The sequence below is a fragment of the Shinella yambaruensis genome, from assembly GCF_050859155.1.
Lineage (GTDB): Bacteria > Pseudomonadota > Alphaproteobacteria > Rhizobiales > Rhizobiaceae > Shinella > Shinella yambaruensis.
Map to the genome: position 1 here is coordinate 1,808,518 of NZ_CP150638.1, position 54,809 is coordinate 1,863,326.

Annotated in this window: 56 protein-coding genes, 1 tRNA gene and 1 riboswitch (2 of these 58 only partly in view); of the genes, 26 read left to right on the top strand and 31 right to left on the bottom strand. The window is 66.3% G+C overall.

Features of this window, described 5'->3' with window-relative positions:
• From tmk to WMC41_RS08965, 4 genes are all read right to left on the bottom strand, one after another.
• Positions 1-204, bottom strand: the 5' portion of a protein-coding gene (tmk, locus tag WMC41_RS08950; RefSeq protein ID WP_432347740.1) for a dTMP kinase. 480 nt of this gene lie to the left of the window's left edge; only the first 204 of its 684 coding nucleotides appear in the window; it begins with the start codon at positions 202-204; the stop codon falls past the left edge of the window.
• A gap of 108 nt (positions 205-312) precedes the next feature.
• On the bottom strand, positions 313-1,476 hold the full coding sequence (locus WMC41_RS08955) for a D-alanyl-D-alanine carboxypeptidase family protein (protein WP_432347742.1): 1,164 nt from the start codon (positions 1,474-1,476) through the stop codon (positions 313-315).
• Between the two features lie 77 nt (positions 1,477-1,553).
• On the bottom strand, positions 1,554-2,570 hold the full coding sequence (locus WMC41_RS08960) for a septal ring lytic transglycosylase RlpA family protein (RefSeq protein WP_432347743.1): 1,017 nt from the start codon (positions 2,568-2,570) through the stop codon (positions 1,554-1,556).
• A gap of 202 nt (positions 2,571-2,772) precedes the next feature.
• A complete protein-coding gene (locus tag WMC41_RS08965) occupies positions 2,773-2,988 on the bottom strand; it encodes a hypothetical protein (protein ID WP_244765509.1) in 216 nt (71 codons plus the stop codon).
• Between the two features lie 253 nt (positions 2,989-3,241).
• Between WMC41_RS08965 and WMC41_RS08970 the strand changes: the two genes are divergently transcribed.
• From WMC41_RS08970 to WMC41_RS08985, 4 genes are all read left to right on the top strand, one after another.
• Positions 3,242-4,003 (top strand): hypothetical protein, encoded by a 762-nt coding sequence (locus tag WMC41_RS08970; RefSeq protein WP_432347744.1) that lies wholly within the window; start codon positions 3,242-3,244, stop codon positions 4,001-4,003.
• 105 nt (positions 4,004-4,108) lie between these two features.
• Positions 4,109-5,587, top strand: a complete 1,479-nt coding sequence (locus WMC41_RS08975) for a D-alanyl-D-alanine carboxypeptidase (protein ID WP_272805439.1) — start codon at positions 4,109-4,111, stop codon at positions 5,585-5,587.
• 165 nt (positions 5,588-5,752) lie between these two features.
• Positions 5,753-6,025 (top strand): hypothetical protein, encoded by a 273-nt coding sequence (locus tag WMC41_RS08980; protein WP_432348306.1) that lies wholly within the window; start codon positions 5,753-5,755, stop codon positions 6,023-6,025.
• Between the two features lie 61 nt (positions 6,026-6,086).
• A complete protein-coding gene (locus tag WMC41_RS08985) occupies positions 6,087-7,103 on the top strand; it encodes a helix-turn-helix domain-containing protein (protein WP_432347745.1) in 1,017 nt (338 codons plus the stop codon).
• On the opposite strand, the gene WMC41_RS08990 is transcribed toward WMC41_RS08985, so the two are convergent.
• The 3 genes from WMC41_RS08990 to WMC41_RS09000 form a co-directional block, all read right to left on the bottom strand.
• Positions 7,090-8,124, bottom strand: a complete 1,035-nt coding sequence (locus WMC41_RS08990) for an alpha/beta hydrolase family protein (protein WP_432347747.1) — start codon at positions 8,122-8,124, stop codon at positions 7,090-7,092. The genes WMC41_RS08985 and WMC41_RS08990 overlap by 14 nt on opposite strands.
• Positions 8,125-8,207: 83 nt before the next feature.
• On the bottom strand, positions 8,208-8,645 hold the full coding sequence (locus WMC41_RS08995) for a DUF1489 family protein (RefSeq protein WP_432347749.1): 438 nt from the start codon (positions 8,643-8,645) through the stop codon (positions 8,208-8,210).
• 76 nt (positions 8,646-8,721) lie between these two features.
• Positions 8,722-10,122 (bottom strand): L-serine ammonia-lyase, encoded by a 1,401-nt coding sequence (locus WMC41_RS09000; protein ID WP_432347750.1) that lies wholly within the window; start codon positions 10,120-10,122, stop codon positions 8,722-8,724.
• Positions 10,123-10,698: 576 nt separating this feature from the next.
• Here WMC41_RS09000 and WMC41_RS09005 point away from each other — a divergent pair.
• The 3 genes from WMC41_RS09005 to WMC41_RS09015 all read left to right on the top strand — a co-directional run bounded on the left by WMC41_RS09005 (position 10,699) and on the right by WMC41_RS09015 (position 12,978).
• Positions 10,699-11,388 (top strand): DUF599 domain-containing protein, encoded by a 690-nt coding sequence (locus WMC41_RS09005; protein ID WP_244765502.1) that lies wholly within the window; start codon positions 10,699-10,701, stop codon positions 11,386-11,388.
• Between the two features lie 92 nt (positions 11,389-11,480).
• The gene (locus tag WMC41_RS09010) at positions 11,481-12,500 is read left to right on the top strand and encodes a DUF1624 domain-containing protein (protein ID WP_432347752.1); all 1,020 of its coding nucleotides are present in this window, start codon (positions 11,481-11,483) and stop codon (positions 12,498-12,500) included.
• Positions 12,501-12,504: 4 nt separating this feature from the next.
• Positions 12,505-12,978, top strand: a complete 474-nt coding sequence (locus WMC41_RS09015; RefSeq protein WP_272805445.1) for a methyltransferase family protein — start codon at positions 12,505-12,507, stop codon at positions 12,976-12,978.
• A gap of 7 nt (positions 12,979-12,985) precedes the next feature.
• Here WMC41_RS09015 and WMC41_RS09020 read toward each other — a convergent pair whose 3' ends face one another.
• A complete protein-coding gene (locus WMC41_RS09020) occupies positions 12,986-13,372 on the bottom strand; it encodes a MerR family transcriptional regulator (protein WP_244765499.1) in 387 nt (128 codons plus the stop codon).
• Positions 13,373-13,489: 117 nt separating this feature from the next.
• Positions 13,490-14,920 (bottom strand): magnesium transporter, encoded by a 1,431-nt coding sequence (gene mgtE / locus WMC41_RS09025; RefSeq protein WP_432347753.1) that lies wholly within the window; start codon positions 14,918-14,920, stop codon positions 13,490-13,492.
• Between the two features lie 306 nt (positions 14,921-15,226).
• Here mgtE and WMC41_RS09030 point away from each other — a divergent pair, with 306 nt between their 5' ends.
• Both WMC41_RS09030 and WMC41_RS09035 read left to right on the top strand, forming a co-directional pair.
• Positions 15,227-15,721, top strand: coding sequence for a peptide deformylase (locus WMC41_RS09030; RefSeq protein ID WP_432347754.1), 495 nt, complete (start codon positions 15,227-15,229; stop codon positions 15,719-15,721).
• A gap of 103 nt (positions 15,722-15,824) precedes the next feature.
• Complete coding sequence (locus WMC41_RS09035) at positions 15,825-16,073, top strand: DUF982 domain-containing protein (RefSeq protein ID WP_432347755.1); 249 nt, start codon at positions 15,825-15,827, stop codon at positions 16,071-16,073.
• 91 nt (positions 16,074-16,164) lie between these two features.
• Here WMC41_RS09035 and WMC41_RS09040 read toward each other — a convergent pair.
• A tRNA-Leu gene (locus WMC41_RS09040) sits at positions 16,165-16,249 on the bottom strand.
• Between the two features lie 194 nt (positions 16,250-16,443).
• On the opposite strand from WMC41_RS09040, the gene lipB reads away from it, so the two are divergent.
• Positions 16,444-17,190, top strand: a complete 747-nt coding sequence (lipB, locus tag WMC41_RS09045) for a lipoyl(octanoyl) transferase LipB (protein WP_432347756.1) — start codon at positions 16,444-16,446, stop codon at positions 17,188-17,190.
• On the opposite strand, the gene WMC41_RS09050 is transcribed toward lipB, so the two are convergent.
• On the bottom strand, positions 17,163-18,407 hold the full coding sequence (locus WMC41_RS09050; protein ID WP_432347757.1) for a hypothetical protein: 1,245 nt from the start codon (positions 18,405-18,407) through the stop codon (positions 17,163-17,165). The genes lipB and WMC41_RS09050 overlap by 28 nt on opposite strands.
• Before the next feature lie 91 nt (positions 18,408-18,498).
• A complete protein-coding gene (locus tag WMC41_RS09055) occupies positions 18,499-19,449 on the bottom strand; it encodes a DMT family transporter (RefSeq protein ID WP_432347758.1) in 951 nt (316 codons plus the stop codon).
• A 143-nt stretch (positions 19,450-19,592) separates the two neighbouring features.
• Between WMC41_RS09055 and WMC41_RS09060 the strand changes: the two genes are divergently transcribed.
• From WMC41_RS09060 to WMC41_RS09090, 7 genes are all read left to right on the top strand, one after another.
• A complete protein-coding gene (locus WMC41_RS09060; RefSeq protein WP_432347760.1) occupies positions 19,593-19,997 on the top strand; it encodes a helix-turn-helix domain-containing protein in 405 nt (134 codons plus the stop codon).
• An 82-nt stretch (positions 19,998-20,079) separates the two neighbouring features.
• Positions 20,080-21,207: an S-(hydroxymethyl)glutathione dehydrogenase/class III alcohol dehydrogenase gene (locus WMC41_RS09065; RefSeq protein ID WP_432347762.1), complete on the top strand. Its 1,128-nt coding sequence runs from the start codon at positions 20,080-20,082 to the stop codon at positions 21,205-21,207.
• Positions 21,208-21,242: 35 nt separating this feature from the next.
• Positions 21,243-21,668, top strand: coding sequence for a GNAT family N-acetyltransferase (locus tag WMC41_RS09070; protein ID WP_272805450.1), 426 nt, complete (start codon positions 21,243-21,245; stop codon positions 21,666-21,668).
• A gap of 39 nt (positions 21,669-21,707) precedes the next feature.
• A complete protein-coding gene (locus WMC41_RS09075) occupies positions 21,708-22,169 on the top strand; it encodes a YaiI/YqxD family protein (protein ID WP_244765489.1) in 462 nt (153 codons plus the stop codon).
• Positions 22,166-22,822 (top strand): DUF1345 domain-containing protein, encoded by a 657-nt coding sequence (locus tag WMC41_RS09080; RefSeq protein ID WP_432347765.1) that lies wholly within the window; start codon positions 22,166-22,168, stop codon positions 22,820-22,822. The genes WMC41_RS09075 and WMC41_RS09080 overlap by 4 nt, the downstream gene beginning before the upstream one ends.
• Positions 22,823-22,840: 18 nt before the next feature.
• Positions 22,841-23,674, top strand: coding sequence for an S-formylglutathione hydrolase (gene fghA, locus WMC41_RS09085; protein WP_432347767.1), 834 nt, complete (start codon positions 22,841-22,843; stop codon positions 23,672-23,674).
• A 156-nt stretch (positions 23,675-23,830) separates the two neighbouring features.
• Complete coding sequence (locus WMC41_RS09090; RefSeq protein WP_244765486.1) at positions 23,831-24,145, top strand: DMT family transporter; 315 nt, start codon at positions 23,831-23,833, stop codon at positions 24,143-24,145.
• 11 nt (positions 24,146-24,156) lie between these two features.
• Here the strand turns inward: WMC41_RS09090 and WMC41_RS09095 are convergent, their stop codons facing one another.
• The 6 genes from WMC41_RS09095 to WMC41_RS09120 form a co-directional block, all read right to left on the bottom strand.
• On the bottom strand, positions 24,157-24,540 hold the full coding sequence (locus WMC41_RS09095; RefSeq protein ID WP_244765485.1) for a DoxX family protein: 384 nt from the start codon (positions 24,538-24,540) through the stop codon (positions 24,157-24,159).
• A 102-nt stretch (positions 24,541-24,642) separates the two neighbouring features.
• A complete protein-coding gene (locus WMC41_RS09100; protein ID WP_432347769.1) occupies positions 24,643-25,293 on the bottom strand; it encodes a hypothetical protein in 651 nt (216 codons plus the stop codon).
• Between the two features lie 73 nt (positions 25,294-25,366).
• Entirely contained in the window at positions 25,367-26,152 is a 786-nt protein-coding gene (locus WMC41_RS09105) for an ATP12 family chaperone protein (RefSeq protein ID WP_432347771.1), read from the bottom strand.
• Entirely contained in the window at positions 26,145-26,810 is a 666-nt protein-coding gene (locus WMC41_RS09110) for an HAD-IA family hydrolase (RefSeq protein WP_244765482.1), read from the bottom strand. Before WMC41_RS09110 ends, WMC41_RS09105 begins: the two co-directional genes overlap by 8 nt.
• Positions 26,810-27,802 (bottom strand): RluA family pseudouridine synthase, encoded by a 993-nt coding sequence (locus WMC41_RS09115; protein ID WP_272805455.1) that lies wholly within the window; start codon positions 27,800-27,802, stop codon positions 26,810-26,812. The genes WMC41_RS09110 and WMC41_RS09115 overlap by 1 nt, the downstream gene beginning before the upstream one ends.
• Before the next feature lie 71 nt (positions 27,803-27,873).
• Positions 27,874-28,110, bottom strand: coding sequence for an Lrp/AsnC ligand binding domain-containing protein (locus tag WMC41_RS09120; RefSeq protein ID WP_024271053.1), 237 nt, complete (start codon positions 28,108-28,110; stop codon positions 27,874-27,876).
• 214 nt (positions 28,111-28,324) lie between these two features.
• Here WMC41_RS09120 and WMC41_RS09125 point away from each other — a divergent pair, with 214 nt between their 5' ends.
• The 4 genes from WMC41_RS09125 to gcvP all read left to right on the top strand — a co-directional run bounded on the left by WMC41_RS09125 (position 28,325) and on the right by gcvP (position 33,526).
• Positions 28,325-28,606, top strand: coding sequence for a hypothetical protein (locus WMC41_RS09125; RefSeq protein ID WP_284219299.1), 282 nt, complete (start codon positions 28,325-28,327; stop codon positions 28,604-28,606).
• Positions 28,607-28,759: 153 nt separating this feature from the next.
• Positions 28,760-28,861: riboswitch (glycine riboswitch) on the top strand.
• 224 nt (positions 28,862-29,085) lie between these two features.
• On the top strand, positions 29,086-30,159 hold the full coding sequence (gcvT, locus tag WMC41_RS09130) for a glycine cleavage system aminomethyltransferase GcvT (RefSeq protein WP_432348307.1): 1,074 nt from the start codon (positions 29,086-29,088) through the stop codon (positions 30,157-30,159).
• A 134-nt stretch (positions 30,160-30,293) separates the two neighbouring features.
• Complete coding sequence (gene gcvH, locus WMC41_RS09135; RefSeq protein ID WP_288077525.1) at positions 30,294-30,656, top strand: glycine cleavage system protein GcvH; 363 nt, start codon at positions 30,294-30,296, stop codon at positions 30,654-30,656.
• Positions 30,656-33,526 carry an aminomethyl-transferring glycine dehydrogenase gene (gene gcvP, locus WMC41_RS09140; protein WP_432347775.1) on the top strand — a complete coding sequence of 957 codons (2,871 nt, stop codon included), beginning with the start codon at positions 30,656-30,658 and terminating at the stop codon, positions 33,524-33,526. Before gcvH ends, gcvP begins: the two co-directional genes overlap by 1 nt.
• Positions 33,527-33,691: 165 nt before the next feature.
• Here gcvP and WMC41_RS09145 read toward each other — a convergent pair whose 3' ends face one another.
• The 10 genes from WMC41_RS09145 to WMC41_RS09190 all read right to left on the bottom strand — a co-directional run bounded on the left by WMC41_RS09145 (position 33,692) and on the right by WMC41_RS09190 (position 43,678).
• Positions 33,692-34,099: a response regulator gene (locus WMC41_RS09145; RefSeq protein ID WP_244765476.1), complete on the bottom strand. Its 408-nt coding sequence runs from the start codon at positions 34,097-34,099 to the stop codon at positions 33,692-33,694.
• Positions 34,083-35,948, bottom strand: coding sequence for a PAS domain S-box protein (locus tag WMC41_RS09150; RefSeq protein WP_432347777.1), 1,866 nt, complete (start codon positions 35,946-35,948; stop codon positions 34,083-34,085). The genes WMC41_RS09145 and WMC41_RS09150 overlap by 17 nt, the downstream gene beginning before the upstream one ends.
• A gap of 219 nt (positions 35,949-36,167) precedes the next feature.
• The gene (sufA, locus tag WMC41_RS09155; RefSeq protein ID WP_432347779.1) at positions 36,168-36,560 is read right to left on the bottom strand and encodes a Fe-S cluster assembly scaffold SufA; all 393 of its coding nucleotides are present in this window, start codon (positions 36,558-36,560) and stop codon (positions 36,168-36,170) included.
• Between the two features lie 263 nt (positions 36,561-36,823).
• Positions 36,824-37,204: an SUF system Fe-S cluster assembly protein gene (locus tag WMC41_RS09160; protein WP_244765473.1), complete on the bottom strand. Its 381-nt coding sequence runs from the start codon at positions 37,202-37,204 to the stop codon at positions 36,824-36,826.
• 12 nt (positions 37,205-37,216) lie between these two features.
• Positions 37,217-38,455, bottom strand: coding sequence for a cysteine desulfurase (locus WMC41_RS09165; RefSeq protein ID WP_432347781.1), 1,239 nt, complete (start codon positions 38,453-38,455; stop codon positions 37,217-37,219).
• 66 nt (positions 38,456-38,521) lie between these two features.
• Complete coding sequence (sufD, locus tag WMC41_RS09170) at positions 38,522-39,796, bottom strand: Fe-S cluster assembly protein SufD (protein WP_244765471.1); 1,275 nt, start codon at positions 39,794-39,796, stop codon at positions 38,522-38,524.
• Positions 39,797-39,820: 24 nt separating this feature from the next.
• Positions 39,821-40,576 (bottom strand): Fe-S cluster assembly ATPase SufC, encoded by a 756-nt coding sequence (gene sufC / locus WMC41_RS09175; protein WP_244765470.1) that lies wholly within the window; start codon positions 40,574-40,576, stop codon positions 39,821-39,823.
• A gap of 48 nt (positions 40,577-40,624) precedes the next feature.
• Positions 40,625-40,786, bottom strand: a complete 162-nt coding sequence (locus tag WMC41_RS09180; protein WP_244765469.1) for a hypothetical protein — start codon at positions 40,784-40,786, stop codon at positions 40,625-40,627.
• A gap of 114 nt (positions 40,787-40,900) precedes the next feature.
• The gene (gene sufB / locus WMC41_RS09185) at positions 40,901-42,370 is read right to left on the bottom strand and encodes a Fe-S cluster assembly protein SufB (RefSeq protein WP_272805463.1); all 1,470 of its coding nucleotides are present in this window, start codon (positions 42,368-42,370) and stop codon (positions 40,901-40,903) included.
• A gap of 138 nt (positions 42,371-42,508) precedes the next feature.
• The gene (locus WMC41_RS09190; protein WP_432347785.1) at positions 42,509-43,678 is read right to left on the bottom strand and encodes a cysteine desulfurase family protein; all 1,170 of its coding nucleotides are present in this window, start codon (positions 43,676-43,678) and stop codon (positions 42,509-42,511) included.
• Positions 43,679-43,892: 214 nt separating this feature from the next.
• Here WMC41_RS09190 and WMC41_RS09195 point away from each other — a divergent pair, with 214 nt between their 5' ends.
• A complete protein-coding gene (locus WMC41_RS09195) occupies positions 43,893-44,570 on the top strand; it encodes an alpha/beta hydrolase (protein WP_023516508.1) in 678 nt (225 codons plus the stop codon).
• A gap of 74 nt (positions 44,571-44,644) precedes the next feature.
• On the opposite strand, the gene WMC41_RS09200 is transcribed toward WMC41_RS09195, so the two are convergent.
• Positions 44,645-45,766, bottom strand: coding sequence for a GGDEF domain-containing protein (locus tag WMC41_RS09200; protein WP_244765466.1), 1,122 nt, complete (start codon positions 45,764-45,766; stop codon positions 44,645-44,647).
• Positions 45,767-45,913: 147 nt separating this feature from the next.
• Positions 45,914-47,047, bottom strand: coding sequence for an anhydro-N-acetylmuramic acid kinase (locus WMC41_RS09205; protein WP_432347788.1), 1,134 nt, complete (start codon positions 47,045-47,047; stop codon positions 45,914-45,916).
• A gap of 130 nt (positions 47,048-47,177) precedes the next feature.
• Here WMC41_RS09205 and tyrS point away from each other — a divergent pair, with 130 nt between their 5' ends.
• On the top strand, positions 47,178-48,431 hold the full coding sequence (tyrS, locus tag WMC41_RS09210; protein ID WP_432347790.1) for a tyrosine--tRNA ligase: 1,254 nt from the start codon (positions 47,178-47,180) through the stop codon (positions 48,429-48,431).
• 149 nt (positions 48,432-48,580) lie between these two features.
• Here the strand turns inward: tyrS and WMC41_RS09215 are convergent, their stop codons facing one another.
• A complete protein-coding gene (locus WMC41_RS09215; RefSeq protein WP_432347792.1) occupies positions 48,581-51,943 on the bottom strand; it encodes a DUF3971 domain-containing protein in 3,363 nt (1,120 codons plus the stop codon).
• A 176-nt stretch (positions 51,944-52,119) separates the two neighbouring features.
• Here WMC41_RS09215 and WMC41_RS09220 point away from each other — a divergent pair, with 176 nt between their 5' ends.
• The 3 genes from WMC41_RS09220 to WMC41_RS09230 form a co-directional block, all read left to right on the top strand.
• Entirely contained in the window at positions 52,120-52,587 is a 468-nt protein-coding gene (locus tag WMC41_RS09220) for a peroxiredoxin (RefSeq protein WP_432347794.1), read from the top strand.
• A gap of 22 nt (positions 52,588-52,609) precedes the next feature.
• Complete coding sequence (locus WMC41_RS09225; protein ID WP_244765461.1) at positions 52,610-53,437, top strand: ferritin-like domain-containing protein; 828 nt, start codon at positions 52,610-52,612, stop codon at positions 53,435-53,437.
• A 94-nt stretch (positions 53,438-53,531) separates the two neighbouring features.
• Positions 53,532-54,809 carry the 5' portion of a M23 family metallopeptidase gene (locus tag WMC41_RS09230; protein WP_432347796.1) on the top strand. It continues 12 nt past the right edge of the window, so only the first 1,278 of its 1,290 coding nucleotides appear in the window; it begins with the start codon at positions 53,532-53,534; its stop codon lies beyond the right edge, outside the window.

Consider the following 54,809-nt stretch of genomic DNA (forward strand, 5'->3'; position numbering starts at 1 on the left):
CATGCGGATGCCATAGGGTTCCGCGGCGCCCGAAAGGAGGACGTGGCGCACCGCCTCCGCGCCCTTGGAGCCGCCCGGCTCGCGCGTCATCAGCACGGTGAGGCCGCGCGCGCGCAACGCGTCGGCCAGAAGCCGGATCTGCGTCGACTTTCCGGCGCCCTCGCCGCCCTCGAACGTGACAAACAAACCCGGTGCGGCCGACAAATCCTGTTTCCGTTTTTACGCGCGATATCCGGCAGGGCCGGGATGACTCGGGACACTACTAACCCATGTTTCCGGCCGGCGAAACGCTTTTCGCCCTGCTCCACCCCGTCAGATCCAGAAGAAGAACAGTTCGATCAGCGCATCGAGCGCGCGGGCGCGCAACGTGCCGACGCCCACGCTTCCCGCCGTCTCCACCGGCACCTCGCGCAGGAGCTGCTTGTCGTTCCAGATCTTCAGCGTGCCGACCGCCTGCCCCGGCGTCACCGGCGCGCGCACCGGCCAGTTGTAGACGACGCGCGCGACGAGGCGCTGCGAATTGTCCTTCGGCAGGAAGACGTCGACCTGCTCGCCCGCGACCAGCGGCACCGTCGAGGCGTCGCCGCCATAGACGCTGGCATCGGCGATCGCTTCGCCCTCCTTGAACAGCGTGCGGCGTTCGAAGGAGGAGAGCGCCCATTCGATGATGCGGCGGGATTCGTCGATACGCGCCTTGTCGCTCTCCATGCCGCCCATGGCGAGCACGAGGTGCTTGCCGTCCCGGTTGACCGCCGCGACGATGGAGTAGCCGCCCTCCTCCGAAAACCCGGTGACGAAGCCGGTGACGCCGATATTGAGCGCCAAGAGCGGATTGCGGTTGCGCTGCTTGATCTTGTTCCACTCGAATTCCGGCTCGAGATAGTAGCGCATGTGCTGCGGATAGCGCGTCTGGAGGTGCCGGGCGAGCGCCACCATCTCGCGCATCGTCACCATGTTGCCGGGGTTCGGCAGGCCGGTTGCGTTGGCGAAGCTCGATTTCTCGAGTCCGAGCGCCCGCGCCTCCGCCGTCATCCGCTCGGCAAAGGCCGTCTCCGAGCCGGCAAGGCCTTCGGCGAGGACGATGCAGGCATCGTTGGCGAACTGCACCGTGACGCCGCGGATGAGGTCTTCCACGCGCGGCGTCGATTTCAGGGCGGCGAACATGGTGGAGGTGCGCGACGGCGCCCCGCCGGTGCGCCAGGCATATTCGGTGACGGGATAGGTCGTGTCGAGCGTCGTCTCGCCGCTTGCGAGCGCCTTGAAGACGCTCGCCATGGTCATCAGCTTGGCGAGCGAGGCGGCCGGCACCGCCTCGTCTTCAGCGCGTGCGAACAGCACCGTGCCGGTTTCCGCCTCGATGAGATAGACCTGCTTCGCCTTGACGTCGAAACCGGCCTGCGGCGCGGCCGACTGGGCGAACGCAAGGCTTGCGACGGACAGCAGGAGGATAAGGGCGGCGAAAAGGCGGCGATGCATGGCGACTCCGGATGTCGTCACACTCCCACAGCCGCCCGCATGGCGCAAATGGCTTCGGGAACGCGGGCGATCGGCGATCAGCCCGCGTTGCCGGCCAGCGCCGAGAGCGGCGTCAGCCTGCCGTCGATCGTCAGGATGGCATCGAAGGCGCCGGCGGCATCCCGCACGCGCTCGTCCGCATAGGCGGCGGCATAGCTCGGATCGGCGGAAAGCTGCGGCACGACGTTCGGCCGCTCGATCGGCAGCGGGCCGATCTCCGGCAGCATGACGAACTGTTCCATCGCCTGGAAGGCCTCGCTTGCCGGCGTGGTCTTGGCGAGCGCCGTCATCGTGCTCTCGGCCGGCACGGTCAGCACGCCCTCGCCCTGGCCGACGCCCGGCAGCGCGCTGTTGTCGGCCGAGGCCACCATGACGCCCGTGGCGATCTGCCCGCCCGGATCGACCGCCGGAACACGCGAGCCCTTGGTGACGTAGGAGGCCATGAGATAGGGCATGTCGTTGCCCTCGAGCGGCGCCTTGCCGACATATTGCACGCGCACCTTGGCCGTGCCGGTGCGCTTCATGTCGAGGAGGTCGGCGGTCTTGGAGGAAACGTCGATCACGCGGCCTTCGTGGAACGGGCCGCGGTCGTTGACGCGCACCACGACGGACGTGCCGTTCTCCATGTTGGTCACGCGCGCATAGCTCGGCAGCGGAAAGGTCGGATGCGCGGCGGAGAGATGGTACTTGTCGTAGACTTCGCCGTTCGCCGTCCTGCGGCCATGGAAGGCGGAACCATACCAGGAGGCAAGACCGGTCCTGTTGTAGCCCGGCTCCTCCTTCGGCTGATACCACTTGCCGCGAACCTGGTAGGCCTTGCCGACCTGGTAGCGGCCACCGCCCTTCGGCACGGCCTGCCCTTCCTCGACGACGCGCGGGCTCGCCTTCACGCCATATTCGGACTCGGCGAAGAATTCCTTGCTGCGCACCTTCTTCTTCGGCGCCGGCGTTGTCGTCGCACAGGCAGCAAGGCCCGCGCAGACCAGAGGAATAGTGAGCAACCTCAGGCCCTTGCCGAACCGGGTCGCGTTCTTCTCGAAGTTTTTATGTCCCACGCCGCTATTGTCCCCGACGGTGTGCCAGCCAACTGCCTTGCCCCTGCAAGCCGGCCGTCAATGCCACTCAGTAAATAACAGTCCGTTAATCATGCCAATAAGATGGCAAAATTGCGAACGGATGGAAGCCCCGTGGCGAGCTTCCATGATTCATGGTTTCCGGATGGTTAAGCGCAAGGCGCTTTCATCGCCGTCTTCAACGTCACGAGGCCGGAACCTGCAGCACATCGAAGAGTTGCTCCGGGTCGCGTACGCCGTGTCGATAGAGCGTGATGATCGACCGGGCGAGCGACCGCGCGCGGGCCTCGTCGAGGCCGGGAGTGTTTGTTGCCGCCAATCGGGTGAAGACACGCTGCAGGACGACGAGGTCCTGCGGCTCGAATATGCCGATATGCGCGGGGTCTCGAAGCACGTCCATGGCTGCCTCCCCTGTTCCGCATCCAGCCGGCATGATTGCTGTCGGGTGCAGGCGCGATTCTAGGAGCAGAATGCGTCAGCAACAAGTCGGGAAATCTTGCAGGACCGGCCCCGCGGCCCTCGCAGGGCATGAAGCACCGGCCCTTTCTCGACCGCTCGATCTCAACCAAAAATTAACCCTGTTCGCAGAGGCTCCGCACAGGGTCGAAGCACCGGGAAAGCCGAGTCCGACCGGGCCATCGAGGGTGGAAGAGATGACAGCGGCAGCGACCGGCAACGACGAACACGCCCCCCTTATCTCCCATCGCCTGCTGACGCGCCTGACGATCGGCGTCGCCGTGCTGGCGAGCCTGACGGTGGCGATCAGCGTCGCCGGCCGAATGCTCGGCGAACGCATCGCCCAGGCGGGGCATACGGAGAGCGCCGAGCTCGTCGACGTGGTCATCGGCCAGGACCAGATCCGGCTTCCCGCCAACACGATCCGCTTCGAGGAGCAGCGCCAGACCGGACGCACCGAACGGGTCGACCTTTACCTCACCTGGCCGGAAATGCAGGGCTATTCCAATGCGCAGCGCAGCCGGTTCAACGATGCCGGCCGGCCGGAAGGCCTGGTTTTCCTCAATCTTTCGCAGAGCACCATGTCGAAGGACATGTCCGGCCGGCTGGAGCCGATCTACAGCCACCTTTTCGGCGACGAGCCCGGGCCCGGCCCTGCCGGCCTCACCCTGCGGCGCCTGAAGGAGAACTCCGGTTACGGCGACGAAGTGTTCTTCACGGGCACCCTGCCGGACGGCACCGGCTATGCGGTGCGCTGCATGATTCCGGCCGACGAAACGCAATCGACCAGCGCCGATTGCCAGCGCGATATCCACATCGGCCGGGATCTTTCCGTGCTTTACCGTTTTTCGAGCAGACTTTTGCCGCAGTGGCAGGCCATGGAGGCGCGCATTCGCGACTATCTCGGCCGCTCGCTCATCCGCAACGGCCGCCCCTTGTCCACCGGCTTCGGCCGATAAAACACCGCCAACCTCAGAAACCAATGATTCATCATAAACCGATTGGTAACGCTATCCCGCTACTGTGCCGGAAATGGTCGATCCGGGCGGTCAGGTCCGGACAGCATGTGCAATCCGAGAATGAAGAGTAACGTAGTGTCCCGTTCCGTATTCCTCGATTTCCTCCCCCGCTCCTGCCAGGCATTTGCCACTGCGGCGAAAGGTCTGGTGATGATCGGAATGGTCGCCACCGTCGCGGTCGCCACCCCGGCCGAAGCCAATCCGAAATATTCCGGCATCGTCATCGACGCCAAGACGGGCAAGGTGCTCTACAGCGAGGATGCGGACGCGCTGCGCTATCCCGCCTCGCTCACCAAGATGATGACGCTCTACCTCACCTTCGAGGCGCTGGAGGCCGGGAAGATCCGCCTCAACACCCGCGTCCCCTTTTCCAAGAACGCCGCGAGCGAACCGCCGACGAAGCTCGGTGTCGGCGCCGGCAATTCGATCACCGTCGAACAGGCGATGCTCGGCCTCATCACCCGCTCGGCGAACGACGCCTCCACGGCGCTCGCCGAATTCCTCGGCGGCTCGGAAGAGCGCTTCGCCCGCATGATGACGCAGAAGGCGCGCGCGCTCGGCATGACGCGCACCGTCTATCGCAACGCCAACGGTCTTCCCAACACGGCACAGGTGACGACCGCCCGCGACCAGGCCCGCCTCGGCATCGCGCTGCGCCAGCACTTTCCGCAATATTACGATTATTTCTCCGTCCGCAGCTTCCGCTTCGGCAAGCAGACGATCAACGGCCACAACCGGCTGCTCGGCACCGTGCGCGGCGTCGACGGCATCAAGACCGGCTATACCCGCGCTTCCGGCTACAACCTCGTGACCTCGGCCGTGGCCGACGGGCGCAGCGTCGTCGGCGTCGTCATCGGCGGCCGCTCGGGCGCTGCCCGCGACCAGCAGATGCGCAAGCTCATCGCCACCTACATGCCGAAGGCCTCGCGCCGCGGCGGCGGCAACCTGATCGCCGAAACCAAGGATGCGCCGACGCTGACCGCCGAGGTCGCCGGCAAGGCGGTCACCGCATCGGTTTCCGGCAGCCTCGACCTGCCGGAGAACGGCCCGATTCCGACCTATCGCTACAATGAGGCCCGCATCGAGACGGCCTATGCCGCCACGTCGGACGCGGCTTCGGAAGTCGTCGGCAAGCGCGCCCTCGCCGCAACGCTGAAGATCCAGCGCGACGCGGCCGTGCCGCCGGCGGACCTGACCGAACAGGGGGATGCGGGCGGCGCCGTCGACGAGCTGACCACCTCCTCCACCGTTGCTTCGCTCGCCACGGATGCCGTGCCCTCGGGCTGGGTTATCCAGATCGGCGCGACGCCGGACAAGGGCCAGGCGCAGGACCTGCTTTCCAAGGCGAAGAACCAGGGCGGCAAGGCGCTTTCCAGCGCGCAGCCCTTCACGGTCGCCGTCAACAGCGGCAGCCAGCAGCTGTTCCGCGCCCGCTTCGGCGGCTTCGACAACCAGGACCGCGCGACGGCTGCCTGCAAGGCGCTGAAGCGCAAGGGTTTCGCCTGCTGGGCCAGCCAGCAGTAAGAACGACCGGACGCGCCGAACCACCGGCGCGCTCCCTCAAATCTCGCCTTGCGCCAGCACAGTCACCGGACAGGTAGTGCATCCCGGGACTGCGGAGCAAGGCAGGCGGAATGTCGCGAAAGCGGCTCTGCCATCCTCGATTGGGTAATGCGTACGAGGCAGATCATGGCGATGAACGAGAACCTGTTCGATGCTCCCCCCGCAGCCGGCGCGGAAAAGCGCAGGTCGCTGAAGGGCACGCTCCACCCGCTGCACGAGGCGGCGATGCGGATCGCGGATATCGGGCTCGGCCGTTCGCGCAACAGGACGAAGGATCTCGTCGGCATGCTGCTCGCCCATGGCGCCAGGGCCTGGCGCTCGGGCCAGCCGGCCGCCGGGATCCATCTCCATGTCGGCGTCAGCGAGCGCCGCCATCCGGTTCGCCTGCGCCTGCGCTGAGGGTCGCCTGAACCGGCGACGCGCCCCTTGCAAAGGGGCCTGACATCCGCTGTGCAGGACCATGCCGGCAATTCCGCTTCCCTTCATCATCGCGCTGCTGCTCGCCATCCTTCTCGTGAAGCTGGTGCTGTTGCGCGAAACCGCGCTGCGGCCTGCCATCGGCTTCGTCGCCGCCTGCATGGTCGTCGCGCTCGCGGTCGGCGCCCGTTGGTCGTTCGACGCGCCGTTCGTACGTTTTCTCCAGCCCGTCCTTGCCGCCGCGCTGCCGCCGATCGCCTGGCTCTGCTTCACAGCCGGGCACACAGAGCGCGGCAGGGCCCGCTGGCTGCACCTGCTGCCGGTCGCCCTTGCCCTCCTCTTGTCCGCCACCTGGCAGGTCTGGCGATCGCCGGTCGACCTACTGCTCGCGCTTCTCTATGTCGGCTACGGGCTCGCCCTGCTGCGCCTCGCCAGGGCCGGGCCGGACGGCTTTGCCGCAGCGCGGCTGAGCGATACGGCCCGGGCCGAGAATGCGGCGCGCATGGCGGGCGGCACGCTTATCGTGTCGGCGCTGGTCGATCTCCTCATCGCCGTCGATTTCGGCCTTTACAGCGGCGACCATGCCGCGCTGATCGTGGCCGCCGGCAACATTCTTCTCCTGCCCGTCCTCGCCTACGCCGTCGCCACCATCGGGCGCAGCCTGCCGGCGGACGCTGCCGGCGAGACGGCCCCTGCCGACCTGCCGCGCGCGCCGACGGAAGACGACAGCCGCATCGTGGAGGCGATCGACCGGCTGATGCGCGAAAAGGAGCTCTTCCGCGACCCCGACCTCACCCTGAACCGGATCGCGCGGCGCGCCGGCCTTCCTCCCCGCCAGATCTCGGGCGCCGTCAACCGCCGCGAGAACCGCAACGTCTCGCAACTGGTCAACGGCTACCGCATCGAGGCGGCGAAGCGCCTGCTGGCGGAGACGGACCTGCCGGTCACCGCCGTCATGTTCGAGGCCGGGTTCCAGACCAAGTCGAACTTCAACCGGGAATTCCTGAAGGCCACCGGCCGGAGCCCGAGCGACTATCGTCGCGCACCTACGGCAGGCTGACGGCCAGGAAGGCGAGGATGCGATCGGCGACCTCGCGGTGAATCGCCGCGCGGCCGCGGATGCCGCCATCCTTGCAGACGATGCCGTCGCCGGGCGTTTCCGCCTCGATCCTCTCCGCCGCGCCCGGCTTGCAGACCTGCAGGAAGCTGAAATGCATGGCGTCGGGGATGACGACATAGGTGCTGCTCGCCGCCGGAAGCGCCCTTGCGAGGTAGCCCGATTCCTGTTCGGCCGGCATGTCGCCGATATCGGTGCCCGCCGCGATCACCAGGGCCGGCACGCGAAGGGCCGCAAGGCTTTCCGGAGAAAAACCCCGCGCCAGGCCGAGATCGAGCGAAACGAAAGCGCCGATGCGCGGATCGCCGAGCTCGCCCTCGAGCTTCTGGCGGCCGTCACCGGTGCCGTCCAGTCCGAGTTCCGCCGTCAGGCTGCAGGCACGCGGGCTCGTGTTCATCGTGCAATCCGCCGTGAACCGCTCCGCATCGAACCGCGCGCCGGCAAGGGCCGCGGCCGTCCAGCCACCGAGCGAATGGCCGATGACGGCAATGCGGTCGGCCGCGATGCGATCGGCGATGTCCCCGTCTTCCAGCAGCGCGTCGATAAGCCGGCTGAGGTCGCGTGGCCGTTCCCAGGGTTTCGCCGCCTCGGCCGCGCTCCTGTCGAAGGTCGTGGTGCCGGAATGGTCCGGCGCGGCGACGATATAGCCGCGCGCGGCGAGTTCGCCGGCGAGCCAGCTCAGATTGCGCCAGCTTCCGCCATAACCGTGCGACAGCACGACGAGCGGGTGCGTGCCCGCGCCGATCCCGGCATCGCGGATCGCGGGAATGCCCAGAAAGGCGGGGTTCTCCGCGACGGGAGCCGCCTTTCCGGTATCGGATGTCGGATACCAGACGACCGCGAAGAGCGCGCGCCCCTCCGGTGACCCGGCGATCCTGATGTCGCGGACGCCGAGCGCGCCGGCATTGCAGGATGTCGCGGCGCCGGCGAGAAGCGTGGCGGCAAGGAAGAGTGTTTTCAGCATGGGAGCCTCGTTGGTTGAACGAGGCCGGGATGCGGCAAGACGTCGGGGAAAGAGACCTGAAACGCGATCGAGGACGTCGGATTTCAGAGAAGGCCGAGTTCGGCGAGTTCGCGCCGCAGTTCCAGCGGCAGGTCTGCCGTGCCGTCGCCCATGTTCATGAGGTCGCGCGGCGCGTCGTCTTCCGTCAGGTAGCGCCAGCCCTGGAAGGCGCGGCGCGGCTGCAGCTCGGTCTCGACGACCTCCGGCCCGAGCACCAGCTCGCAGCGGGAGATGCCGTCGGCATCCGTGAAGGTCTTGATGTCGAGGAGGCGCTGGCGCGCCTGCACCTGGCCCTTGATCACCCAGTAGAGCGAGCCGCCGTCGAGCAGGTCCTGGTCGCGCTTGGGCACCATGCGGGTGATGTGGCTCGAATGCGGTTCCATGCCCGCGGCGATCGCGATCAGCGAGCGTTCGGACACCCATTCGCGCAGGTCCTCGATCGAGTCCGCGCCGACACAGAGTTTGATGAGATGCAGGGCCATGCCCCTTTGAACGCTCTTGCGGCGGCCCGGTCAAGGGGCCGCCATGTCGCACTCCACAGCGTTCGCGGCGAAAGCCTCAGCACTCCACCACATTGACGGCAAGGCCGCCGGTGGAGGTTTCCTTGTATTTCTCGTTCATGTCGACGCCCGTCTGGCGCATCGTCTCGATGCAGGCGTCGAGCGGCACGAAATGCACGCCGTCGCCCTTGAGTGCGAGCGAGGCGGCGGTCACGGCCTTCACCGCCCCGAGCGCGTTGCGCTCGATGCAGGGCACCTGCACGAGGCCGGCAATGGGGTCGCAGGTCATGCCGAGATGGTGCTCCAGCGCGATTTCCGCGGCGTTCTCCACCTGCTCCGGCGTGCCGCCCATCACGGCGGCAAGCCCGGCGGCGGCCATGGCGGAGGCGGACCCCACCTCCCCCTGACAGCCGACTTCGGCGCCCGAGATCGAGGCATTGTGCTTGATGATGCCGCCGACGGCAGCCGCCGTCAGCAGGTAGTCGCGGATGCCGTCCTGGTCGGCATCCTCGTGGAAATGCAGGTAGTAGCGGATCGTCGCGGGCACGACGCCCGCCGCGCCGTTGGTCGGCGAGGTGACGACGCGCCCGCCCGCCGCATTCTCCTCGTTGACCGCCATGGCATAGACGGAGAGCCAGTCGTTGGCGAGCAGCGGGTTCGCCTTGTTGGAGCGCCACTCCTCCTGCAGCTTGTCATGGATCGAGCGGGCACGCCGGCGCACCTTCAGCCCGCCCGGCATGATGCCCTCGTTCTTGAGGCCGCGGTCGATGCAGCTCTTCATCGCGCCCCAGATGCGGTCGAGGCCGGCATCCAGTTCCTGGCGCGACATGGTGGCTTCCTCGTTGGCGCGCTTCATCTGGGCGATCGTCATGCCGGAGCGCTCCGCCATTTCCAGCATCTGCTTGGCCGAGGCGAAGGGGAACGGCACCTTCTTGTCGCCAGCCTTCGCCTTGCTGGCGCGCATCTGCTCCAGTTCGGTGTCCGTGACGACGAAGCCGCCGCCGACGGAATAGTAGATGCGCTTGAGGAGCAGCCGGTCGTCGCGGTCATAGGCCGAGAAGGTCATGCCGTTGGCATGGCCGGGCAGCGGGTTCTTCTTGTCGAAGATCAGGTCGTCCTTCGGCCGGAAGGCATAGCCGGGATGGCCGGGCGGCGTGATGCGGCCTGTGCGCTCCACCTCGGCGACGATGGCGTCCATGCGGTCCGGATCGACCGAATCGGGCCGCTCGCCCATCAGGCCGAGGATGACGGCGCGGTCGGAGCCGTGGCCGACGCCGGTATAGGCGAGCGAACCGTGCAGGCTCATGCGGATCGTCGCGACCTGCGCGCCCGACGGCCGCGGCCAGTCGGCGGAGAGGATGAGGTCGAGAAAGCGGTTCGCCGCCGACATCGGTCCCATCGTGTGGGAGCTCGACGGCCCGATCCCGATCTTGAAAACATCGAATACCGAAAGAAACATGGTCCGGACTTCTCCCTTGCCTCGGCAGGCGCTCTGATCCCTGAAGCTACGTCATCACGCGGCGCACGTAAGGCGATCTCCCGACATCGGGTTTTACCTGCGCGACATGTCGCTTCCAACAGCCCTCGAAACAAAAACAGCGCGCTTCGCGGGGAAGCACGCTGTTCATGTAAGGATGACGGGCGGGTGTTTTCAGATGCCGCCGAAAAGATAGGCGATGACCAGAACTGCGCCGAAACCGAGGACTGCGCGGGCGGTGACGCCCCAGCAGGATTTCTGAACGGTACTTTCCATGATTTCCCCGAATGGAAGATGTCGTTGCAACGGCCGCGGCGGCCCTGCATGGCGGTCTGTTTAATGAAGATTTCATGAAACCGCAATCGCCAAAAATGGCGAAACCAAGGCGTCCCGATCATAGGAGCCCCGCGCCAGGCGCATGACATGCCGCAAAATCAGACGGTTGGACGGCGCAGCCGCGGCAGCGGTCCGCCGCCTTTTCGCCCAAGGTCTGAACGGGCCCGGACCGCCGTCCCGGCGACGCTTGCAAAATGCCGAATCCGTGGCACAACGCTTGCCATGAGCACACCGGATTTCGTCGCCCTCGCCCTCTTCCTCCTGCTGTGGACGGGATATTCCTGGATCACGGAGCGGGCGAAGTTCTTCGACCGCGTCAGCCTCACGCGGGCGATGAGCTCGCAGCGCGCCGTCTGGATCCGCAACGCGATGCACCGCGACCTGCGCATGATCGACACGCAGATCATGGCCGGCCTGCAGAACGGCACGGCCTTCTTCGCCTCCACCTCGATCCTGGCGCTCGGCGGCTGTTTCGCGCTGCTCGGCGCAACGGAGCAGGTCTTCGCCATTTTCAGCGACCTGCCGCTGGTCTTCCAGGGCAGCCGCGCCGGCTTCGAGCTGAAGGTCGGCGGGCTCGCGGGCATCTTCGGCTATGCCTTCTTCAAGTTCGGCTGGTCCTACCGCCTCTTCAACTACTGCACGATCCTGCTCGGCGCGATCCCGATGAGCGGCGACATCCACAAGGACCCGGCCGGCGCCGACCTTGCCGCCGACAAGGTCATCCGCATGAACATCCTCGCGGCAAAACACTTCAACATGGGGCTGCGCGCCATCTTCCTGTCGATCGGCTATCTCGGCTGGTTCGTCAGCCCCTATCTCTTCATCGCGACGACGGTCAGCATCATCGTCGTGCTCGTGCGCCGGCAGTTCTATTCCGAAGCGCGCCTCGCCGTTCTCGAACGGCTCGACTGACATCCCCCGGCGGCCACCTTTCGGCCATCCGCCCGGCGCAAGCTTGGCGTGACATTCTCCCATGGACCAAAGCAATGCGGCGACCCCGACCCATGACGACGACGGTGATTGACGGCAATGTGGCAGGAGAAGGCGCGGTACCGCGCCGCCTTCCGCGCATCCCGCTGATCGACCAGCTCCGAGCCCTCGCGCTGACCGCCATGGCGGTCTACCATTTCACCTGGGACCTCGGCTTCTTCGGCTACATCGAGCCGGATACGGCGACTACCGGCGGCTGGAAGATCTTCGCGCGGTTGATCGCCGGCTCCTTCCTGTTCCTCGTCGGCTTCAGCCTGGTGCTCGGTCATGTCCAGGGTTTTCGCGCCAGGCCCTTCCTCATCCGGCTCGGCAAGATCGGGCTGGCGGCGGCGGCGATCACCTTGGCCACATGGTTCGCCTTCCCGGAGACCTTCATCTTCTTCGGCATCCTGCATGCCATTGCCGCGGCGAGCCTCGTCGGCCTCCTCTTCCTGCGCCTGCCGCTCGTCGTGACGCTGCTTGCCGCCGCCACCGCCGTCGCAGCGCCCTTCTATCTGCGCGCGCCGTTCTTCGATCATCCGGCGCTCTGGTGGGTCGGGCTTTCGGTCGATATCCCGCGCTCGAACGACTATGTGCCGCTGCTGCCCTGGATCGCCCCGGTGCTCATCGGCATCGTGCTCGGCAGGCTCTTCGTCGCAAGCCCGCTTCCTGAGCGGCTCGCCGGCTTCGGCGGTCAGACGAAAGTCTGGTGGAAAAGCCTTCTGGAGACGGCGGGTCGCCACAGTCTCGCCATCTACCTTATCCATCAGCCCGTGCTGATCGCACTGGTCTACGGTTTTTCCCTCGTGGTGCCCGCGCCTGCAGCCGATCCCGTCGTCGGCTATACGAAGAGCTGCATGCGCGCCTGCGAAAGCGAGCGCGGCGACGGGTTCTGCCGCAGTTTCTGCGGCTGCACGCTGGACCGGCTGACGGAAGAGAACCTGCTCACCGACCTTGCGCGCGGTGCGATCGACGTGACGAAGGACGAGCGCATCGCCGCGATCTCGTCGCAATGCACGATGGATGCGGAAACGAAGACCGACCTGAAGGAGTAGGATCATGAACGCCTATCGCATGAAGCCACTCGCCTTTCCCTGGCCCCCGCTGATCTACGGCGCGGCGCTCGCGGCGGCCTTCCTGCTCCAGGCGTATTTTCCGCTCGCGGCGGCCGAGACGAACATCTGGATCGCCCGCACGGCCGGCGGCATCCTGATCGTCATGGCCATCGTGCTGGATGTCTGGGCGATGCGCACGCTGCTCGACTGTCACACGACGATCCTGCCGAACCGCTGCTCGACCCATCTCGTGACGTCCGGCCCCTACCGCTTCACCCGCAACCCGATCTATCTCGGCTATACGCTGGCGACCGCCGGCATCGGCCTTGCGGTGCTCAATCCCTGGTGCATCGTGACCGCCATGGTCGCCGCCGTGCTGACGAGCATCGTCGCTATCAAGCGCGAGGAGCTGCACCTGCTCTCGCGCTTCGGCATCGATTTCGAGCGTTATTGCAACGGGACGACGCGCTGGATCTGACGAGGGATCAGGTGCCGACGCCGATTTCGGCGAGGCGCGTCAGGCAGGCCTCCTCGACATTGTCGAGTTCGGCCAGCGTTTCCTCGATGTCGCGCCGCTTCTGGCGCAGCTCGTCGCGCTTCTCGCTGACCTTCGCCATCAGCATCTCCAGCTGCCCGACCTCGCCCGGCGGGTCTTTGTAGACGCGGATGATGTCGCGGATCTCGGCGATGGTGAAGCCGATGCGCCGGCCACGCAGGATTTCCTGGATGAGGCGGCGGTCGGCCGGGCGGAAGAGACGCGTGCGGCCGCGGCGCTCGGGGTTGATCAGCCCCTCGTCCTCGTAGAAGCGCAGCGTGCGGGTGGAAACCCCGAATTCGCGCGTCAGCTCGGTTATGGTATAAAACTTGTCCACGCCTGCTCCGATCTCGTCTGGGCGGGCATTTTATTGACTTTTACGTATAAGTCAATTTTCGCTCTTTTCGACATCTATCCCAACGGAAGATCGCGCCATTCGTTCCCCGCAAAAGCCTCAGCGGATGGCGAACCACCAGGTCGCGATCCCGAGGAATGCGAAGAAGCCGACGATATCGGTGACGGCGGTCACGAAGACCGCGGAGGAGACGGCCGGGTCCGCCCCCGCCTTGTCGAGGAAGAGCGGGATGGCGATGCCGGCGAGCGCCGCCGCGCTCATGTTGATCAGCATGGCCGCCGCAATGACGCCGCCGATATTGGCATCATGGAACCAGATGCCGGCGACGAGGCCGATCATCAGGCCGAAGGCGAGGCCGTGCAGCAGGCCGACGCCCGCCTCGCGCCGCACGACGCGCCAGGCATTGTGGATGTCGAGGTTGCGCGTCGCCAGCGCCCGCACGGTGACGGTCATCGTCTGCGAGCCCGCATTGCCGCCCATGCCGGCGACGATCGGCATCAGCACGGCGAGCGCCACGATCTCCTCGATCGTCGCCTCGAAGAGCGAGATGACCGAGGCGGCGACGAAGGCCGTCAGGAGGTTGACGAGCAGCCAGGGCGCGCGCGAGCGCACGGTCTCGATGGTGGTGTCGGACAGTTCTTCGTCACCGACGCCGCCGAGGCGCATCAGGTCCTCCTCGGCCTCCTCCTGGATGACGTCGACCACGTCGTCGATGGTCAGGACGCCGACGAGGCGGCCGTTCTCGTCGACGACGGCGGCGGAGAGAAGGTCGTACTGCTCGAAGAGCTGGGCGGCCTCTTCCTGGTCCATCTCTGCCGGGATCGGATGGTTCGTCTCGCGCATGATCGCCTCGATCTTCGTGCCGCGCGTGGTGCGCAGCACGCGGTCGAGATCGATGGCGCCGAGCAGGCGGAAGGTCGGGTCGATGACGAAGATCTGCGAAAAGCTCTCCGGCAGGTCGGCGTCCTCGCGCAGGTAGTCGATCGTCTGGCCGACCGTCCAGAACGGCGGCACGGCGACGAATTCGGTCTGCATGCGGCGCCCGGCCGTGCTTTCGGGATAGTCCAGCGAGCGGCGCAGGCGGATCCGTTCGGTGAACGGCAATTTGGAGAGGATCTCCTCCTGGTCCTCCTGGTCGAGGTCTTCCAGGATGTAGACGGCATCGTCCGAATCCATCTCGCCGAGTGCGGCGGCGATCTGCTCGTTCGGCATGTGCTCGACGATGTCGAGGCGGATCGCCTCGTCGACCTCGGTCAGCGCCGCAAGATCGAAGTCGTCGCCGAGCAGGGAGACGAGCTGGCGGCGCTGCTCCGGCTGGATGGCCTCCAGCAGGTCGCCCATTTCCGATTCGTGCAGCCGCGCGACATGCCGGCGCAGGAACAGGAGGTCGCGGTCGGCGATCGCCGCGCCGACATGCATGAGGAAGTCCGAGCGGATCGAACCGTCCTCGGCATAGATGTCCTCGCCGTCGAAGGTACTGTGGTCTGCCTGTCCCTGACGGATACGGTCGTCGTCGCCGGTGTCGTCCATCGGGCCGCTCCTTGTATCGGGCTCGTCCCGCCCGGCATGTCGGCGGCGCTGGGACGACAGGGATTGCATAGAGGGTTGAGGCGCAGCGCGCCGCCGGGCGGATACGCTGCCTTCCCCCCCTGCTAAAGCAAAGCGCGCGGCCGGTCCATCTTCGAAAGCGGCAAAAGCCGGCTGGACGCAAAAATTTCGCAAGCTGTTGCAATTTCACGAAAATCACACGAATCGCGATGCCTTGCGCCGGCATGGCGTTTTCCCCCTGCCGCAAACAGGCTAGGAAGGGCGCACAACCGGCACCCCGGAGGCCCCATGGCGATCCTTCCCATCCTCAGCTACCCCGATCCGCGCCTGCGCCTGCCCTGCCGGGCGGTCGAGGACTTCGATGCGCGGCTGGCGACGCTCGCCGACGATCTCGCCGCCACGATGCGGGCCGCCCCCGGCATCGGCATCACCGCCGCCCATGTCGGCATCCTGGAGCGGCTGACCGTGATCGAACTCGACGGGCCGGGCTCGCTCAAGGCCTATGTGAACCCGCGCATCGAATGGTTCTCGCCGGAAAAGCAGCGCCACACGGAGGGCAGCGTCTCCATGCGCGGCGTGACCGACGAGCTGGAGCGCCCTGCCCGCATCCGCGTCGCCTACCAGGATCTTTCCGGCGCCGCGCGGACGGAGGAGGCCGACGGACTGCTCTCGGTCTGCCTGCAGCATGAGATCGACCAGCTCGACGGCATCTTCTGGATCGACCGCCTTTCGCGGCTGAAGCGCGAGCGCATCGTCAAGAAGTACGCCAAGGGCAAGGCCTGAACCGCGAAACCCCTTCTGCACGAAGCGGAATCGCCTCGCGATTTTTTTTTGGAACCATCGGTCCCGACCCGCATTCTCAAGCGCGAATGAAGGGACGAGACAAATGCCGATCACCCACTGGAACCGAAAACTGGGCATCCTGCTGCCGGGCGCCCTGCGCCCACGTTTCATCGAGGATATCCGCAATGCGATGTATGTCCTGGCCGAGCTCTGGCCGGTGACCTACGGCAAGGCCTACCAGCGGGCGCTTGCCTTCTGCGCCCGCGCGCTGGAGGGCCGCACCAGCGCCGCGCGTGCCCGCCTCGCCTTCATCGCGGCGGCGCGGGAAGCCCGCGTGGAAATCGTCGCCTGAGCGAGGGACGGCGCCGTTCAACACCGTTGGACAGCGTGCGGATCGAAACCGTGAGCAAAAACAAAAAACCCGGCTGAAAAGCCGGGTTTTTTGGTGCGGTCGAGAAGACTCGAACTTCCACGGGTTGCCCCACAGCGACCTCAACGCTGCGCGTCTACCAATTCCGCCACGACCGCATCGTGGTAGGTGTCGTCTTGCGGCGACGGGGGTGCATGTAGCAAAAGCATTTGGGGTGCACAAGGCCGTTGCGAAAGAAAAATGACGAAAAGCGAACAATTTCAACAGAGCCTGCGCAAGCCCCCTGAAACCCCTGAAATCCTTGCAGGATTGCGCCTATATCTGGCACAAAGGAACGAAAAGGACGGCCATCATGCAGCGTCAGGACATATCCGCTTCCCTTCTCGCCATTCCCGGCTCGCCGCCGGTGCGCTGGCGCGTCGCGCAGGGCCTCGTCGCCTATGACGAGGCGGTCGAAACGATGGAAAGGGAGGCGGCGGCGATCGCGAACGGCGAGGCCGACGAACTCGTCTGGCTCGTCGAACATCCCCCGCTCTATACGGCCGGCACCAGCGCGGATGCCGCCGACCTCGTGGCGCCCGATCGCTTCCCGGTGTTCTCCACGGGCCGCGGCGGCGAATACACCTATCACGGCCCCGGCCAGCGGGTCGTCTATGTCATGCTGGACCTCAAGCGGCGGCGGCAGGACGTGCGCGCCTTCGTGGCGGCGCTGGAGGAGGTCGTCATCGACGCATTGTCCTCGATGAACGTTCGCGGCGAGCGGCGCGAGGACCGGGTGGGCGTCTGGGTGCGCCGGCCGGAGCGTCCGCCCCTGCCGGACGGTTCGCCGACGGAGGACAAGATCGCGGCCATCGGCATCCGCCTGCGGCGCTGGGTGAGCTTTCACGGCTTCTCGCTCAATGTCGATCCGGATCTCGACCATTTCTCCGGCATCGTGCCCTGCGGCATCCGCGGCTACGGCGTGACGAGCCTCGTCGATCTCGGCCTGCCCGTCATGATGAGCGATGTGGATGTGCGCATCCGCGATTCGTTCGAGCATGTCTTCGGCTCCACCGTTTCGGAGGCGGACTGTCAGCCCGTCAGCCTGTCGCAGGCATAGATGATCGCATAGCCGTGCAGGACGATGGCAGCGTAGAGGCCGAAGCCGGCGAGCAGGCGCTGCGGCGCCGTCATCGGATCGAGCGCCGTGCGCGGCTTCACGCCGCCCCCGCCGATGAGGCTCAGCACGGTGAAGACCGCAAGGCCGGCGATCAGGAGGCCGACCGGCAGGCCGATCCGCCAGCCCACCCAGAGGATCGCCAGCGTCACCAGGAAACTCGCCGAAAGAAGGCCGACGCGGCTCGAAAACACCTGCCGCAGCACCTGCCCGCCGTCGAACCGGTGCATGGGCAGCAGGTTCAGAAGGTTGAAGGCGCCGAGAATCAGCAGGAAGACCAGCAGCACGGCGCCCGAGGAAGGGCCCGCCGCATCGTGCAGCGCGATGAGCGGCGGCACCAAAAAGGCCGGCATGCCGGCGCCCATCAGGGCACAGACCGCCACCTCGAACCGCGAATTGTACGGCCGCCCCCCGACGGCGATGCCGCCGAGCAGCGGCACGAAGATCATGCGCACCCGCTGGTGCCCGAAGGTGCGGTAGGCAGCCATGTGGCCGAGCTCGTGCAGGACGATCACCACCGTCAGCAAGGCGGACAGCAGGAGGCCATGCGCATTCAGCCCGAAGAACGGCCAGAGCAGCAGGGTGGAGAGCACCGCGAGGCCGGCCTGCGTCGCCGGGCGCTCCAGCACGCCACGCACCTCGCCGCTGCCGGTCTCCAGCCATTGCTCGAGCGCCGCCATCTCCCGGCGGAGCTGGATGTAGCGGAAGAGGAGGAAGGCGACGCCGCGATATCGGTCGGTCTGCTCGACGGTCAGGGCCGTCCCGCCCGGCACCGGGCGCAGCGTGCGCCGCTCCACATAATTGCGCCAGAAGGCGGCATCGAGCGCGCTGTCCTCGATCACCCGCGTTTCGCAGGCGATGTTTTCCGCATCCGCCGCCTCGTTCACCGCCAGCGTGCGGGTGATCGGGTTTCCCCGCCGGTCGGGATGGGAGAAGGTTTGCCGCACCCGGCCGGCTGACAGCCGCTCGCTGGAGACGACCGAAGGGTGCCAGTCCGCTTCGGCGCCGAGCGGGCTGACGAGCGCGGCGAGGCGCGGTGGCGGAGCCTTGAAGATGCGGGTGAGGTGCAGCGTGCGGCGGCCGACCGGCGCGGCGATCAGCAGCCAGATCAGGCCGAGATTGATCGCCAGAAGCAGGATCACCGAAACCGATGTCGACATGCCGTCCTCCCCGGCCGTCATGGCAGGTTGCATCGAGCCTAGCGGCAATCTCCTAACAAATGTTAAGATTCGGCCCTGCGCGAAAAATCCGTCAGTCGAAGGCGATGTCGGCCCGGAGCCTGCGGCTCCTGTGCTCGCGCCAGATGATGAAGAGGCCCGAGGCGACGATGATGGCGATGCCGAGCCATTTCGAGGGCGTCGGGAAGTCGCCGAAGATGGCATAGCCGAGCACGGTCGCCGAGATGATCTCGAAATACTGGAACGGGGCGAGCAGCGAGAGCGGCGCCATGCGGAACGCGCGCACGACCAGCATATGCGCATAACCGGAGAGCGCGCCGAGGATGACGAGCAGGACGAGGCCGAAGAGCGAGCCCGGCAGCGAGGGTTCGAAATCGGCGATGCTGGCCGAATTTCCGAGGAACAGCGCCGCGCCCATGAAGATCGTGCCGCCGAAGCCAGCGATGGTCTGCATGGTCAGCGGCGAATCGGCCTCGCCGATCGCGCGGTTCATGAAGAGATAGATGGAATAGAGGAAGGCGCAGGCGACCGGCAGCAGCGCCGTCCAGCCGAACAGCACGAAACTTGGCTGGATGACGATCAGCGCCCCGCCGAAGCCGACGACGATGGCGAGCCAGCGCCGCCAGCCGACCCTGTCGCCGAGGAAGGCCGCGGACATGGCGGTCAGGATGAAGGGTTCGACGAAATAGATCGCGAAGACGTCGGCGAGCGGCATGTATTTCACCGCCGCGAAGAAGAGAAGGCTCGCCGCCCCGTGGATCGCGCCGCGCAGCAGGTTGAGCCACGGCCGCTTCGGCCGCAGCATGGCGCTGCCGGCCGCAGTGAAGATCAGCGGGATCGTGCAGACCACCTGGAAGAAGAAGCGGTAGAACGTCACCTGGCCCGGCGACATGTCCGCGAAGGTCGCCATGTATTTGGCGATGGCGTCCATGCAGGGCAGGAGCAGCATGGCGATCGCCATCAGCGCCACGCCCTGCATCGTGCCGGCGCCCGACGGATCGGTGGTGCTGGCCGTGGTGTTCATGCTGCGACTCCTTCGTTCGCCTCTGCATAGTCCTTTTCCGCACGCTGGCAATGCCGGAAATCGCGTCATCGGGGCGGCGCATTTGAGGTAGCCCGGCCTCGCGCCTTGCCTGTAGACTTGCGGCAAGGACAATGGAGGCCGCGATGACCTTTCCCGGCGAGAGCAACACCATCCCCTTCCCTTCGGGCCGCGCCGACGGCGACACGCTCGGCGGGCGCATCTGGCGGGCGCGCGATGCGCTGGGGCTCGGCCTGGAAGACCTCGCCGCCCGCCTCGGCCTGCCGGAAGCCACGGTGAGCGGCTGGGAGCGCGACCATGCCGAGCCGGAGACGAAGGCGCTGTTCATGCTGGCCGGCGTTCTCTCGGTCTCCCCCTCCTGGCTGATCGCCGGCATCGGCGAGGCGCCGGCGGATCCCTCTGGCGAGGAGCACCTGCATCCGCTCCTGCGCCAGCTGCAGGAAATCCGCCAGTTGCACGACCAGACCGGCAAGGCGATCGCCGCGCTCGAAACCGAGGTCGCAAAATTGATCAAAAAAGATCAGGGCTGATTTTTTCCGGAAACCGCACTTGAGAGGCCGGACCTGCTCTGCAATGGTCGGCCCGACACAGAATCCGCATAGGGAGACGAAGATGGACGTACGCGCCGCCGTTGCCGTTCAGGCCGGAAAACCGCTGGAAATCATGACCGTGCAGCTCGAAGGCCCGCGGGCCGGCGAGGTGCTGGTCGAGGTGAAGGCGACCGGCATCTGCCACACCGACGACTTCACCCTGTCGGGCGCCGACCCGGAAGGCCTCTTCCCCGCCATCCTCGGCCATGAGGGCGCGGGCATCGTCGTCGATGTCGGGCCGGGCGTGACCTCGGTGAGGAAGGGCGACCACGTCATCCCGCTCTACACGCCCGAATGCCGCGAATGTTATTCGTGTCTGTCGCGCAAGACGAACCTCTGCACGGCCATCCGTTCGACGCAGGGCCAGGGCCTGATGCCCGACGGCACTTCCCGCTTCTCGATCGGCAAGGACAAGATCCACCACTATATGGGCTGCTCGACCTTCTCGAACTTCACGGTCCTGCCCGAGATCGCGCTCGCCAAGGTCAATCCGGACGCCCCCTTCGACAAGATCTGCTACATCGGCTGCGGCGTGACGACCGGCATCGGCGCGGTCATCAACACGGCGAAGGTCGAGATCGGCTCCACCGCCATCGTCTTCGGCCTCGGCGGCATCGGCCTCAACGTCCTGCAGGGCCTTCGCCTTGCCGGCGCGGACATGATCATCGGCGTCGACATCAACCCGGACCGCAAGGCATGGGGCGAGAAGTTCGGCATGACGCACTTCGTCAACCCGAAGGAGGTCGGCGACGACATCGTGCCCTACCTCGTCAACATGACGAAGCGAAACGGCGACCTGATCGGCGGCGCGGACTACACGTTCGACTGCACGGGCAATACCAAGGTGATGCGCCAGGCACTGGAATCGGCCCATCGCGGCTGGGGCAAGTCGGTCATCATCGGCGTTGCCGGCGCGGGCCAGGAAATCTCCACCCGCCCGTTCCAGCTCGTCACCGGCCGCCAGTGGATGGGCACGGCCTTCGGCGGGGCGCGCGGCCGTACCGACGTGCCGAAAATCGTCGACTGGTACATGGACGGCAAGATCCAGATCGACCCGATGATCACCCACACCATGCCCCTCGACGACATCAACGAGGGCTTCGAGCTCATGCATTCCGGCAAGTCCATCCGCGGTGTCGTGGTCTATTGACGGACACGGCCCCCTATACAATCGACGTGCGGAGGATGGCAGCATTCTCCGCCGTCGAGCTTTATGCTCTCTTGAGACTGCGCGTCGATGTCTTCGTCGTCGAGCAGGCCTGCGCCTATCCCGAACTCGACGGCAAGGATGAGGACGCGTTGCATCTGCGGCTGCTGATCGACGGCGAGACGGCCGCCTATGCGCGCCTGTGGCAACCGGAGAACAGGGCGCCGCGCATCGGCCGCGTCCTCGTTTCGCCCGGACACCGGGGCAAACGCCTCGGCGAGGCCCTGATGCACGAAGCGATATCGGCCTGCGAGGCGCATTTCCCGGGGCAACCGATCGCCCTTTCCGCGCAAGGCCATCTGGAGCGCTTCTACCGATCCTTGGGTTTCGCGCCGACATCGGGGGAATATGTCGAGGATGGTATTCCCCATATCGACATGCAGCGTCCTGCCGGCCATTCTTGAGACTGCGCGGAACCACGACATACAGGAAATTGCGGCGCCATGATCTACGTTGACGCGGATGCGTGCCCGGTAAAGCCCGAAATCCTCAAGGTGGCGGAACGCCATGGCATGGCGGTGACCTTCGTCGCCAATTCGGGCCTGCGCCCGTCGCGCGACCCGATGGTGCGCAATGTCATCGTCTCGGGCGCCTTCGACGCGGCGGACAACTGGATCGCCGACAATGTCGGCGCCGACGACATCGTCGTGACGGCCGACGTGCCGCTGGCGGTGCGCTGCGTCGAGAAGGGCGCGCATGTCACCGGCCCCACCGGCCGCCTTTTCGACAAGACCAATATCGGCATGGCGAGCGCCATGCGCGACCTCGGCGCGCATCTGCGCGAAACGGGCGAGAGCAAGGGCTACAATGCCGCCTTCTCGCCGCGCGACCGCTCCGCCTTCCTCGAAATGCTCGACCGCCTCTGCCGCCGGGCGAAGAACGCGCAGGCTGGCCCGTCCCCATGAAAAAGGCGCCGGGGCCGAGGATCTACGGCAGGCACCTGCCCTTCTATGTCGGCATCGGCGCGGCGGCCCTCGCGCTTTTCCTTGCGCTCTGGCTCAAGCCGGATTTCGCCATCGGCATCGCGGCCGTCGCCTTCTTCCTCTGCTATCTCCTCTTGACCGCCTGGCGCGTGCCGCGCCTGACCGCCGCCCATCTCGAACATTATGCGACGGACACGGACGAGCCGGTCACGGTCATCTTCGCCGTGACGTTCGCGGCCGTCGCCGTTTCCACGGGCTCGCTCTTCGTGGTGCTCAACCGGCCGGCCGCCTCCCTCGGCGAATTCGTGCTCGCCTTCGCCTCCGTCGCGCTCGGCTCGCTGACCATCCACACCATGGCGGCCATGCACTATGCCCATCTCTATTGGCGCCCCGGCAGCACGGAAACGAGCCTCGATGCCGGCCGAAGCCTCGATTTCCCCGGTAAGGCCGCGCCTGGCGCCTACGATTTCCTCTATTTCGCCTTCGTCATCGGCATGACCGCGCAGACCTCGGACATCGCCATCACCTCCACGGCGATGCGCAAGGTCAACCTGCTGCACGCGATCGTTTCCTTCTTCTTCAACACGGTGCTGGTTGCCGCCGCCGTCAATGCGGCAGTATCGCTCGCCACCTGAACCCTACGGAGTTCCCAGATGAAAGTGCTTTCCCAGAACACGGCCTTCGGCGGCATGCAGGGCGTGTTCGCCCATGATTCGGAAGCCTGCAAGTGCGAGATGACCTTCGCCGTCTTCGTGCCGCCGCAGGCGATCCACGAGCCGCGCCCCGTGCTGTGGTATCTGTCCGGCCTCACCTGCAGCCATGCCAATGTCATGGAGAAGGGCGAATACCGGCGCATGGCCGCCGAGCTCGGCCTCATCGTCGTCTGCCCGGACACCAGCCCGCGCGGCAACGACGTGCCGGACGAAATCACCAACTGGCAGATGGGCAAGGGCGCCGGCTTCTATCTCGACGCGACCGAGGCGCCCTGGGCGGAACACTACCAGATGTACAGCTACGTGACGGAGGAGCTGCCGAATTTCGTCAGCCAGCATTTCCGCATGGACATGGCGCGCCAGGGCATTTTCGGCCATTCGATGGGCGGCCACGGCGCCATGACGATCGCGCTCAGGAACCCGGAGCGCTTCAGGAGCTGCTCGGCATTCGCGCCGATCGTCGAGCCCTCCACCGCCGACTGGTCGGCCCCGGCCTTCGAAAAGTATCTCGGCGCCGACAGGGCGGCGTGGCGGCAATACGATGCCTGCGCGCTCGTCGCCGATGGCGCCCGGTTCCCGGAATTCCTCATCGACCAGGGCAAGGCGGACGGCTTCCTGGAAAACGGCCTGCGCCCCTGGCTCTTCGAGGCGGCGGTCAAGGATACGGACATCGCTTTGACGCTGCGCATGCACGAGCGCTACGACCACTCCTACTACTTCATCTCCACCTTCATGGACGATCACCTGAAGTGGCATGCCGAGCGTCTCGGCTGAGCCATTGCCATGGCGGGGGCGCATGGCTGGCATGCCGCCCCCGTCCTTGCCCTTCCCCGCCACCGGGGTATAGTGCACCCCGGTAGACGGCTACCGCCGGATGGCATCCGGTCACGACCGCGGGGACGGCCTCGCTCCTTTCTTATGGAGTGGGCAATGCCCTGGATTTATCTCACCCTCGCGGGCCTGTTCGAAATCGGCTGGGCGATCGGCCTCAAATATACCGACGGTTTCACCAGGCCTCTGCCGACGGTCCTCACCGCCGGCTCGATGGTCGTTTCCATCGTCCTGCTCGGCCTTGCCGTGAAGACGCTGCCGATCGGCACCGCCTATGCGATCTGGACCGGCATCGGCACGGTCGGCACCGTGATGCTCGGCGTCGTCCTCTTCGCCGAGCCGGTGACCGCCATGCGCATGGGCTGCATCGCGCTCATCGTCACCGGCATCCTCGGCCTGAAATTCGCGGCCTAGAGCGGACGGCTCTAACGGCGATTGTCGAGAGCGAAGGCGCCCGGCCCTGCGGCGGTCAGGTACAGGAAGACGAAGCAGAACAGGATCGCGGCGTCGCCGCGATTGTTGATCGGGAAAAAGCTCTGCGGCGCATGGGCCATGAAATAGGCGACCGCCATGAAGCCGCAGAGCACGAAGGCCGCCGGCCGCGTGAAGAGGCCGAGCAGGATCAAAAGGCCGCCGGCGATCTCCAGCGCGCCGGCCAGCCCTATCAGGTTCATCAGATCGCCGAAGGGCTGGTCCGAGGGCGGGAAATTGAAGAACTTTTGCGTGCCGTGCTCGATGAAGAGCAATGCCGTCATGATGCGCAGCGCCGCCAGCGCCTGCGGCCGATAGGCGGATAGACCGTCGAACATGCCTTCGTTCCCCTCCGTTTCAAGAAGAAGGGAACTCTATCACGCTTCCCGCACGGATTCGCCTGGTCCTTGCCGCGCCTCGCCGAGGCGCATTTCGCGCGATCAATCGCAGCTGATCGCCTGCGTGACGACGCAGGGCGCTACCTTCTTCCTGGAGCCTTCCGGCAGCGCGCGCGAGCGCACCGTCAGCGCCGCCTCGCTCGGAATGACCAGCGGGCGCTTCTCCCCGCCCGGATAGGCCTGTATGGAGGTCCTCGTCGGCGTGCGGCGCTTGCCGCCGGCCTCTTTGCGATCCTTGCCGGGACGCTTGCCATAGGTCGCCTTGCCGGTGGCGACCGGCGCCAGGTGATAGGCGAGCGCCACGCGCTTGGCGATGGCATCGCCGAGCGCTGCCTCGCGTCCCCTCTGCTCCGGCATGAAGCTGTTGACCGTCAGGGTCCGGCGCGACGGTTCGCCGGGACCGTCCAGCGTCACCGTCACGCGGGCCGTGCTCCGGCCGTCGCTGCCCTGCCTCACGCCGGAAACCCGCACATCCATTACCGCCCGGTCGATCGCGACGGCCCGGCGCGTCGCCTTGGCAGCCCGTTTCAGGTGCTCGCCGGCGCGCTTCAGCACCGTGGCGGACGCGCTGCCGTCGCCGCTGACGACGATCTTGCGGATGTCTCGGACCGGATAGGCCTCGTCGGCGCTGGCGGCGAAGGGAGTGGAGAAGAGAAGGCTGGCGGAAAGAAGGACGCGAATGAGGAACTGCATGAAGTCAAACCGGTATGCGATGTCGGATTTCGGTCGCGCGCCAAAATGGTGCGAACCTCTTAACAAAGTCTTTTCAGCGCGGAATTTCCGCAAGCACGGCGGCGGCGACGTCCATTTCCGCCCGGCGCAGCGCGCGGCGGTGGAAGGCCTCCTCGTCCGTGCCCCAATGCTCGATCTGCCAGTCCTCGTCGACATGGGCGAGCGTCCAGGCCCTGTCGGCGTCGACGACGCCCTCGGCGAGCACCAGCGCCAGCAGCGCCGAGCCGGTGAGCGTCGTCACCGTGTGCAGGCAGGCGAGCGCCAGCGGATCGCGGAACGCGGCAAGCGCCTTGGAAAAGGCCTCGATCGCCGGCGCCGGCTGTTCCTGATGCATCACGCCTTCGACGAGGATGAAGCGCGCGCCCCTTGCATCGGCCGCCCAGCGGATGACCGGGTCCCAGCCCTCGCGCTGCCGCTCGACGAGCCCGGCCGGCGAATCCGCGCGGTAGCAGAGCATGTCCGTGCCGGCAAAGCGCACGATCTCGTCGAAGACCGCGTCGAAATTCGCCGCGACGCCGTCGACGGCCGTATTGACGAGCCGCGTCACCGGCATCTTCGCCGGGTCGATCTCCTCGCCCTGCCCGTCCCATTCGGCCACGAGCCGGTCGGCAATCGGCCGGGCCGGCACGGCGAGCAGCTTCTTGCCGGGCGTGCGCACCGGGCGGCCGTCGAGCAGGATGCGGTGGCCCTCCTCCACCTCGTCCGTCGAAACCGCCTTGTAGAACCGCTTCGGCAACGGGCGCTTCATCTGGATCTGCGCGCGGCGCACCGGGTCGGGATCGCTCATCGCATAGGAAAGGTCGCTCAGGATATCACGCATCGGAAATCTCCAGCCATTCGAGAAGGTCGGCGGGCGTGCGCAGGATGTGGTCCGCGCCGGCCTCGACCAGTTCGGGCACGGTGGCATAGCCCCAGGAAACGCCGATCGCCTTCGCGCCCGCCGCCTTCGCCATCTGCATATCGTAGACCGCATCGCCGATGACAACCGTGCGCACCGCATCCACGCCCGCCTCGCTGCAGCATTCCGTCACCATGGCCGGATGCGGCTTGGAGGGGCAGTCGTCGGCCGTGCGCGAGACGAAGAACGTCCTGTCGAAGCCGTGCGCGGCGCGGATGAGATCGAGGCCGCGGCGGGACTTCCCCGTCACGGCGCCGAGGATCAGGTCGTCCTGCCGCTCGAGGCGCGCCATCATGGCGGCGATGCCCGGAAAGAGCGGCTCCTGGAAGCCGGGCTCGGCGCGCACGCCGGTATAGGCCGCCTTATAGTGCGCGGTCATCGCCAGCGCCTCGTCGTCGACATGCGGCTTGCCCTGCATGCGGGCGATCGCGATGTCGAGCGTCAGGCCGATGATCGCCTTGGTTTGCGCGATATCCGGCCGTGCGAAGCCGAAATCGACGAAAGTGCGCGCCATGACCTCATGGATCAGGTTGACGCTGTCGACCAGCGTGCCATCGCAATCGAAAAGGACGAGCCGCATCAGTCTTCCTCGTCCGCCGCGTTCTGGTCGAAGCCGAAGAGGTTCCAGGTCTGCACCATGTGCGGCGGCAGCGGCGCGGTGACGCGCAGGCGCCCGCCGGACGGGTGCGGGATGTCGATATGGCGGGCATGGAGATGCAGGCGGTTCTGCACGCCGCCCGGAAAGCTCCAGTTGACGTCCGCGTCGAAATATTTCGGGTCACCGAGGATCGGGTGGCCGATATGGGCGGCGTGGACGCGCAGCTGGTGCGTGCGGCCGGTATAGGGCTCCATCTCCAGCCAGGCGAAGTTCTGCCCCGCCTGCTCGACGATACGGTAGAAGGACACGGCGTGGTCCGCCCCGTCCTCGCCATGCTTGGCGATGCGCATGCGGTCGCCATCCGGCGTCTGCTCCTTGACGAGCCAGGTGGAGATCTTGTCCTCGCGCTTCTTCGGCACGCCCTTGACCAGCGACCAGTAGGTCTTCTTGGTGTCGCGCTCGCGGAAGGCGGCGGTCAGCTTCTGCGCCGCGCCCCGCGTGCGGGCGATGACGAGCACGCCCGACGTGTCGCGGTCGAGGCGGTGCACGAGCCGCGGCTTCTCGCCCTTCTGGCTCGTCCAGGCCTCCAGCATCTTGTCGATGTGCCGGGTGACGCCCGAACCGCCCTGCACGGCGATGCCGGCCGGCTTGTTGAGCACGAAGACCTTGTCGTCCTCATGCAAGAGCATGCGGGCGAGCAGTTCGCCATCGGGGGAATGTTTCAGGTCGCGGCCGGCGATGGGGCCGGCCTTCGGGCCCTTGGCATCCACGTCCATCGGCGGGATGCGGACCATCTGGCCGGGCTGCACGCGGGTGTCGCTCTTGGCGCGGCCGCCGTCGACGCGCACCTGGCCGGAGCGCAGCAGTTTCTGCAGCTGGCCGAAGCCGAGGCCCGGATAGTGGACCTTGAACCACCGGTCGAGCCGCATGCCCGCCTCGTCGTTCTCCACCTGCTTGTGTTCGATGCCTGCCATCTTCGCCTTCTTTCGTTGCGCCGTGCTTTAGCGCAAGAACGGGCGAAGGGGAATATTGGAAACGGCGCGCGTCAGAATGCGCGGAAGGTCAGCGTCGTCAGGGATCGCACGATGCCGGGAATCGAGGCGACGTGATCGTTGATGAACTTGCCGATATCCTCCTCGCTGTCGACATAGATCTTCAGGAGAAGGTCGTAGTCGCCGCTCGTCGAATAGAGCTCCGAAATGAGTTCCGTAGCGTAAAGCGCGTCGGCGACCTCGTAGGTCTTGCCCGGAGCGCATTGCAATTGCACGAAAATCGGCTTCATCGGTTCCTCCCGCGCCATCGGCGGCATGCGTGTTCCCGCCCGATTCCGGCGGCATTCCATATCTCTTATGGCGGAATTCCGCCGCCAAAGGCAAGGCCGGCCGATAATCGTACAGACCGTTAAAATTCGATGAAAATGCAACCGCAGCACTTTATGCCTCAGAAAGATGCAACTGATAAATTGCAACGATGCAAAACCAACTCCGTTGAATGCCATGACACAGATCGTGACAGTTTCGCCGGCAACGGCCGCCTACGCATCGCAGGGAATGCGGTCGCAGACGCGTGCGAACACCCTCTTCGAGGAGCGCATCCATGCCTGGAGCGAGGATGCGAAGGTCCGCGGCGATGCCCGCGCGATCGCCGCGCTCACCGTCATCCATCCGCCGGCCCTGGCCCTGGCGCTGATCACCGCCCCCGGAAGCGCGGTAACCGTTTCGCAGGCGCAGCGCCTCTATGTTGAGAACGACCTGCCCGCCGTGCCGGAACCCGCCTGATCCTCCTTCGGAAAACAGCCATCCTCCAACCTGCCGCCCCTTCGGGGGCTTTTCTTTGCGCGGTCCCTGCCCGGCCTTTCCCGCTACGACAAAAATTCGCTTGGGAGCGACGCAACGCTCTTGCCAAAGCGCGGGCAACGCCTTTATCTGGAGGCGACCTCGCTGGGAGAAGCTGGCCGCCCGACCAAGGGCATGGCCGGTGCCGAAGGAGCAACCGCCCCGGAAACTCTCAGGCAAAAGGACCAGCAAGGTGCCGTCGGAACTCTGGAGAGAAGCGTTTTTCGAGCGCTCGCCGAAGGGATAACAATCTCAGGCGAAGGGACAGAGGGGGCTCAGGAGAGCGGCGCGAAAGCGCCGGGATTGTGAGCCGGTGCCCGTTGGATAGGGGGCGCCACAGGACTGGAGGGCGCCTTTTGGACGGATCGTCTGAACTCAAGAAAACCCCGCTTCATGCGCTGAACCTTTCGCTCGGCGCCCGCATGGTGCCGTTCGCCGGCTACGAGATGCCGGTGCAATATGCCGCCGGCGTGATGAAGGAACATCTGCACACCCGCGCGAGCGCCGGCCTCTTCGACGTGTCCCACATGGGCCAGGTCACCGTGCGCGCCCGCTCCGGCGACAATGCGGACGCCGCCCGCGCGCTGGAGACGCTGGTGCCGGTCGATGTCCTCGGCCTCGGCGAGGGCCGCCAGCGCTACGCCCTCTTCACCAATGACGCGGGCGGCATCCTCGACGACCTGATGATCGCCAATCGCGGCGACCATTTCTACGTCGTCGTCAACGCCGCCTGCAAGGAGGCGGATTTTGCCCACATGCAGGCGAAGATCGGCGACACCTGCGAACTGACCCTGCACGACGACCGCGCCCTCATCGCGCTGCAGGGCCCGCATGCCGAGGCCGTGCTCGCCGAACTGTGGGCGGACGTCTCCTCCATGCGCTTCATGGACGTGCGCGCCTGCGACCTGCACGATGCCGACTGCATCGTCTCGCGTTCGGGCTATACGGGCGAGGACGGGTTCGAGATCTCCATTCCCGCCAGCCTTGCCGAAGCGGTCTGTCGCCGCCTGCTCGACCATCCGGACGTGCTGCCGATCGGCCTTGGCGCGCGCGATTCGCTGCGCCTCGAAGCCGGCCTCTGCCTCTACGGCAACGACATCGACACGACGACGACCCCGGTGGAAGCCGGTCTCGAATGGGCCATCCAGAAGGTGCGCCGCACGGGCGGCGAGCGCGCCGGCGGCTTTCCGGGCGCGGCCGTCATCCTCGGTGAGCTCGAAAACGGCGCATCCCGCCGCCGCGTCGGCCTGAAGGCGGAGGGCCGCGCGCCGGTGCGCGGCGGTGCGGTGCTCGCCACCGATGCCGAGGGCGAGGACGTCGTCGGCACCGTCACCTCCGGCGGCTTCGGCCCGAATGCCGACGGCCCCGTCGCCATGGGCTACGTCACCAAGGCGGCGACGGCGCCCGGCACCCAGCTCTATGCCGGCGTGCGCGGCAAATTCCTGCCCGTCACCGTCGCGGCCATGCCCTTCGTCAAGAACACCTTCAAGCGCTGACCATGACCCGCTCCGCCCGGCTATTGCCCCTCACCCCGCCCTCTCCCCGCAAGCGGGGCGAGGGAGACGCGACGGCGCGGCAGGCGGATGAGGGTCGAAAGAACGAACGAACCTTCCCATAGAGAGGAACGAACATGCTGAAATTCACCGAAGAACACGAGTGGCTGAAGATCGAAGGCGGCGTTGCGACCGTCGGCATCACGGTGCACGCGGCCGAACAGCTCGGCGATCTCGTCTTCGTGGAACTGCCCGAGGTCGGCGCGACCTTCGAGAAGGGCGGCGATGCGGCCACCGTCGAGAGCGTCAAGGCAGCCTCCGACGTCTATTGTCCGCTTGACGGCGAGATCGTCGAAATCAACGAGGCGATCACCGCCGATCCCTCCCTCGTCAACAGCGACCCGCAGGGCGCCGGCTGGTTCTTCAAGCTGAAGCTCGCCAACCCGTCCGATGCGGACAGCCTGCTGGACGAAGCCGCCTACAAGGAGCTTGTCGGCTGATGTCTCTTCCCAAGGATTTCGCCTTTACCGATTACCAGCCCTACGACTTCGCCAACCGTCGCCATATCGGCCCCTCGCCGAAGGAGATGGAGGCGATGCTGAAGGTGATCGGCTATGACAGCCTCGACGCGCTGATCGACGACACCGTGCCGCAGTCGATCCGCCAGGCAAAGCCGCTGGAATGGGGCGCGCCGATGACCGAGCGCGAGGCGCTCGACAAGCTGCGCGAGACCGCCAACCGCAACAGGAAACTCGTCTCGCTGATCGGCCAGGGCTATTACGGCACGATCACCCCGCCGGTCATCCAGCGCAACATCCTGGAAAACCCCGCCTGGTACACGGCCTATACGCCCTACCAGCCGGAGATCAGCCAGGGCCGCCTCGAAGCGTTGCTCAACTACCAGACCATGGTCTGCGACCTCACCGGCCTCGACGTCGCCAACGCCTCGCTGCTCGACGAGGCGACCGCTGCCGCCGAAGCCATGGCCATGGCCGAGCGCGTGGCGAAATCCAAGGCCAAGGCCTTCTTCGTCGACGAGAACTGCCACCCGCAGACCATCGCGCTCCTCAGGACCCGCTCCGAACCGCTCGGCTGGCAGATCATCGTCGGCGATCCCTTCACCGATCTCGACCCCGTCGACGTCTTCGGCGCGATCTTCCAGTATCCCGGCACCTACGGCCATGTGCGTGATTTCTCGGGCCTCATCGCTCGCCTGCACCAGACCGGCGCCATCGCCGTCATCGCGGCCGATCCGCTGGCCCTCGCGCTCCTGAAATCGCCCGGCGACATGGATGCGGATATCGCCATCGGCTCCACCCAGCGCTTCGGCGTGCCGGTCGGCTACGGCGGGCCGCACGCGGCCTACATGGCCGTCAAGGACGCCTACAAGCGCTCCATGCCCGGCCGCCTCGTCGGCGTGTCGATCGATGCGCGCGGCAACCGCGCCTATCGCCTGTCGCTCCAGACCCGCGAACAGCACATCCGCCGCGAAAAGGCGACGTCGAACATCTGCACCGCGCAGGTGCTGCTCGCCGTCATGGCCTCGATGTACGCCGTCTTCCACGGGCCGCAGGGCCTCAAGGCGATCGCCCAGAGCGTGCACCAGAAGACCGTGCGCCTCGCCAAGGGCCTCGAAAAGCTCGGCTACACGGTCGAGCCCGACGTCTTCTTCGACACGATCACCGTCCATGTCGGCAAGCTGCAGGGCATCATCCTGAAGACGGCCGTCGCGGAAGGCGTGAACCTGCGCAAGATCGGTGACGACCGCATCGGCATCAGCCTCGACGAGCGCTCGCGCCCCGTCACGCTGGAAGCCGTCTGGCGCGCCTTCGGCGGCAATTTCGAGGTGGCCGAATTCGAGCCGGACTACCGCCTGCCGGAAGACCTCTTGCGCACCAGCGAATACCTGACGCATCCGATCTTCCACATGAACCGCGCGGAAAGCGAGATGGTGCGCTATATCCGCCGCCTCTCCGACCGGGACCTGGCGCTCGACCGGGCGATGATCCCGCTCGGCTCGTGCACGATGAAGCTGAACGCCACGGCGGAAATGCTGCCGATCACCTGGCCGGAATTCGCGGAGATCCATCCCTTCGTGCCCGCCGACCAGGCGCAGGGCTATCGCCACCTCATCGAGGACCTGTCGCAGAAGCTCTGCGACATCACCGGCTACGACGCCGTCTCCATGCAGCCGAATTCCGGCGCGCAGGGCGAATATGCCGGCCTCCTGACGATCCGCGCCTATCACCTCGCCAATGGCGACACGCATCGCGACGTCTGCCTCATCCCGACCTCCGCGCACGGCACCAACCCGGCCTCAGCCCAGATGGCCGGCATGAAGGTCGTCGTCGTGAAAGTGTCGGAGAACGGCGATATCGACATGGAGGATTTCCGTGCAAAAGCAGAGCAGTATGCGGAAAACCTCTCCTGCTGCATGATCACCTATCCCTCCACGCACGGCGTCTTCGAGGAGAATGTGCGCGAGGTCTGCGAGATCGTGCACAGGTATGGCGGCCAGGTCTACATGGACGGCGCCAACATGAACGCCATGGTGGGCCTTGCCCGCCCGGGCGACATCGGCTCGGACGTCTCGCACCTGAACCTCCACAAGACCTTCTGCATTCCGCATGGCGGCGGCGGCCCCGGCATGGGGCCGATCGGCGTGAAGGCGCACCTTGCGCCCTTCCTGCCGAGCCATCCGGAAGTCGCGGGCCTTGGCAATACCGGCGCCGTCTCGGCGGCGCCCTTCGGCTCGGCCTCCATCCTGCCGATCTCCTGGAGCTACTGCCTGATGATGGGCGGCGAAGGCCTGACGCAGGCGACCAAGGTGGCGATCCTCAACGCCAACTATATCGCTGCCCGTCTGAAGGGCGCCTATGACGTGCTCTACGCCTCCGCCAAGGGTCGCGTGGCGCATGAATGCATCATCGACACGCGCCCGCTTGCGGCAAGCGCCGGCGTCACCGTCGACGACGTCGCCAAGCGGCTGATCGACTGCGGTTTCCACGCCCCCACCATGAGTTGGCCGGTTGCCGGCACGCTGATGATCGAGCCGACCGAATCGGAGACCAAGGCCGAGATCGACCGGTTCTGCGAGGCGATGCTGGCGATCCGCGAGGAGGCCCGCGCCATCGAGGACGGCACGATGGACAAGGACAACAACCCGCTGAAGAACGCCCCGCACACGGTGGAGGACCTCGTCGGCGAATGGGATCGCCCCTATTCGCGCGAGCAGGCCTGCTACCCGCCGGGCGCCTTCCGGGTGGACAAGTACTGGTCGCCGGTCAACCGTGTCGACAATGTCTACGGCGACCGCAACCTCGTCTGCTCCTGCCCGCCGCTGGAGGATTATGCGGAGGCTGCCGAGTAGGAGCTTTGTGTCCCGGCCGTTCCTGTCGGCCGGGTCCGGTTTCCAACGGCGTATCCCGCAACCTCTCCTCCGTCATCCTCGGGCTCGACCCGAGGATTCACGCCACAGACTGACGAACCCCGGCCGATCCATCGGCCGGGGTTTTTCATTGCGGGCAGGGAGAGGTCAGGGCGAGACGGCGACGTCCACCCAGAAGCGGGTAAAGCCTTCGGCGAAATCGCGATAGCCGCTCAGCGTCGAGGGTTTGACGGCATAGGCATTGGCACCGTTCTGATAGGCGCGGTTGACATCGGCGGTGCTGGAGGACGAGGACAGCATGATGACGGGCGTCACCGCCGTGCGGGCGCGTCCGCGCAGCCGCTTGAGCAGGTCCATGCCGCTGGTGCCGGGCATGTTGATGTCGAGCAGGATGTAGTCGAAGGCCTCGCGGTCGAGCCGGTCGCTCGCCAGTTCCGCGTCGGCGACATGGGTGATCTCGATCGTGCTGCCGGCATCGCTGAAGGCACGCATGACGAAGCGCACGTCCACAAGGTCGTCGTCCACGACGATCAGCTTTCTAGCCGAGCCTCCCACGATCGTTCCCCTTTGATTTTACGGGTTGCGGAAACGTCACGACGAAGCGTGCCCCCGGACCGTACTGCGTGTCAAGCGTTATCACCCCGTTGTGGCTCTCGACGATCCGGCGCGCCAGCGCGAGTCCGACGCCGGTGCCCTGGTACACCGCCTCGTCCCGGTGAAGGCGTTGAAACACCTCGAAAATCCGCCCTGCATGCTGCGGGTCGATGCCGATGCCGTCATCCTCGACGACGAAATCGATGCCGCCCGGGCGCTCGCGGCAGTAGACGCGCACGACCGGCGCGGCGCCGGGCCTGCGGTACTTCAGCGCATTGCCGATGAGGTTCTGCGCCAGCCGCTTCAGGAGTTCCGGATCGCCCATCACGTCCGGCATGGGCGCGGCCTCGACACGCCCGCCCGCCTCCTGCACATGGCTTTCCAGCAGCGCGAGCGCGTCGCGCACCACGTCGGAGAGCGAAACGGGCTTCGGCGCCGAGATCCGGTAGGCGATCTGCGAGAATTCCAGCAGGCTGTCGATGATCCGGCGCATGCGCGCGGCGCTCTTGCGCACATGGTCGGCATAGGTCGGCAGTTCGGCGATGTCGCCGCGGTGCAGGTCCTCCGAGATCATCTCGGCGAACATGGAAAGGTGGCGCAGCGGCGCCTTCAGGTCATGCGAGACCGTGGCGGTGAACTGGTCCAGCGCCTCGTTCTTGCGGCGCAGCTCCTTCGTCTGGGCTTCCACCTGCTGCTGCTGGCGCTTGGCCTCGGTGATGTCGCGCCCGACGCAGACGACCTCGCAGACACCCTCCTTGTCGAAGATCGCCACGGCGGTCCAGAGCATCCACATCATCTGGCCGTCATGCCCCTCGATGCAGATCTCCACGGTCTTGACGGGCGCGGCGCGGGTGTAGTTCTCGACGTCCATCAGCGCCGCGGTATGTTCCGGTGCGCAGGCGATATCCGGCAGGTAGCGGCCGATCAGCCCGTCCGTCGTCGAGCCGACGAAATGGGCGTATTTGTCATTGGCGAAGCGGATCGTCAGGTCGCGATCGAACCGCAGGATCATGTCGGGCAGGATCTGCAGCAGCGAGAGATATTCGCGGCGCTTCATCTCCAGCGCCGCTTCGGTGCGCTTCAGCTCCGTTACGTCGACGCGCAGCGCGACGATGTCGCCGGTCTCGGCCACATGGCTCTCGCCGCGGATCCACCGGTCCTTGCCGAACTCGAAGACGGTTCCGCCGCTGCCGGTGTTCCTGTGGCTTTCGAGGCGGGCGCGCACCATCGCCTCGGCCTCCGGCGTTCCCTCCCGGATGCCGGGAAACATGCCCGCGCGGATATTGGCGCGCGTAATGCTCTCCAGCGTCACGCCCACGCGCACGGCATCGCGGGCCGGTCCGCACCGCTCCTTGTAGGAGCGGTTGAACATGACGAGGTGCTCCGTCTCGTCGAAGATCGCAAACCCCTCGGGCATCGTGTCGAGCGCCGCCGCGATGCGCTGGCCCAGCAGGATCTGCTCGCCGTGGCTGCCCCCGCTCAGAAGGCTGCGCAGGAGGATCGCATAGGAGGGCCGTCCGCCCGCATCCGGCATGGCGATCACATGGGCCGTCGCATCGAAGGTGGCGCCGTTGTCGTGGCGGAAGCAGAGAGCATGGGTATTTTCGCGCCCGCCCGCGGCCTGACGGGCAAGGCGCGCCGCTGCCGCCTCGCCCGCGAGAACGGCTACGCCCGCCGCCGCCCCGTCGTCGCGGCTCCAGCCGAAGGTGCGGGCCGCCGCATCATTATGGGAAACGAGACGCCCCTGCGCGTCGACGATGACCACGGGAAAGGGCAGGTTCTGGTAAAGTGCCGCGGCAAAGTCGTCCATCGCTCGCGCCCCTCTCCCTGGCGATCACGCCGGCGCCGGATTCGCGCGCCGCGCGCGGGAGACTAAAGCAATTCCGGCAAAAGTGCGAAGCGGTTTTGCCGGAATTGCGCCGGGACGAAAGGCTGGAGCGATTTCGGAAAGGACGTGGAAACGCTCCCGGCAAGACCGCCGGAGAAGGAAAGCCGCAAGGATTGACGGGCTGCGCAATGCCCGACCGGCTCAGCCGGCGCGCACCGTCGGCTGGCCGGAGGCCGCGAGGGCCGCAAGATCGGCCGGCTTCAGCTCGACCGATTCGCCGCAGCCGCAGGCGGACGTCTGGTTCGGGTTGTGGAAGGTGAAGCCGGAGCGCAGCGTCGTCACCTCGAAATCCATCTGCGTGCCGAGAAGGTAGAGCACCGCCTCCGGCGCGACCCAGACGCTGGCGTCGTTGTGTTCGATCAGGTCGTCCTTGGCATTGGGCTCGGTGACGAGGTCGATGGCATATTCCATGCCGGCGCAACCGCCCTTCTTGATGCCGACGCGAATGCCCTTGGCATCGCCGCCGGCATTGTCGACGATCGCCTTGACCCGGTCTGCCGCCGCGTCGGTGAGTGTCATCACTGCAAAGGCCATGGGCCGCTTCTCCTTCGCCGGCCGGGTTCAAGGCCCGGCGGTCTGCGAATCCGAATCTAGTGTTGGCGGGTTAACGGATCAAGTCACAGCGCTGAGAGTTTGCCCCTCATCCGGCTACCGCCACCTTCTCCCCGCAAGCGGGGAGAAGGGATATGCCGCACGGTTTTCCCAGATCTCGGCATTGCATCGGGCACGTCCCCTCTCCCCGCTTGCGGGGAGAGGGCTAGGGTGAGGGGCAAGCCGCAGCAGCCGGCCTTGCCGTATCAATACCAGCCCACGGCGACCTGCGCCTCTTCCGACATGCGGTCCGGCGTCCACGGCGGATCGAAGGTCATCTTGACCTCGACGCCGGACACGCCCTCGACCGCGCCCACGGCGTTTTCCACCCAGCCCGGCATCTCGCCGGCCACGGGGCAACCGGGCGCCGTCAGCGTCATGTCGATCTTGACCATGCGGTCGTCTTCGATGTCGATCTTGTAGATCAGGCCGAGCTCGAAGATGTCGGCCGGGATTTCCGGGTCGTAGACCGTCTTCAGGGCGGAGATGATGTCGTCGGAAAGGCGCGCCAGTTCGTCGTCCGGGATCGCCGAATGCACGATGCCGTCGCGGACGTCGGTCTTGTCTTCCGTTGCGTCGAGGGACATGGGTCCACCTCCTCAGGCAAAGAATTTGCGGGCATGGTCGAGCGCGTCGGCCAGGGCATCGACTTCGGCGCGCGTGTTGTACAGGCCGAACGATGCCCGGCATGTGGAGGTGACGCCGAAGCGTTTCAAGAGCGGCTGGGCGCAATGGGTGCCGGCGCGCACCGCCACCCCTGCCCGGTCGATAACCATCGAGACGTCATGGGCATGGATGCCTTCCAGCTCGAAGGAGAAGATCGAGCCTTTGCCCGGCGCCGTGCCGAAGATCTTCAGCGAATTGATCGCCGAAAGCCGCTCATGGGCATAGTCGCGTAGGTCCGCCTCATGGGTGGCGATCGCCGCACGGCCGATCTTCTCCATGTAGTCGAGCGCATGGCCGAGCCCGATCGCCTGCACGATCGGCGGCGTGCCGGCCTCGAAGCGGTGCGGCGGGTCGTTGTAGGTGACGATGTCCTCGGTCACGTCGACGATCATCTCGCCGCCGCCCTGGAAGGGCCGCATCTCCTTCAGCCGGTCCATCTTGCCGTAGAGCACGCCGATGCCGGAGGGGCCGTAGAGCTTGTGGCCGGTCATCACGTACCAGTCGCAATCGATGTCGCGCACGTCCACCGGCATGTGCACGGCGCCCTGCGACCCGTCGACCAGCACCGGAATGCCGCGCTCGCGGGCGATGCGGCAGATCTCCTTGACCGGCACGATGGTGCCGAGCGCGTTCGACATATGCGTGATGGCGATGAGCCTGGTGCGCTCCGTCAGGCACTTTTCGAAGTCTTCGATGTGGAAGGCGCCCGTATCGTCCACCGGCGCCCAGACGAGCTTGGCGCCCTGCCGCTCGCGGATGAAGTGCCACGGCACGATGTTGGAATGGTGCTCCATGATCGACAGCACGATCTCGTCGCCCGCGCCGATCTTCGGCATGCCGTAGCCGTAGGCGACCGTGTTGATCGCCTCGGTCGAGGATTTCGTGAAGATGATCTCGTCGACCGAGGAGGCGTTGAGGAAACGGCGCACCTTCTCGCGCGCCGCCTCGTAGGCGTCCGTGGCGGCGTTCGACAGGAAGTGCAGGCCGCGATGCACATTGGCATATTCGCTGGAATAGGCGTGCGAAATCGCGTCGATCACCGCCTGCGGCTTCTGCGCCGAGGCGCCGTTGTCGAGATAGACCAGCGGCTTGCCGTAGACCGTTTTCGACAGGATCGGAAAATCCTTGCGGATCGCCTCGACGTCATAGGCCAGTGCGGGGGCGTGTTCCATCTCGACTTCCTTGTTTACGCAATCCGGACGCAAAACCGCTGTACACTTTTGCTGGGATTGCTCCTGTTAGGCGTGCTTGTCGAGCCAGTCGGCGATGACGCCTTCCAGCGCCTCGACCAGCGGCTCGTCTTCCAGCTCCTCGACGATCTCGGCGACGAAGGCGTTGACCAGCATGGCGCGCGCCTTGTTTTCCGGGATGCCGCGGGCCATCAGGTAGAAGAGCTGCGTGTGGTCGATGTCGATCACGGTCGCGCCGTGGCCGCACTGCACGTCGTCGGCGAAGATCTCCAGCTCCGGCTTGGCCGAGAAATCGGCTTCGTCGGAGAGCAGCAGCGTGTTGCACGACATCTTGGCGTCGGTCTTCTGGGCGTCCGGCGCAACGCGGATCTGCCCCTGGAAGACGCCGCGGGCGCGATCGAAGATCACGTTGCGGATCACCTCGGTAGAGGTCGTGTTCGGCACGTCGTGGCCGACCGTGAAGGTCACGTCGGTATGCGTCTCGCCGCCGAGCAGGTTGATGCCGCGCAGGATGAGGTCGGAGCCCTCGCCCGCCACCACGGCGTGGATTTCCTGCCGCACGAGCTTGCCGCCGGCATTGATCACGTAGAGGCGCAGCTTGGCGTCGGTGCCGAGCGTGATGCGGATCTGGCCGAGATGGGTATCGGCCGCCCCCTGGCCCTGGAAGATGACCCAGGTGACCTCCGCGCCGTCGGCAAGCGAGATGTCGCTGATCGTCGTGACGAAGGCGGCATTGTCGCCGGCCGCCACATGGCGCTCGATGACGGTCGCCTTGACGTTCGCGCCGAAGGTCGCCGGGAATCGCGTATGGACCTGGCCGGCATTCTGGATCGTCTGGATTTCGACCGGCGCTTCAAGTTCGGTGCCGGCGGGGAAATCCAGCACGAAACCGTCGCGAACGAAGGCGCCGTTGATGCGGCCGATCGTGTCGTCGCCGTCGCGGGCGACAAGGCCGTCCGCGGCCGTGCCGTCGGCCAGCGCATTGGCGAAGGTGCGCAGCGTCACGCCCTCGACCGCGCCCCGTGCATCCGCCACTCCGTTGACGACGGAAAGCACCGTGGAGCCCTCGACCAGCGGACCGATCCTGGCGGCGGAGGCCGCCGGATCAAAGGCCGGCACGGCGCGCAGCAGCGCCCTGAGGTCCGTATAGTGCCAGGCCTCGACGCGGCGCGTCGGAAGGCCGGCTTCCTTGAAGTCGCTGATGAGGACGTCGCGGGCGGCAAGCACCGCGCCGTCGCCCGGCAGTTCGCCGAGCGCATGGTCGTAGGCTTCGCAGAGCGCCGTCTCGGCGACGGAGAGCTTCATGCCTGTCTGCATGTTCATGAGATCACTCCTTCACGGGTGCCGTCAGGCCGCAGCACCGATGATGTCGGCGTAGCCGTTTGCTTCCAGTTCATGCGCCAGCGTCTTGTCGCCGGACTTGATGACCTGGCCCTTGTAGAGAACGTGCACCGTGTCCGGCACGATGTAGTCGAGCAGGCGCTGGTAGTGCGTGATGACGACGACGGCGCGGTCGGGCGAGCGCAGCGCGTTGACGCCGTCGGCGACGATCTTCAGCGCGTCGATGTCGAGGCCGGAATCGGTCTCGTCGAGGATGCACAGCTTCGGCTCCAGGAGGGACATCTGCAGGATTTCGGCGCGCTTCTTCTCGCCGCCGGAGAAGCCGACGTTCAGCGGACGGCGCAGCATTTCCGGCGCGATCTTCAGTTCGGCGGCGGCTTCCTTGACGCGGCGCATGAAGTCCGGCGTCGTCAGTTCCGCCTCGCCGCGCGCCTTGCGCTGTTCGTTCATCGCCACTTTCAGGAACTGCATGGTGGCGACGCCCGGGATCTCGACCGGATACTGGAAGGCGAGGAAGATGCCCTTGGCGGCGCGCTCGGCCGGGTCGAGCTCCAGGATGCTCTCGCCGTCGTAGAGGATGTCGCCTTCGGTGACTTCATAGTCCTCGCGGCCGGAGAGGATGTAGGAGAGCGTCGACTTCCCCGAGCCGTTCGGGCCCATGATGGCGGCGACTTCGCCGGCCTTCACGGAAAGGTTCAGGCCGCGGATGATCTCGGTGCCGTCTTCGGCGATGCGGGCGTGCAGATTCTTGATTTCAAGCATGGTTTTCGATCCTGGCTTCGGAGCGCGTCCCGCGCTCCCGTCTTCGTTTCAGAAGCCGAGGAAGAAGTGGACCACCGGAAGGAGCGTCGCCGAAAGGGCACCCACCCCGAACCCCATCGCCAATCGCACGATCCTGTTCGTAAGCGTCGGCGAATAGGCTGCAAGTCCACCGCAAACCACGGCGTAGTACGTCAGATTGACCGGATCCATGTCGTCGCCTCCAGATGAGAGCCGCATCCGCTATTATAACGGATCACGCGGGAACTTCATCGTGAGGCTTGTCCGGCCCCCCGGCGGAACCCGCCGGGACATTCCTTCACCCGATCAGCCGACCGAGCCTTCCAGCGAGATGCCGATCAGCTTCTGCGCCTCGACGGCGAATTCCATCGGCAGTTCCTGGATGACTTCCTTGACGAAGCCGTTGACGATCAGCGCGATCGCCGCTTCGGTCGGGATGCCGCGCTGCAGGCAGTAGAACAGCTGGTCCTCGGAGATCTTCGAGGTGGTCGCCTCGTGCTCGAAATGGGCGGTCGCGTTCTTCGCCTCGATATAGGGCACGGTATGCGCGCCGCACTTGTCGCCGATCAAAAGCGAGTCGCACTGGGTGAAGTTGCGCGCGTTCTCCGCCTTGCGGTGGGCCGAGACCTGGCCGCGATAGGTGTTGTTGGAGAAACCCGCGGAAATGCCCTTGGAGACGATGCGGCTCGACGTGTTCTTGCCGAGATGGATCATCTTCGTGCCGCTGTCGATCTGCTGGTGGCCGTTCGAGACGGCGATCGAGTAGAACTCGCCGCGCGAACCGTCGCCGCGCAGGATGCAGGACGGATATTTCCAGGTGATGGCGGAGCCGGTCTCGACCTGCGTCCACGAGATCTTGGAGTTCTTGCCCCGGCAATCGCCGCGCTTCGTCACGAAGTTGTAGATGCCGCCCTTGCCTTCCTTGTCGCCCGGATACCAGTTCTGGACGGTGGAATACTTGATCTCGGCATCATCGAGCGCGACCAGCTCGACGACGGCCGCATGGAGCTGGTTCTCGTCGCGCTGCGGCGCGGTGCAGCCCTCGAGGTAGGACACGTAGGCGCCCTCCTCCGCGATGATCAGCGTGCGCTCGAACTGGCCGGTGTTCTTCTCGTTGATGCGGAAGTAGGTGGACAGTTCCATCGGGCAGCGAACGCCCTTCGGCACGAAGACGAAGGAGCCGTCGGTGAAGACCGCGGAGTTCAGCGTCGCGTAGAAATTGTCGGTCGTCGGGACGACGGAGCCGAGATACTTCTTCACGAGATCGGGATGCTCGCGGATGGCTTCGGAGATCGACATGAAGATCACGCCGGCCTTTTTCAGCTCTTCCTTGAAGGTCGTGACGACCGAGACCGAATCGAACACGGCGTCGACGGCGATCTTCGAGGTCTGCACGCCGGCGAGGATCTCCTGCTCGCGCAGCGGAATGCCGAGCTTCTCGTACATCTTCAGAAGCTCGGGATCGACGTCGTCGATGGACTTCGGGCCGGTCTGGTTCTTCGGCGCGGCGTAGTAGTGAAGGTCGTTGAAGTCGATCTTCGGATAATCGACGCGCGCCCAGGTCGGCTCCTCGAGCGTCAGCCAGCGGCGATAGGCCTCCAGGCGCCATTCGAGCATCCAGTCGGGCTCGTTCTTCTTGGCCGAGATGAAGCGGATGATATCCTCGGACAGGCCCTTCGGCGCCTTGTCCATCTCGATCTTCGTCTCGAAGCCGTATTTGTACTGGTCGACGTCTATCTGACGGACCTGATCGATCGTTTCCTGCACCGCAGGCATGTCGTTCTCCAATCTTGCCGGATCCAAGGTCCGGCAGTTTGTCAACGTGTGGCGGGCCTCCCGCCGGTTATGTAAGCGCCAAAGGCGGTTTTTCCCACCCTTTGGCAAGCGAAAACTTGCGTTCCCGCAAGATTCACCTCACGCCGCGTTTCCCGTCATGCGCCGCCGCGAAACGACGCGCGAGAAGGCGGCGAGGAAGCGTTCCACATCCTCCGCCGTCGAGCCCGGCCCGAGCGAGACCCGCAGCCCGCCGAGCGCGGCATCGAAGCCCATGGCCGCCAGCACATGGCTCTGCCCGACCTTGCCGGAAGAGCAGGCTGACCCTGCCGAAAGCGCAATGCCCTCCAGGTCGAAGGCGATCTGCCCCGTCTCCGATTTCAGGCCCGGCAGGCTGAAGAACGAGGTGTTGGCGACACGCTCGACATCCGCGCCGTGGATGATGACGTCGTTGGTCACCGCCCGCATGCCGGCCTCCAGCGTGGCGCGCAGGGCGGCGATCCGTCCGTTGCGCTCCGCAAGGTCGGCGGCGGCAAACCGCGCGGCCGCGGCAAAGCCGGCAAGCGCCGCCGGGTTTTCCGTGCCGGAGCGATGCCCCTTCTCCTGCCCGCCGCCGCGGATCAGCGGCACGGGCATCAGCACCTCGCCGCGCGAGATCAGCGCGCCGGCGCCCTTCGGGCCGCCCAGCTTGTGCGAGGAGACGATCAGGAAATCGGCGTCGAGCGCCACAATATCGACCGGCACGCGGCCGACGGCCTGCACCGCATCGACGACAAGGAGGCCGCCATGGCGGCGCACGGTCTCCGCCGCCGCCTTCACCGGCTGCACGATGCCCGTCTCGTTGTTGGCGAGCATGACCGCCACCATCGGCAGGCCCTTCGCCTTGTCATGGCCCGCAAGAAGCGTTTCCAGCGCGTCGAGATCGACGAGGCCGGCGCGGGTGACGGGGATCGTCGTCACGGCCTCGCGCGCAAAACGCCCGCCCTCGCGCATCGCCGGATGCTCGATCTCGGACACATAGAGATGGCCGATGGCAAGCGGCGTGCGGCCCATGCGGTAGTCGGGCGTCAGGACGAGGTTCGCCGCCTCGGTGGCGCCGCCCGTGAAGATCACATGGGCCGGCGCGGCGCCGACCAGCGCGGCGACGTCACGGCGCGCGGCCTCCACCAGCATGCGCAGCGCCCGGCCCTCGCCGTGCACGGAAGACGGATTGCCGACGCTGTCGAGCGCGGCAAGAACGGCCTCGCGCGCCGCCGGCAGCAAGGGCGCCGTGGCGTTCCAGTCCAGATATGTGCGCTCCGTCTTCGTCATTCTTTACCCATGCCTGCCAGGCCAAGTTCACGGCGGCGTGCATTTTCCTTGAAATTTCCGTCTGGCTTGCCTTATGACACCAAACGCACGGCGTCCCATGGGCGCCTACACAGTTTCGAATGGTTCTAAACTAGGTTCTAGAAAAGCTGACTGGTTTCGTCAAGACTTCAGTTGACAAGAATCCGTTCCAGAACGCGAACTTGCCGGAGTAAGAATGCCCGAAATCATCTTCAACGGACCCGCCGGTCGCCTTGAAGGGCGCTACCAGCCGTCCAAGCAGAAGAACGCCCCGATCGCCATCGTGCTGCACCCGCACCCGCAGTTCGGCGGCACGATGAACAACCAGATCGTCTACCAGCTGTTCTACATGTTCCAGAAGCGCGGCTTCACGACGCTGCGCTTCAACTTCCGCGGCATCGGCCGCAGCCAGGGCGAATTCGACCATGGCGCGGGCGAACTGTCGGATGCGGCCTCCGCGCTCGACTGGGTGCAGAGCCTGCATCCCGATTCGAAGAGCTGCTGGGTTGCCGGCTATTCCTTCGGCGCCTGGATCGGCATGCAGCTCCTGATGCGCCGCCCGGAGATCGAAGGCTTCATGTCGATCGCCCCGCAGCCGAACATCTACGACTTCTCGTTCCTCGCGCCCTGCCCGTCGTCGGGCCTCATCATCAACGGCGATTCCGACAAGGTGGCGCCGGAGAAGGACGTCAACGGCCTCGTCGAGAAACTCAAGACGCAGAAGGGCATCCTGATCACCCATCGCACGGTGCCGGGCGCCAACCACTTCTTCAACGGCCAGACGGAAACCCTGATGGCGGAATGCGAGGACTACCTCGACCGCCGCCTCGCCGGCGAACTGACGCCGGAACCGGCCGCCAAGCGCATCCGCTGACCGGCCGAGAAGAAAACAAAAAAGAAGCCCGGTGACGTTCGCCGGGCTTTTTCTTTGCCTTCCGGTCACGCGCCTCAGTTCGCGCGCTTGACGACCTCCAGCACCACCGCGGGCGGCTCCGCCTCGCGCACGCAGTCGCGCCCGGCATTCTTGGCCGCATAGAGCGCATCGTCCGCCCGGCGCATGGCAAAGCGCAGCGGCTCGCCGCGCGTCACCTCGGCGACGCCGAAGCTGGCGGTGATGCGCACGGCCGGCGGCAGGCCGGGAATGGGCGCGACGGCACGGGTGGCGCGCAGGGTCTGGGCGAAGAGCAGCGTCGCCTCCCTGCCGGTGTTCGGCAGGAAGAGCGCGAACTCCTCGCCGCCGATGCGCGCGGCGAGCGCGCCTGGCGGCGCCGCGACACGCAGCGCCTCGCCGAAGGCGCGGATGGCGCTGTCGCCGCCCTGGTGGCCATGCGTGTCGTTGACCGACTTGAAATGATCGATGTCGCACAGGATGAGGCCATGCGGCCCGGCGCCCGCCAGCAGCGCGTCGATGCGGTTGTCGAAGCCGCGGCGGTTGAGGAGGCCGGACAGCGGATCGACCTCCGCATTGCCCTTCTCCTCCGCGACGATCTCCAGCACGAGCACGCAGAGCAGCATCAGGCCGACCGTGACGATCAGCACGGCGCCCATGCTCTGCGAGACGAGCGCGAACTGGCTGGCGAGATAGTCCTCCGCCGTGTTGCCCGCCCCGGCGAGCACGGCGGCGAAGGCCTTCACGATGAAATGCCCGCTGGTCAGCGCAAGGAGGACGATGAGCGCCCGGTCGACGAAACTGGCCGGACGCGCCCGCCAGACGGCGAAGGCGCTCATGCCGAGCGCCACCGCGAACGGCGTCTGGTAGGGCAGCGCATGGGCGAGCGTGCCGCGCGGCAGGTCGTAGATGACGTAGTCGAGCGCGACGAAGGCGACGAAGATACCCGCCAGGACCCACCGGTTGGTGCGAAGGCCGTAGAGATGGCCGACGCCGACGCGCAGCATCAGCATGCCGCCCAGCATGGCGGCGAAGGCGAGGATCGCCCAGAGCTTTGCCGGCGGCACATAGGCGACGAGGAATTCGAAGATGGTGGCGAGCGAGGCGACGGCATAGGTGCCGGCAAACCAGCGGGCGGCGACGCGGTTGCGGCTCCTGGCGGACACCGCCAGGAAAAACATGCAGAAACACTGCGCGATGAGAAAGTTCACCGCCAGCAGGAAGCCCGCGCCACTCATTGGCCACCTAACGCAAGACACAAAGCCGTTCCGTGCAGGGCGCCCCGGAACGATCTCACCGATTCCTAGACGGTGCCCGCGAAAAAACCGTTAATCGCGGGGGGCGTGTTTCTGCAGTAGGCCGCCGGTCACGGGCGCCGTCACGCCCGTCGTGCCCGGGAAGGTGAGCGGCAGGCCGCGGAGCGAGCGGACGGCGAGATAGGCCCAGGCCTCCGCCTCCATGCTGTCGCCGTCGAGGCCGACCGCCTCGGCCGTCACCACCTCCGCCCCCTCCGTTTCGGCAAGCGCCGCAAGGTCGCCCATGATCACCCGGTTGAGCCGGCCGCCGCCGCACACGACATAGAGTTTCGGCCGCTCCGGCAGGTGGCGGGCCGAGCGCAGGATGGCCGCCGCCGTGACATGGGCCAGCGTGCGCGCACCGTCCTCCAGGCTCGCGTCCGGCCCCTCCGGCGGGCGGAAATCGTTGCGGTCGAGCGAGCGGCGCACCGGATCGGTGAAGAAGGCATGGCCGAGATAGCGCTCCGCAAGGCCGGGATCGACGCGGCCCTCCGAGGCGATCATGCCGCCCTGGTCGTAGGGAATGCCGGCATGGGCCTCGACCCACTGGTCGATCAGCGTGTTGCCGGGGCCGCTGTCATAGGCGACGATCGCCCCGCCTGCGCCGATGAAGGTGATGTTGGAAATGCCGCCGATATTGACGAAGACGACCGCCTTGCCGGTGGCGCCGGAAAGGCCGGCGGCAAGCGCGGCGTGATAGGCGGGAATGAGCGGCGCGCCCTGCCCGCCATGCGCCATGTCGTTCGCCCGCATGTCGTAGACCACGTCGATGCCGGTCTCGCGGGCGAGCAGACCGCCGTCGCCGAGCTGCACCGTCAGACCGGCATCCGGCCGGTGCAGCACGGTCTGGCCATGGAAGCCGATGACGTCGATGTCGGATGCCGCAAGCCCGTTCTCCTCCAGGAAGGCGCGCACGGCCTCGCCGTGGCGCAGCGTCAGCGCGCGCTCGATCTTGGCAAGTTCGCCCGGCCGTTCGTCGCGCTTGCCGATCGTCTTGGCGGTCTCCAGCGCCCCTTGCAGGCGGCGGCGGAAGGTGGCGTCGTAGGGCCGCGCAAGAAAGGGGCCGCGCTCGACGACGGCCTCGCCATCCGTGCGCAACAGCGCGACGTCGATGCCGTCGAGGCTCGTGCCGCTCATCAGACCGATCGCCGTCCGCAGTCCCGTCATGCCATCCGCTCCAGAATCACTTTAGGAGTGATTATGCGGTGAAACAGTGCTAAACGCCCGGCGGTCCGCCGGAAAATTATCTCCGGCCGCCAACATCCCGCCCAGAGCATCCCGGCAAGAGAGACAGGCCATGTCCGAATTCAAATCCGATTTCCTCCGCACGCTGAAAGAGCGCGGCTTCATCCACCAGATCTCCGATGAAACCGGCCTCGACGACCTTCTCGCCAAGGAAACCGTGACGGCCTATATCGGCTTCGATCCGACCGCGCCGAGCCTGCATGCCGGCGGCCTCATCCAGATCATGATGCTGCACTGGTTCCAGAAGACCGGCCACCGCCCGGTCTCGCTGATGGGCGGCGGCACCGGCATGGTCGGCGACCCGTCCTTCAAGGACGAGGCGCGCCAGCTGATGACGCCGGAGACGATCGACAGCAACATCGCCAGCATCAAGAAGGTCTTCTCGAACTACCTCACCTATGGCGAGGGCCCGAAAGACGCGCTGATGATCAACAATGCCGACTGGCTGCTCGGCATCAACTACCTCGAATTCCTGCGGGATGTCGGCCGGCATTTCTCCGTCAACCGCATGCTTTCCTTCGACAGCGTGAAGCTGCGCCTCGACCGCGAGCACTCGCTGTCCTTCCTCGAATTCAACTACATGATCCTGCAGGCCTACGACTTCGTCGAATTGAGCAAGCGCTACGACGTGCGCCTGCAGATGGGCGGCTCGGACCAGTGGGGCAACATCATCAACGGCATCGACCTCGGCCACCGCATGGGCACGCCGCAGCTCTACGCGCTGACCTCGCCGCTCCTGACGACCGCCTCGGGCGCCAAGATGGGCAAGTCTCTCTCCGGCGCCGTCTGGCTCAACCCGGACATGCTGTCGGCCTATGACTTCTGGCAGTACTGGCGCAACACGGAGGACGCCGACGTCTCGCGCTTCCTGAAGCTCTACACGACGCTGCCGATGGACGAGATCGCCCGGCTCTCCGCGCTCGGCGGCGCCGAGATCAACGAGGTGAAGAAAATCCTCGCCACCGAGGTGACGGCAATGCTGCACGGCCGCGAGGCCGCCGAGCAGGCCGCCGAAACCGCGCGCAAGACCTTCGAGGAAGGCGCGATCGCCGAGAACCTGCCGTCGATCGAGGTGTCCGCCGGTGAGCTCGAAGCCGGCATCGGCCTCCTCACCCTCGTCGTCAAGGCCGGCCTTGCCGCCTCCAACGGCGAAGCCCGCCGCCATGTGCAGGGCGGCGCGGTGCGCATCAACGATGCCGCCGTTTCCGACGAACGCCGCGTCATCGGCACCGCCGACGTTTCGGGCGACGGCGTGATCAAGCTCTCGCTGGGCAAGAAGAAGCACATCCTGGTGCGCCCGGCCTGACCACCGCCTTCTCCGCCGTCATCCTCGGGCTTGAGCCGAGGATCCATTCTTTCAACGGCTTGTGGATGGTCGGGTCGAGCCCGACCATGACGGAGGAGAGGTCTGCGGACTTTGTCGACAGCCTGAAGGCCGCCTCCGGGCGGCCTTTTTCACTGGAACTCGAAGATGTTGCGGAAGACGCCGGGGGCGATGATCGACAGCGGGTTGATCGTCAGCTTCGGCTTGTCGAAGGGGCCGGAGAGCTTGAAGGTGATGCCGATCAGGCCGCGGTCGTTGCCGTTGCCGAGCAGGATGCCGATCAGCGGCAGCTCGGCGAACAGCCGGTTGAGGCCGTAGGCCGGCATGAAGGTGCCGGTCATGTCGGTCCGGCCACTGGCATCGCGCACCGTGCCCTGGAAGGTGGCGCCGACGGTTTCGCCGCGCACCACGCCGTTTTCGAGGCTCAGCGCGCCGCCGCCGGTGCGCACCTGGGCGAAGCCGCGGGAGAATTTCACCGCGCTCACGTCGATCTCGCGGCGCACCGCGTCGTTGAGGCTGCGCCCGCTTTCGCCCGCCGGCGTCGAGACCAGCGAGCGCAGCCGCTCTTCCCCGACGAGCGAGAAATTGCGGATGTCGACGGAACCGCGCCAGATGCTGCCCGCCGTCTCGCGCAGGCGGACATTCAGGAGGCCGCCGCGCATGTGGCTGTAGATATCGGCAAAGCGCGCCACAGCGCCGGCATCGCCGCTGGTGAGCTGGATGGCGTCCGTGCCGCCGTTGCTGGCAAGCTGCGCCACCACGGGCGCGCCGCTCTTCGTCACCGCCGAAAGGTCCATGCCGGAAATGCGGCTGCCCGCCGTGCTGTAGCGGAAGCTGACATTGGAGAGCGTTTCGCCATTGAAGCCGATGGCCCGCGCGAGGTCGGCCCGGATGTTGAGGCCCTGCTTTTCCCCGCCGCCACCGCCGCTCGCGGTCTTGAGGCGTGCCAGCACGGCGCGCACATCGGCCGCCTCGCCATCCGCCACGACCGTATAGCCGGATTTGCCCTGCTCCACCTTCAGCCGGAACCGGTCGTCGGCCGAGAGCCGGACGGTGGAAAAATTCGCCGCATCGAGCCGCGTGCCGCGGAAGCTGAGATTGCCCGCCACGGTGAACCCGTCACCGGCAAAGCGGAAATCGGAAATCCGGGTGACCCCCTCCTTCGTGTCCGCCGTCAGCGTCACCTTGCCGCCGATGCCCGCGCCCTTGGTCCAGCCGATCCAGGGTATGGAGACCGCGGCCGCCCCGACATCCGCCTCCACCGTGCGCGGCCCGTCGCCGTCCTGCTCCAGCCGCACCTCGACCGGGCCTTCCACCACATCCTCGAGGCCCGGCAGCAGCGTGCGGCGGTCCCTGTTGTCGAGCGTGCCGGACAGCACCGTCTTGCGCTTGAAACCGGCCGCCTTGCCGACGGGCTCGACGAGCTCCAGGTCGAGCGTCACGCCGTCGATATCGCCCCTGGCCTTGAGGTCGGCCTTCTGGGGGTCGATGGCAAGGAGGCCGCGCAGGCCCGTCACGGTGCGCCCGGCGATCGGCTTGCCGACGTCGACGGCGTCCAGCGAGAGGGCCGCCGTCCACTGCGGCGGCGGCGGGTTGTGGGCGGAGATGACGCCGAAATGCGCCTTGACCTTGGCCTTCACCTGGCCGCTGAAGTCGTCCGGCGCAAAACCGGTGGCCGGCAGGGCGCGGATCGGCCGGTAGGTCACCAGCTCCGCAATGGCGTCGGCATTGCCGGCGACGTCGATGTCCATGTCCGCCATCAGCGGCTTGGTATAGTTGTCCGGCAGCACGAAGGTGCCGCCGGTCAGCGCGACGGAGCGGCCGGATGGGAAATAGGCCGTGCCGCCGTTGATCGCGATCTCCGTGCGCGGCCCGCGCAGGCGGAACTTCCCGGACGTGTCGCGCAGCGGCGGGATCTCGCCGGCGACGTTCATGCGCGCGCCCTCGATGTCGAAGTCGATCTTCAACTCCTCCGGGCCGAGATGCATCGGCACGCCCGGCAGGCGTTCACGGCCTTCGGCGAGGTAGAATTCGATGCGGCCGTTGGTGACGGTGCCGCCGAAAATGTTCTTGATCACCCAGCTGCGCGCCGTCTTCGCCATCCAGAACGGCCAGAACTGCTTGACGGCGGCCGATTCCAGCTCGCTGGCGATCATCACGAAGCTGATTTCCGGGTCCCGGTCGCCGAAGCGCATGGCAAGGGAGCCGGCGACGTTGCCCTTCTCGCTGGACACCGCCATCTCCTCGAACAGCAGTTTCTTCGTCTCCGGGAGATAGTAGCCGTTGACCTTGGCATCGAAACGGATCGGCGCCTCGGTGGAATCGACGGGGCGGCTCACCGCGTTGCTGAAGACGAGATCGATGGCAAAGCCCTTGTCCGGCCGGTCGGAGATCCGGTCGAGGTCGATGAGGCCGCCGGTGAAGGGAAAATGCGACTGGCCGACGCCGGCATCCTGCGAGGCGAGCTCGATCGAGCCCTTGTCGAAGTTGTAGGCGACCTTGAGGGTGGACGGGCGCAGCGCGGCGGCAATGCCGTCGCCATAGACCGCGCCGGCGGCCATGGCGACGTTGAGGCCGAGCACCGGCCTCGTGCCGGCGGCCTCGCGCACGGCATTCACCGAAACGTCCGCCGTCGTGTCGATGCCGGCATGCACATTGCCGTTGACGTCGTTGCCGAGCAGGAACTTTCCGAGCGCCACATTGCGGATCGAGCCGTCCAGCGTGCGCACCGAACCCTCGGCGCCCGAGGCCGTCAGGTCGATCTCGCCCTCGGCGCCGTCCATCGAGAAATGCCCGTCGATCGACATGGTGCCGTCGCCGTCGCGGGTGAATTGCAGGCTGGCGATGGCCAGCGTCACCGCCTTGCCGTCCGGCCCCTGGAAGGTTGCGCCCAGATCGGCCACCTTGACGGTCTGCATCCCGTTGGCATCGATGAGGTGGCTGACCCCGTCGAGCCGCTCGAAGGTGGTTTCGAGATAGTCCGGCACGTCGGAAATGCGCAGCGCCGTCAGATCGAGGGGCTTGCTCTTGGGCAGCAGCGCCGCGTTGAACATCGCGCCGTCGACGTCGAGCCGCGAGACGGCAAGGCGGCCGGCGGCAAGCCCCAGCGGATCGAGCACGATGCCGATCGAATCGGTCGCCGCCAGCTCCTTGCCCGATTCGACCTCGACGATCCGGACGTTCTCCGCCTTCAGCGCGAAACCGTTGAAGCCGGCAAGCCGCAGCACGGTATGATCGACGGTGGCGCGGTAGCGCTCCCCGAGCGCCTGGTTGAGGGCGGCGACGGCGCGGGCGTTCAGCGCGCTGTCGAAAATGCCCGTTTCCACGAGGCCGACAAGCACGGCGCCGAGAAACAGCACGAGTGCGACGGTGGCGGCGACGATGCGGCAGGCAATGCCGGTGCGGCTCGCCTCGACCGCGTGCAGGACGATGGGCTCGTGCGCCTGCGCGGACGGCAATTCATGCAGCGGAACGATGTCCTTTCTGCGGAACACGACTTTCTCGCCGCGGATTTCTCCCATCGTGCGATTGTTTCCTTTGCCCCTTTGTGCAGCGTTGTCCGTGGAATCGCTGCCTGTCGTCCGCTCGCCGCTGGACGATTCTGTGTGCCACTATATATGCGGGAAGCCGGCTCCTTGACTCAAAAAGCCGGCCAAAGAAAGGAAATCCCATGGCAGAACTGGCCCCGGGCACCGATGCCCCGGACTTCACCCTTCCGCGCGATGGCGGCGGCACCATTTCGCTCTCCGCATTGCGCGGCCGGCCCGTCGTCCTCTTCTTCTATCCGAAGGATGACACGGAAGGCTGCACGACGGAAGCGAAGGATTTTACCGCCGCGAAAGCGGATTTCGAGGCGGCCGGCGTCGCCCTCCTCGGCCTTTCGCCCGATCCGGTGAAAAAGCACGACAAGTTCGTTGCAAAACACGCGCTCGGCATACCGCTCGCCTCGGACGAAAGCCTCCAGGCGCTGGAGGCGTACGGGGTCTGGAAGGAAAAGAGCATGTATGGCCGCACCTATATGGGCGTCGAGCGCACGACCGTGCTCGTTGACGCCAACGGCAAGATCGCCGAGATCTGGCCGAAGGTGAAGGTCAAGGGCCATGTCGAGGCCGTGCTGGAAGCCGCCAGAAAGCTTTAAATTCTAAAGGCAAATATTTGAAATGACGGAACTTCCACATATCGAAAGCCTCCGTGGCGGCACCACGGCGGCCATAGCGGCGGCCGATCTCGACCTGAAGACGGCGCTCGCGCAGGAGACGGCGCGCCGCTGGTTCGCCCGCACGCTTTCGATGCGCTCGCCCCGCGACCCGGCCCTGCCGGCGCGGCCCGGCCGGCCGGAAAGACCGGAGCTCATTCCGCCCAGGCACATGGAGAAGCGCTCGCTGCACACGCTGAAGGGCCGCATCGCGCTTCTCCATGCCCTGGCCCATATCGAGCTCAATGCCGTCGACCTCGCGCTTGACATCGTCGCGCGCTTCACGACGGAGCGCGTGCCGCATTCCTTCTTCGACGGCTGGATGCAGGTGGCCTTCGAGGAGGCCAAGCATTTCCGGCTGATCCGCGACCGCCTGCGCGAGCTCGGCGCGGATTACGGCGACCTGCCGGCCCATGACGGGCTCTGGCAGGCTGCGCACGACACGCGCAACGACCTGACCGCGCGCCTTGCCGTGGTGCCGCTCATCCTGGAGGCGCGCGGGCTCGACGTCACGCCGACGCTGCAGGCCAAGATGCGCGAGACCGGGGACGATGCCAGCGCCGACATCCTCGATGTCATCTACAACGACGAGAAGGGCCATGTGGCGGTGGGCGCGAAATGGTTCCGCTTCCTTTGCGCCCGCGAGAGGAAGGATCCGTCGGCCACCTTCAGGGAACTGGTGCGCGCGAATTTCCGCGGGCCGCTGAAACCGCCCTTCAACGACGTGGCGCGGGCGGAGGCCGGGCTGACGCCCTCCTTCTACCGTTCCCTCGTTTCCGTCAGCCAGAGCTGATATTCAACCCGCACAACCCTTCCGGGAAAGGCTTTGTTAACCCTAACAATGTGTAATTCCCCGCACGAGACCTTGAGAATCGGTCGGGGAGTAGATGGTGGCGGAGCGTCCTGAAAACCGCGTCTTCGGAAAGCGTGCGCAGCAGCATGTCGTGATCCTCGCGAGCGGCGACAAGATCCGCCACATGACCATCCGTCCCTGGATGGCCGCGGTCACCTTCTGCTTTGCCGGCATGTTCACCGTCGGCTATCTCGCCGCCACCTCCTATCTCGTGCTGCGCGACGACCTGATCGGCGCCACCATGGCGCGCCAGGCCCGCATGCAGCACGACTACGAGGACCGTATCTCCGCGCTGCGGGCGCAGGTCGACCGCGTCACCAGCCGCCAGCTGCTCGACCAGCAGGTCGTCGAGGAGAAGGTCGAGAAGCTGATGCAGCAGCAGCTCGCCCTCTCCGCCCGCCACGGCAAGCTCGACGCGCTGCTGAACCGCGCGGAAAATGCCGGTGCCGAGGCGACCGGCACCGCGCCCCTGACCGATGGCACGCCTGTCGTCGACGGGCGCCGGGCCGATGCGGTGGGTGCCATCAACGCCATCATGGGCGCGACCGGCGGCGCGCAGAAGAAGACGACGCAGCTTGCCTATGCCGCGACGAACGAATCGGTCGCCGATCGCGCCGACCGGCTCTTCTCCAAGGTCACGCTCTCGCTGAAGGACCTGGAACACGAGCAGATCGACCGCATCCAGACGCTGGCGGCCGGCGCCTCGGAGACCGCCGACGCGATCCAGACCATCCTGCGCCGCACCGGCTTCGATGTCACCGAAACGGCGGCGGGCGGCGATTCGGAAACGGCGATCGGCGGCCCGTTCGTCGAGCCGGTCGACGTCACCGATCCGTTCGAGGCCTCGATCAACGACCTCGACGTCGCATTGGACCGCCTCCACAATGCCCGCCGCACGGCGCGAAAGCTGCCCTTCGGCAACCCCGCGCCCGCCAGCAGCATCACGAGCCGTTTCGGCAACCGCACCGATCCGTTCCTCGGCCGTCTCGCGCTGCATGCCGGCATCGACTTTCGCGCCCGCACCGGCACGGAGATCGGCGCAACCGGCGCGGGCACGGTCGTCGTGGCCGGGCGCAACGGCGGATACGGCAACATGGTGGAAATCGACCACGGCAACGGCCTGACGACGCGCTATGCCCACCTTTCCCGCGTGCTCGTCAGGGTTGGCGACCATGTCGAAGCCTCCACCCCGATCGGGCTTTCCGGCACGACTGGCCGCTCCACGGGCCCGCATCTGCACTATGAAGTGCGCCGCGACGGCAAGGCGCTCGACCCCATGCGTTTCCTCACCGCCGGCATGAAGCTGACGACC

Bases quoted from the DNA above. Each gene is read 5' to 3' on its own strand.
- sufA (WP_432347779.1), bottom strand. From the start codon at position 36,560: ATGGCCTTTGCAGTGATGACACTCACCGACGCGGCGGCAGACCGGGTC.
- WMC41_RS09205 (WP_432347788.1), bottom strand. From the start codon at position 47,047: ATGACGGGACTGCGGACGGCGATCGGTCTGATGAGCGGCACGAGCCTC.
- WMC41_RS09115 (WP_272805455.1), bottom strand. From the start codon at position 27,802: ATGGCAGGCATCGAACACAAGCAGGTGGAGAACGACGAGGCGGGCATG.
- WMC41_RS09010 (WP_432347752.1), top strand. From the start codon at position 11,481: ATGACGACGACGGTGATTGACGGCAATGTGGCAGGAGAAGGCGCGGTA.
- WMC41_RS09075 (WP_244765489.1), top strand. From the start codon at position 21,708: ATGATCTACGTTGACGCGGATGCGTGCCCGGTAAAGCCCGAAATCCTC.
- sufC (WP_244765470.1), bottom strand. From the start codon at position 40,576: ATGCTTGAAATCAAGAATCTGCACGCCCGCATCGCCGAAGACGGCACC.
- gcvT (WP_432348307.1), top strand. From the start codon at position 29,086: ATGGTGCCGTTCGCCGGCTACGAGATGCCGGTGCAATATGCCGCCGGC.
- WMC41_RS09090 (WP_244765486.1), top strand. From the start codon at position 23,831: ATGCCCTGGATTTATCTCACCCTCGCGGGCCTGTTCGAAATCGGCTGG.
- WMC41_RS09065 (WP_432347762.1), top strand. From the start codon at position 20,080: ATGGACGTACGCGCCGCCGTTGCCGTTCAGGCCGGAAAACCGCTGGAA.
- WMC41_RS08980 (WP_432348306.1), top strand. From the start codon at position 5,753: ATGGCGATGAACGAGAACCTGTTCGATGCTCCCCCCGCAGCCGGCGCG.
- WMC41_RS09105 (WP_432347771.1), bottom strand. From the start codon at position 26,152: ATGCGTGATATCCTGAGCGACCTTTCCTATGCGATGAGCGATCCCGAC.
- WMC41_RS09160 (WP_244765473.1), bottom strand. From the start codon at position 37,204: ATGTCCCTCGACGCAACGGAAGACAAGACCGACGTCCGCGACGGCATC.
- WMC41_RS09165 (WP_432347781.1), bottom strand. From the start codon at position 38,455: ATGGAACACGCCCCCGCACTGGCCTATGACGTCGAGGCGATCCGCAAG.
- sufD (WP_244765471.1), bottom strand. From the start codon at position 39,796: ATGAACATGCAGACAGGCATGAAGCTCTCCGTCGCCGAGACGGCGCTC.
- WMC41_RS09150 (WP_432347777.1), bottom strand. From the start codon at position 35,948: ATGGACGACTTTGCCGCGGCACTTTACCAGAACCTGCCCTTTCCCGTG.
- WMC41_RS09190 (WP_432347785.1), bottom strand. From the start codon at position 43,678: ATGACGAAGACGGAGCGCACATATCTGGACTGGAACGCCACGGCGCCC.
- WMC41_RS08970 (WP_432347744.1), top strand. From the start codon at position 3,242: ATGACAGCGGCAGCGACCGGCAACGACGAACACGCCCCCCTTATCTCC.
- WMC41_RS09120 (WP_024271053.1), bottom strand. From the start codon at position 28,110: ATGAAGCCGATTTTCGTGCAATTGCAATGCGCTCCGGGCAAGACCTAC.
- WMC41_RS09030 (WP_432347754.1), top strand. From the start codon at position 15,227: ATGGCGATCCTTCCCATCCTCAGCTACCCCGATCCGCGCCTGCGCCTG.
- mgtE (WP_432347753.1), bottom strand. From the start codon at position 14,920: ATGGACGACACCGGCGACGACGACCGTATCCGTCAGGGACAGGCAGAC.
- WMC41_RS09080 (WP_432347765.1), top strand. From the start codon at position 22,166: ATGAAAAAGGCGCCGGGGCCGAGGATCTACGGCAGGCACCTGCCCTTC.
- WMC41_RS08995 (WP_432347749.1), bottom strand. From the start codon at position 8,645: ATGGCCCTGCATCTCATCAAACTCTGTGTCGGCGCGGACTCGATCGAG.
- tyrS (WP_432347790.1), top strand. From the start codon at position 47,178: ATGTCCGAATTCAAATCCGATTTCCTCCGCACGCTGAAAGAGCGCGGC.
- WMC41_RS09220 (WP_432347794.1), top strand. From the start codon at position 52,120: ATGGCAGAACTGGCCCCGGGCACCGATGCCCCGGACTTCACCCTTCCG.
- gcvH (WP_288077525.1), top strand. From the start codon at position 30,294: ATGCTGAAATTCACCGAAGAACACGAGTGGCTGAAGATCGAAGGCGGC.
- WMC41_RS09060 (WP_432347760.1), top strand. From the start codon at position 19,593: ATGACCTTTCCCGGCGAGAGCAACACCATCCCCTTCCCTTCGGGCCGC.
- WMC41_RS09035 (WP_432347755.1), top strand. From the start codon at position 15,825: ATGCCGATCACCCACTGGAACCGAAAACTGGGCATCCTGCTGCCGGGC.
- WMC41_RS09050 (WP_432347757.1), bottom strand. From the start codon at position 18,407: ATGTCGACATCGGTTTCGGTGATCCTGCTTCTGGCGATCAATCTCGGC.
- WMC41_RS09070 (WP_272805450.1), top strand. From the start codon at position 21,243: ATGGCAGCATTCTCCGCCGTCGAGCTTTATGCTCTCTTGAGACTGCGC.
- lipB (WP_432347756.1), top strand. From the start codon at position 16,444: ATGCAGCGTCAGGACATATCCGCTTCCCTTCTCGCCATTCCCGGCTCG.
- WMC41_RS09180 (WP_244765469.1), bottom strand. From the start codon at position 40,786: ATGGATCCGGTCAATCTGACGTACTACGCCGTGGTTTGCGGTGGACTT.
- WMC41_RS09125 (WP_284219299.1), top strand. From the start codon at position 28,325: ATGACACAGATCGTGACAGTTTCGCCGGCAACGGCCGCCTACGCATCG.
- WMC41_RS08990 (WP_432347747.1), bottom strand. From the start codon at position 8,124: ATGCTGAAAACACTCTTCCTTGCCGCCACGCTTCTCGCCGGCGCCGCG.
- WMC41_RS09200 (WP_244765466.1), bottom strand. From the start codon at position 45,766: ATGTTTTTCCTGGCGGTGTCCGCCAGGAGCCGCAACCGCGTCGCCGCC.
- WMC41_RS08975 (WP_272805439.1), top strand. From the start codon at position 4,109: ATGTGCAATCCGAGAATGAAGAGTAACGTAGTGTCCCGTTCCGTATTC.
- WMC41_RS09005 (WP_244765502.1), top strand. From the start codon at position 10,699: ATGAGCACACCGGATTTCGTCGCCCTCGCCCTCTTCCTCCTGCTGTGG.
- WMC41_RS09095 (WP_244765485.1), bottom strand. From the start codon at position 24,540: ATGTTCGACGGTCTATCCGCCTATCGGCCGCAGGCGCTGGCGGCGCTG.
- WMC41_RS09195 (WP_023516508.1), top strand. From the start codon at position 43,893: ATGCCCGAAATCATCTTCAACGGACCCGCCGGTCGCCTTGAAGGGCGC.
- WMC41_RS09225 (WP_244765461.1), top strand. From the start codon at position 52,610: ATGACGGAACTTCCACATATCGAAAGCCTCCGTGGCGGCACCACGGCG.
- WMC41_RS08955 (WP_432347742.1), bottom strand. From the start codon at position 1,476: ATGCATCGCCGCCTTTTCGCCGCCCTTATCCTCCTGCTGTCCGTCGCA.
- gcvP (WP_432347775.1), top strand. From the start codon at position 30,656: ATGTCTCTTCCCAAGGATTTCGCCTTTACCGATTACCAGCCCTACGAC.
- WMC41_RS09055 (WP_432347758.1), bottom strand. From the start codon at position 19,449: ATGAACACCACGGCCAGCACCACCGATCCGTCGGGCGCCGGCACGATG.
- WMC41_RS09110 (WP_244765482.1), bottom strand. From the start codon at position 26,810: ATGCGGCTCGTCCTTTTCGATTGCGATGGCACGCTGGTCGACAGCGTC.
- sufB (WP_272805463.1), bottom strand. From the start codon at position 42,370: ATGCCTGCGGTGCAGGAAACGATCGATCAGGTCCGTCAGATAGACGTC.
- WMC41_RS08965 (WP_244765509.1), bottom strand. From the start codon at position 2,988: ATGGACGTGCTTCGAGACCCCGCGCATATCGGCATATTCGAGCCGCAG.
- WMC41_RS08985 (WP_432347745.1), top strand. From the start codon at position 6,087: ATGCCGGCAATTCCGCTTCCCTTCATCATCGCGCTGCTGCTCGCCATC.
- fghA (WP_432347767.1), top strand. From the start codon at position 22,841: ATGAAAGTGCTTTCCCAGAACACGGCCTTCGGCGGCATGCAGGGCGTG.
- WMC41_RS09100 (WP_432347769.1), bottom strand. From the start codon at position 25,293: ATGCAGTTCCTCATTCGCGTCCTTCTTTCCGCCAGCCTTCTCTTCTCC.
- WMC41_RS09000 (WP_432347750.1), bottom strand. From the start codon at position 10,122: ATGTTTCTTTCGGTATTCGATGTTTTCAAGATCGGGATCGGGCCGTCG.
- WMC41_RS09015 (WP_272805445.1), top strand. From the start codon at position 12,505: ATGAACGCCTATCGCATGAAGCCACTCGCCTTTCCCTGGCCCCCGCTG.